Annotated in this window: 43 protein-coding genes, 2 tRNA genes, 3 rRNA genes and 2 other RNA genes (2 of these 50 running past the window's edge); 37 read left to right on the plus strand and 13 right to left on the minus strand. The window is 66.2% G+C overall.

Annotation, left to right across the window (positions count from 1 at the left end; translation table 11 throughout):
- A protein-coding gene (locus CAL29_RS04940; protein WP_094852724.1) for a tripartite tricarboxylate transporter permease crosses the window boundary here: on the plus strand, positions 1 to 626 show its end. 898 nt of this gene lie to the left of the window's left edge; 626 of the gene's 1,524 nt are visible here — the last part of the coding sequence; its start codon lies off the left edge, out of view; it ends in the stop codon at positions 624 to 626.
- Positions 627 to 921: 295 nt separating this feature from the next.
- Positions 922 to 1,851, plus strand: a complete 930-nt coding sequence (locus CAL29_RS04945; protein WP_094851835.1) for a 2-hydroxyacid dehydrogenase — start codon at positions 922 to 924, stop codon at positions 1,849 to 1,851.
- Between the two features lie 93 nt (positions 1,852 to 1,944).
- Here the strand turns inward: CAL29_RS04945 and CAL29_RS04950 are convergent, their stop codons facing one another.
- The 4 genes from CAL29_RS04950 to CAL29_RS04965 all read right to left on the minus strand — a co-directional run bounded on the left by CAL29_RS04950 (position 1,945) and on the right by CAL29_RS04965 (position 6,927).
- Positions 1,945 to 2,850 carry an NAD(P)-dependent oxidoreductase gene (locus tag CAL29_RS04950; protein WP_094851836.1) on the minus strand — a complete coding sequence of 302 codons (906 nt, stop codon included), beginning with the start codon at positions 2,848 to 2,850 and terminating at the stop codon, positions 1,945 to 1,947.
- Between the two features lie 234 nt (positions 2,851 to 3,084).
- The gene (locus CAL29_RS04955) at positions 3,085 to 4,689 is read right to left on the minus strand and encodes a gamma-glutamyltransferase family protein (RefSeq protein WP_094851837.1); all 1,605 of its coding nucleotides are present in this window, start codon (positions 4,687 to 4,689) and stop codon (positions 3,085 to 3,087) included.
- A gap of 255 nt (positions 4,690 to 4,944) precedes the next feature.
- Complete coding sequence (locus CAL29_RS04960; protein WP_094851838.1) at positions 4,945 to 6,450, minus strand: tripartite tricarboxylate transporter permease; 1,506 nt, start codon at positions 6,448 to 6,450, stop codon at positions 4,945 to 4,947.
- Positions 6,451 to 6,462: 12 nt separating this feature from the next.
- Positions 6,463 to 6,927 carry a tripartite tricarboxylate transporter TctB family protein gene (locus CAL29_RS04965; protein ID WP_094851839.1) on the minus strand — a complete coding sequence of 155 codons (465 nt, stop codon included), beginning with the start codon at positions 6,925 to 6,927 and terminating at the stop codon, positions 6,463 to 6,465.
- A gap of 938 nt (positions 6,928 to 7,865) precedes the next feature.
- On the opposite strand from CAL29_RS04965, the gene CAL29_RS04970 reads away from it, so the two are divergent.
- The 4 genes from CAL29_RS04970 (at position 7,866) to CAL29_RS04985 (ending at position 9,804) form a co-directional block, all read left to right on the plus strand.
- A complete protein-coding gene (locus CAL29_RS04970) occupies positions 7,866 to 8,312 on the plus strand; it encodes a hypothetical protein (protein WP_094851840.1) in 447 nt (148 codons plus the stop codon).
- 2 nt (positions 8,313 to 8,314) lie between these two features.
- A complete protein-coding gene (locus CAL29_RS04975) occupies positions 8,315 to 8,626 on the plus strand; it encodes a cell division protein ZapA (RefSeq protein ID WP_094851841.1) in 312 nt (103 codons plus the stop codon).
- Positions 8,627 to 8,675: 49 nt separating this feature from the next.
- A non-coding RNA gene (gene ssrS / locus CAL29_RS04980) (6S RNA) lies at positions 8,676 to 8,862 on the plus strand.
- 165 nt (positions 8,863 to 9,027) lie between these two features.
- Positions 9,028 to 9,804 (plus strand): SIMPL domain-containing protein, encoded by a 777-nt coding sequence (locus CAL29_RS04985; protein ID WP_373559694.1) that lies wholly within the window; start codon positions 9,028 to 9,030, stop codon positions 9,802 to 9,804.
- Here CAL29_RS04985 and lgt read toward each other — a convergent pair.
- Complete coding sequence (lgt, locus tag CAL29_RS04990) at positions 9,761 to 10,570, minus strand: prolipoprotein diacylglyceryl transferase (protein WP_094851842.1); 810 nt, start codon at positions 10,568 to 10,570, stop codon at positions 9,761 to 9,763. The two genes, CAL29_RS04985 and lgt, sit on opposite strands and share 44 nt — an antisense overlap.
- 126 nt (positions 10,571 to 10,696) lie before the next feature.
- On the opposite strand from lgt, the gene CAL29_RS04995 reads away from it, so the two are divergent.
- The gene (locus CAL29_RS04995; RefSeq protein WP_094851843.1) at positions 10,697 to 11,080 is read left to right on the plus strand and encodes a c-type cytochrome; all 384 of its coding nucleotides are present in this window, start codon (positions 10,697 to 10,699) and stop codon (positions 11,078 to 11,080) included.
- A 12-nt stretch (positions 11,081 to 11,092) separates the two neighbouring features.
- Here CAL29_RS04995 and hppD read toward each other — a convergent pair whose 3' ends face one another.
- Positions 11,093 to 12,214: a 4-hydroxyphenylpyruvate dioxygenase gene (gene hppD, locus CAL29_RS05000; protein ID WP_094851844.1), complete on the minus strand. Its 1,122-nt coding sequence runs from the start codon at positions 12,212 to 12,214 to the stop codon at positions 11,093 to 11,095.
- A gap of 179 nt (positions 12,215 to 12,393) precedes the next feature.
- Between hppD and CAL29_RS05005 the strand changes: the two genes are divergently transcribed.
- From CAL29_RS05005 to CAL29_RS05035, 7 genes are all read left to right on the plus strand, one after another.
- Positions 12,394 to 12,879, plus strand: coding sequence for an Lrp/AsnC family transcriptional regulator (locus tag CAL29_RS05005; protein WP_094851845.1), 486 nt, complete (start codon positions 12,394 to 12,396; stop codon positions 12,877 to 12,879).
- Between the two features lie 700 nt (positions 12,880 to 13,579).
- Positions 13,580 to 15,110 (plus strand): 16S ribosomal RNA (locus CAL29_RS05010).
- Positions 15,111 to 15,229: 119 nt separating this feature from the next.
- Positions 15,230 to 15,306: transfer RNA gene (locus tag CAL29_RS05015), tRNA-Ile, on the plus strand.
- 35 nt (positions 15,307 to 15,341) lie between these two features.
- Positions 15,342 to 15,417: transfer RNA gene (locus tag CAL29_RS05020), tRNA-Ala, on the plus strand.
- 334 nt (positions 15,418 to 15,751) lie between these two features.
- Positions 15,752 to 18,634: ribosomal RNA gene (locus CAL29_RS05025) — 23S ribosomal RNA — on the plus strand.
- A gap of 227 nt (positions 18,635 to 18,861) precedes the next feature.
- Positions 18,862 to 18,974: ribosomal RNA gene (gene rrf / locus CAL29_RS05030) — 5S ribosomal RNA — on the plus strand.
- The 16S, 23S and 5S rRNA genes sit together here with 2 tRNA genes alongside, the layout of an rRNA operon.
- 296 nt (positions 18,975 to 19,270) lie before the next feature.
- Complete coding sequence (locus tag CAL29_RS05035) at positions 19,271 to 19,636, plus strand: DUF4870 family protein (RefSeq protein WP_179283909.1); 366 nt, start codon at positions 19,271 to 19,273, stop codon at positions 19,634 to 19,636.
- A gap of 221 nt (positions 19,637 to 19,857) precedes the next feature.
- Here the strand turns inward: CAL29_RS05035 and CAL29_RS05040 are convergent, their stop codons facing one another.
- Positions 19,858 to 20,136, minus strand: a complete 279-nt coding sequence (locus CAL29_RS05040) for an SWIB/MDM2 domain-containing protein (RefSeq protein WP_088599477.1) — start codon at positions 20,134 to 20,136, stop codon at positions 19,858 to 19,860.
- A gap of 150 nt (positions 20,137 to 20,286) precedes the next feature.
- On the opposite strand from CAL29_RS05040, the gene CAL29_RS05045 reads away from it, so the two are divergent.
- Positions 20,287 to 21,480: a M20 aminoacylase family protein gene (locus CAL29_RS05045; RefSeq protein ID WP_094851847.1), complete on the plus strand. Its 1,194-nt coding sequence runs from the start codon at positions 20,287 to 20,289 to the stop codon at positions 21,478 to 21,480.
- A 122-nt stretch (positions 21,481 to 21,602) separates the two neighbouring features.
- A complete protein-coding gene (gene pyrC, locus CAL29_RS05050) occupies positions 21,603 to 22,667 on the plus strand; it encodes a dihydroorotase (protein ID WP_179283964.1) in 1,065 nt (354 codons plus the stop codon).
- Between the two features lie 98 nt (positions 22,668 to 22,765).
- Here the strand turns inward: pyrC and CAL29_RS05055 are convergent, their stop codons facing one another.
- Positions 22,766 to 24,595 (minus strand): ATP-binding cassette domain-containing protein, encoded by a 1,830-nt coding sequence (locus CAL29_RS05055; RefSeq protein ID WP_094851849.1) that lies wholly within the window; start codon positions 24,593 to 24,595, stop codon positions 22,766 to 22,768.
- A 68-nt stretch (positions 24,596 to 24,663) separates the two neighbouring features.
- Positions 24,664 to 26,097 (minus strand): cytochrome-c peroxidase, encoded by a 1,434-nt coding sequence (locus CAL29_RS05060; protein WP_094851850.1) that lies wholly within the window; start codon positions 26,095 to 26,097, stop codon positions 24,664 to 24,666.
- A gap of 294 nt (positions 26,098 to 26,391) precedes the next feature.
- Here CAL29_RS05060 and acpA point away from each other — a divergent pair, with 294 nt between their 5' ends.
- From acpA to lpxC, 17 genes are all read left to right on the plus strand, one after another.
- Entirely contained in the window at positions 26,392 to 28,134 is a 1,743-nt protein-coding gene (gene acpA / locus CAL29_RS05065) for an acid phosphatase (protein ID WP_094851851.1), read from the plus strand.
- A gap of 114 nt (positions 28,135 to 28,248) precedes the next feature.
- Positions 28,249 to 28,663, plus strand: an RNA gene (gene rnpB / locus CAL29_RS05070) — RNase P RNA component class A.
- 250 nt (positions 28,664 to 28,913) lie between these two features.
- Positions 28,914 to 29,342 (plus strand): division/cell wall cluster transcriptional repressor MraZ, encoded by a 429-nt coding sequence (gene mraZ / locus CAL29_RS05075; RefSeq protein ID WP_179283910.1) that lies wholly within the window; start codon positions 28,914 to 28,916, stop codon positions 29,340 to 29,342.
- 8 nt (positions 29,343 to 29,350) lie between these two features.
- The gene (gene rsmH / locus CAL29_RS05080; protein ID WP_094851853.1) at positions 29,351 to 30,430 is read left to right on the plus strand and encodes a 16S rRNA (cytosine(1402)-N(4))-methyltransferase RsmH; all 1,080 of its coding nucleotides are present in this window, start codon (positions 29,351 to 29,353) and stop codon (positions 30,428 to 30,430) included.
- On the plus strand, positions 30,430 to 30,720 hold the full coding sequence (ftsL, locus tag CAL29_RS05085) for a cell division protein FtsL (RefSeq protein WP_094851854.1): 291 nt from the start codon (positions 30,430 to 30,432) through the stop codon (positions 30,718 to 30,720). Before rsmH ends, ftsL begins: the two co-directional genes overlap by 1 nt.
- Positions 30,717 to 32,447 carry a peptidoglycan D,D-transpeptidase FtsI family protein gene (locus tag CAL29_RS05090; RefSeq protein ID WP_094851855.1) on the plus strand — a complete coding sequence of 577 codons (1,731 nt, stop codon included), beginning with the start codon at positions 30,717 to 30,719 and terminating at the stop codon, positions 32,445 to 32,447. The genes ftsL and CAL29_RS05090 overlap by 4 nt, the downstream gene beginning before the upstream one ends.
- Positions 32,444 to 35,281 carry a bifunctional UDP-N-acetylmuramoyl-L-alanyl-D-glutamate--2,6-diaminopimelate ligase MurE/UDP-N-acetylmuramoyl-tripeptide--D-alanyl-D-alanine ligase MurF gene (gene murF / locus CAL29_RS05095; RefSeq protein ID WP_094851856.1) on the plus strand — a complete coding sequence of 946 codons (2,838 nt, stop codon included), beginning with the start codon at positions 32,444 to 32,446 and terminating at the stop codon, positions 35,279 to 35,281. Before CAL29_RS05090 ends, murF begins: the two co-directional genes overlap by 4 nt.
- Positions 35,271 to 36,440, plus strand: coding sequence for a phospho-N-acetylmuramoyl-pentapeptide-transferase (mraY, locus tag CAL29_RS05100; RefSeq protein ID WP_094851857.1), 1,170 nt, complete (start codon positions 35,271 to 35,273; stop codon positions 36,438 to 36,440). The genes murF and mraY overlap by 11 nt, the downstream gene beginning before the upstream one ends.
- Positions 36,437 to 37,975: a UDP-N-acetylmuramoyl-L-alanine--D-glutamate ligase gene (murD, locus tag CAL29_RS05105; protein WP_094851858.1), complete on the plus strand. Its 1,539-nt coding sequence runs from the start codon at positions 36,437 to 36,439 to the stop codon at positions 37,973 to 37,975. Before mraY ends, murD begins: the two co-directional genes overlap by 4 nt.
- Positions 37,972 to 39,165: a putative lipid II flippase FtsW gene (ftsW, locus tag CAL29_RS05110; RefSeq protein ID WP_094851859.1), complete on the plus strand. Its 1,194-nt coding sequence runs from the start codon at positions 37,972 to 37,974 to the stop codon at positions 39,163 to 39,165. Before murD ends, ftsW begins: the two co-directional genes overlap by 4 nt.
- Positions 39,166 to 39,281: 116 nt before the next feature.
- Positions 39,282 to 40,331, plus strand: coding sequence for an undecaprenyldiphospho-muramoylpentapeptide beta-N-acetylglucosaminyltransferase (gene murG / locus CAL29_RS05115; RefSeq protein WP_256977295.1), 1,050 nt, complete (start codon positions 39,282 to 39,284; stop codon positions 40,329 to 40,331).
- Complete coding sequence (murC, locus tag CAL29_RS05120; protein ID WP_094851861.1) at positions 40,328 to 41,734, plus strand: UDP-N-acetylmuramate--L-alanine ligase; 1,407 nt, start codon at positions 40,328 to 40,330, stop codon at positions 41,732 to 41,734. Before murG ends, murC begins: the two co-directional genes overlap by 4 nt.
- A complete protein-coding gene (locus CAL29_RS05125) occupies positions 41,731 to 42,690 on the plus strand; it encodes a D-alanine--D-alanine ligase (protein WP_094851862.1) in 960 nt (319 codons plus the stop codon). Before murC ends, CAL29_RS05125 begins: the two co-directional genes overlap by 4 nt.
- Positions 42,691 to 42,702: 12 nt before the next feature.
- Complete coding sequence (locus CAL29_RS05130) at positions 42,703 to 43,515, plus strand: cell division protein FtsQ/DivIB (protein WP_094851863.1); 813 nt, start codon at positions 42,703 to 42,705, stop codon at positions 43,513 to 43,515.
- 4 nt (positions 43,516 to 43,519) lie between these two features.
- On the plus strand, positions 43,520 to 44,746 hold the full coding sequence (gene ftsA / locus CAL29_RS05135; RefSeq protein WP_094851864.1) for a cell division protein FtsA: 1,227 nt from the start codon (positions 43,520 to 43,522) through the stop codon (positions 44,744 to 44,746).
- A gap of 555 nt (positions 44,747 to 45,301) precedes the next feature.
- Positions 45,302 to 46,498, plus strand: coding sequence for a cell division protein FtsZ (gene ftsZ, locus CAL29_RS05140; RefSeq protein WP_094851865.1), 1,197 nt, complete (start codon positions 45,302 to 45,304; stop codon positions 46,496 to 46,498).
- 214 nt (positions 46,499 to 46,712) lie between these two features.
- Positions 46,713 to 47,636, plus strand: a complete 924-nt coding sequence (gene lpxC / locus CAL29_RS05145) for a UDP-3-O-acyl-N-acetylglucosamine deacetylase (protein WP_094851866.1) — start codon at positions 46,713 to 46,715, stop codon at positions 47,634 to 47,636.
- 194 nt (positions 47,637 to 47,830) lie between these two features.
- Here the strand turns inward: lpxC and CAL29_RS05150 are convergent, their stop codons facing one another.
- Positions 47,831 to 48,331 (minus strand): flagellar hook-length control protein FliK, encoded by a 501-nt coding sequence (locus tag CAL29_RS05150; RefSeq protein ID WP_094852726.1) that lies wholly within the window; start codon positions 48,329 to 48,331, stop codon positions 47,831 to 47,833.
- Positions 48,332 to 48,371: 40 nt separating this feature from the next.
- On the opposite strand from CAL29_RS05150, the gene CAL29_RS05155 reads away from it, so the two are divergent.
- The 3 genes from CAL29_RS05155 (at position 48,372) to CAL29_RS05165 (ending at position 53,060) form a co-directional block, all read left to right on the plus strand.
- Complete coding sequence (locus CAL29_RS05155; RefSeq protein ID WP_094851867.1) at positions 48,372 to 49,391, plus strand: M23 family metallopeptidase; 1,020 nt, start codon at positions 48,372 to 48,374, stop codon at positions 49,389 to 49,391.
- Positions 49,392 to 49,566: 175 nt separating this feature from the next.
- On the plus strand, positions 49,567 to 52,305 hold the full coding sequence (gene secA, locus CAL29_RS05160) for a preprotein translocase subunit SecA (protein ID WP_094851868.1): 2,739 nt from the start codon (positions 49,567 to 49,569) through the stop codon (positions 52,303 to 52,305).
- A 35-nt stretch (positions 52,306 to 52,340) separates the two neighbouring features.
- On the plus strand, positions 52,341 to 53,060 hold the full coding sequence (locus CAL29_RS05165; RefSeq protein ID WP_094851869.1) for a VOC family protein: 720 nt from the start codon (positions 52,341 to 52,343) through the stop codon (positions 53,058 to 53,060).
- Here CAL29_RS05165 and CAL29_RS05170 read toward each other — a convergent pair.
- A complete protein-coding gene (locus CAL29_RS05170; RefSeq protein WP_094852727.1) occupies positions 53,036 to 55,372 on the minus strand; it encodes a molybdopterin-dependent oxidoreductase in 2,337 nt (778 codons plus the stop codon). The two genes, CAL29_RS05165 and CAL29_RS05170, sit on opposite strands and share 25 nt — an antisense overlap.
- Positions 55,373 to 55,602: 230 nt before the next feature.
- On the opposite strand from CAL29_RS05170, the gene CAL29_RS05175 reads away from it, so the two are divergent.
- The gene (locus CAL29_RS05175; protein ID WP_094851870.1) at positions 55,603 to 56,214 is read left to right on the plus strand and encodes a gamma-glutamylcyclotransferase; all 612 of its coding nucleotides are present in this window, start codon (positions 55,603 to 55,605) and stop codon (positions 56,212 to 56,214) included.
- 14 nt (positions 56,215 to 56,228) lie between these two features.
- Here the strand turns inward: CAL29_RS05175 and pagP are convergent, their stop codons facing one another.
- Positions 56,229 to 56,759, minus strand: coding sequence for a lipid IV(A) palmitoyltransferase PagP (pagP, locus tag CAL29_RS05180; protein ID WP_094851871.1), 531 nt, complete (start codon positions 56,757 to 56,759; stop codon positions 56,229 to 56,231).
- A gap of 179 nt (positions 56,760 to 56,938) precedes the next feature.
- Positions 56,939 to 57,671, minus strand: the 3' portion of a protein-coding gene (gene mgtE, locus CAL29_RS05185; RefSeq protein WP_094851872.1) for a magnesium transporter. It continues 752 nt past the right edge of the window; the window shows 733 of its 1,485 coding nt (coding positions 753–1,485); its start codon lies off the right edge, out of view; it ends in the stop codon at positions 56,939 to 56,941.

A 57,671-nucleotide genomic window follows, 5' to 3' on the forward strand; every position in this document is an offset into this window, starting at 1 on the left:
CCGGCGTGGCCGCGCCCGAAGCCTCCTCGCACTCGAAGACGCAGGTCGACTTCATCCCGACGATGAGCCTGGGCATCCCCGGCGACGCGGTGATGGCGCTGATCCTGGGCGCGCTGCTGATCCAGGGCATCCAGCCCGGCCCGCAGTTGATCACCGAGCACCCGGACATTTTCTGGGGCCTGATCGCCAGCTTCTGGGTGGGCAACGTCCTGCTGATCGTGCTGAACGTGCCGCTGATCGGCGTGTGGGTCAAGCTGCTCAAGGTGCCGTACAAGTACCTGTTCCCGTCCGCGCTGTTCTTCATCGCGGTGGGCGTGTTCTCGACGCAGAACAGCTTGTTCCAGATCTGGGAAGTGCTGGCCTTCGGCGTCATCGGCGCCCTGTTGATGGCCCTGGACTTCTCGGTGGCTCCGATCCTGCTGGGCTTCGTGCTCGGTCCCATGGTCGAGGAAAACTTCCGCCGCGCCCTGCTGCTGTCGCGCGGCGACATGATGATCTTCATCCAGCGTCCGATCAGCGCCTGGTTCATCGCGGCCAGCGCCCTGCTGATCATCGTGCAGGTCTGGGCCCGCTTGCGCAAGGGCAAGGGCAAGGGCAAGAAGGACATGCTGCCGAAAACGGCGTAGGGACCCCCCCGTACCGCGCGGAGCGCGGCCCCCCAGGGGGCGACACCCGCGGACCGGAAGGAAAGCCCACCCCAGGCTCGCTTCGCGCGCCGCCCCTCAAGGGGCGACACCAGCGGACCGGGGGACCCGGATCCGCGGTGTCCGCGATTAAAAAGACCTGTGCATTGCACAGGTCTTTTTTTCTATCGCATGCGCCGTTGCGCGGCAGCGGCGCATGCCGGCGCTACTCGGCGCTTGGGGCGTGCTATGGTTTTGGACTTCCATTGTCCACTCGCTCAACCGGAACCGGATTCCCATGCACGTACTCTTCGCGCTCCCCGATCGTAATCCCGACGAATGGCTGCCTGGCCTGCGGGCCGAGATGCCGGATTTCAAGATATCGGTGTGGGATCCGGCCGGGCCGCCGTCCAATGCCGACGTGGCGCTGGTGTGGAAGCCGCCGGCGGCGCTGTTCAAGCACGAGACCGGGCTGAAGGCGGTGTTCAACCTGGGCGCCGGCGTGGACGCGCTGCTGAAGATGCCGGAAATTCCCGCGCACGTGCAGATCGTGCGCCTGGAAGACGCCGGCATGTCGGTGCAGATGGCCGAATACGTGCTGTACGCGCTATGGCGCGAATCGCGCGGGTTCGCGCGCTATGAGGCCGACCAGGCCGCCGGCCGCTGGGACCCGCGCGAAGGCCTGCGCCGCGAGCAGTGGCCCGTGGGCGTGCTGGGCCTGGGCGTGGTGGGTTCCCGCGTGGCCGAGGCGCTGGCCGCCTTCGAATATCCCGTGGCCGGCTGGTCGCGCAGCCCGCGCAGCATCGACGGCGTGCGGACCTATGCCGGCATGGACCAGTTGCCCGCCTTCCTGGCGCGCACCCGGGTGCTGGTCAACGTGCTGCCGCTGACCCCCGAGACCGAAGGCATCCTCGACCGCGCCACCTTGAGCCAGTTGCTGCCCCACGCCCACCTGATCAACGTGGGACGCGGCGAGCACCAGAACGAGGACGACATCCTCGCGCTGCTGCAGGAAGGCCGGCTGGACAGCGTCTCGCTGGACGTGTTCCGCACCGAGCCGCTGCCGGCGGCCAGCGGCCTGTGGAAACATCCGCGCGCGCACGTCACGCCGCACATCGCGGCCAGCACCTTGCGCGAGGAAACCATCGTGCAGATCGCCGACAAGATCCGCCGGATGGCGCGCGGCGAACCCCTGTCCGGGGTGGTCGCGCGCGAACGCGGCTATTGATCGATCTATCGGCCTATTGATCCCGCATCGCGGATCGACGGGCTGCGACCCTCGAACCGCGAAGGGCGCGGCGCATGCCGCGCCCCGTCGCGATCAATCGCGCAGCCGCTTGACCAGGCTGGACGTGTCCCAGCGTCCGCCGCCCATCTTCTGCACGTCGGCATAGAACTGGTCCACCAGGGCGGTGACCGGCACGCGCGCGCCGTTGTTGCGCGCTTCGGCCAGCACCAGGCCCAGGTCCTTGCGCATCCAGTCCACCGCGAAGCCGAAGTCGAACTTGTCGTCGACCATCGTGCCGCCGCGATTCTCCATCTGCCAGCTTTGCGCCGCGCCCTTGCTGATCACGTCCAGCACCAGCTTCATGTCCAGGCCGGCGGCCTGGCCGAAGGCCACGCCCTCCGACAGGCCCTGCACCAGGCCGGCGATGCAGATCTGGTTCACCATCTTCGCCAGTTGGCCCGCGCCCGGCTGGCCCACCAGCGTGACGGCGCGGCCGAAGGCCTGCGCCACGGGCTTGATCGCGTCGAAGACCGCCTGCTCGCCGCCGCACATCACGGTCAGCACGCCGTTGACCGCGCCGGCCTGGCCGCCCGAGACCGGCCCGTCGACGAATTGCAGCCCCTGCTTGCGCGCCTGCGCGTACAGTTCGCGGGCGACGTCGGCGGAAGCGGTGGTGTGGTCGACGAAGACCGCGTCCTTGGCCATGCCGGCGAAGGCGCCGTCCGCGCCCAGCACGACGCTGCGCAGGTCGTCGTCGTTGCCGACGCAGGCGAATACGATGTCGGCGCCGGCCGCGGCTTCGCGCGGGGTGGGGGCGGCCTTGCCGCCGAATTCCTTGACCCATTCCTGCGCCTTGGCCGCCGTGCGGTTGTAGACCGTCACGGCGTGGCCGGCGCGCGCCAGGTGTCCCGCCATGGGAAAGCCCATGACGCCCAGGCCGAGGAAGGCCACTTTCCTGGGGGCGACGGTGTCGTAGGTCTTGGTGCCGATGGATGCCATGCAGAGTCTCCGGTAGAAGGCTGGAAAGCCGTGAATTGCCGCGGCGGCCGGGATGCCGGGGCGCCGCTGCCGTCGGGGCGCGCGCCGCGCTGGAAGTCGTATTTCTCAGGAGCCGTACCTTACGGCGATGACGCGCCCAGGGCAAGCGCCGCGGCCGTCCTTCCGGCGCGCATCGGGAAGATGGCCCCGCACCCGCGATCGGGACCGCTGCGTCCGGCCGCCCCGTCCCGCGAATCAAAACCCCGCCGCCAGGCCGTCGCGGCGGCTGTCGCTGGCGGCCACATAGCCATCGACGGCCGGGTCGCCCAGGCGCCAGATGAACTGGCCGGACCCGAAATCCATATAGGGATCCTCCAGGCCTTCCAGCACGTGGCCGCGCGCGCGCAGCGCCTCCTGCACGGCCGCCGGCATCTCGGGCTCGACGTCCACCGAGCGTCCGTGGTTCCATTTCCAGCGCGGCGCGTCGCAGGCGGCCTGCGGCTGCTGGCCGTAGTCCAGCATGCGCACCAGCGTCTGCAAATGCCCCTGCGGCTGCATATTCCCGCCCATCACGCCGAAGCTCATGACGGGCGCGCCGTCGCGCATGAGGAAGCCGGGGATGATGGTGTGGAAAGGGCGCTTGCCGCCCGCCACCACGTTGGGGTGGCCGGGCTGCATGCTGAATCCGTGGCCGCGGTTCTGCAGGCTGACGCCCGTGCCGGGCACCACCACGCCGGAGCCGAAGCCCATGTAGTTGGACTGGATGAAGCTGATCATCATGCCGTTGCGGTCGGCGGCGGTCAGGTACACGGTGCCGCCGCGCGGCGCGTGGCCACTGCTGAAATTCCGGGCGCGGTTCATGTCGATCAGGCGCGCGCGTTCCGCCAGATAGGCCGGATCCAGCAAGGCCTCCGCGCCCACTTCCATGTGCGCGCCGTCGCCCACGTGGGCGTAGACGTCGGCGAAGGCCAGCTTCATGGCCTCGATCAGCAGATGCTGCGTATCCGGATGGTCCACCGGCCGCGCCGCCACGTCGAAATGCCGAAGGATGCCCAGCGCGATCAGGGCCGCGATGCCCTGGCCGTTGGGCGGGATCTGGTGCAGCGTGTAGCCCCGGTAGCCTTGCGCCAGCGGCGCGACCCATTTGGGCTGGTAGTCGCGCAGGTCGGACAGCGTCATCGCCGCGTCGTGCGCCTGCGCATGCGCCACCAGCTTGTGCGCCGTCTCGCCTTCATAGAAGTCGCGCCCGCCGGTGGCGGCGATGCGCTTGAGCGTAGCGGCCGCGCCCTTGAGTACGAAATGCTCGCCGATCGCGGGCGGCCGTCCACGCGGCAGGAAGTGCTCGGCGAAGCCGGGCAGGGGCTGCAGGCTGTCGGCCTGCGCCGCCCATTTTTGCTGCACGACGGGCGACACCGCGCAGCCGCGCTCGGCATACTCGATGGCGGGCGCCAGCACGTCGGCGAAGGCCAGGGCGCCCATCTTCCCGTGCAGGGCGGCCCAGCCCGCGACGCAGCCCGGCACGGTCACGCTGTCCCAGCCGCGCATGGGAATGGCGCCGTTGTGCTTGCGCTTGAAGTAGTCCACGCACCACGCCGAGGGCGCGCGGCCCGACGCGTTGATGCCATGCAGGCGCGCGCCGTCCCAGACGATGGCGAAGCAATCCGAACCGAGGCCGTTGCTGACCGGCTCGACCAGCGTCAATACGGCCGCCGCGGCGATGGCCGCGTCCACCGCGTTGCCGCCGCGCTCCAGGATGCGCAGCCCGGCCTGCGCGGCCAGCGGCTGGGACGTGGCGACGACGTTGCGGGCGAATACGGGCGCGCGGGTGGTGCGGTAGGGGTTGTGCCAGTCGAAGGTCATAGGGTGCTCGGGACGAAGACGGGTACGGGGTAAACCCGTACTTTAGCGTAAGCGATTGTGTGCACTGCACCAATTTGTTTGTCCCCCTGCCCATGCCGGCCCATAAAAAATGCCCCCACGCCGCACGGCTTACGCCGCTTGCTGCCCCCCGAGGGGGCTTTTTTACCTTGGGGCGGCCCGGCGGTAAAAAAAAGGGCGCCTTGCGGCGCCCCGGAAGCGGGATGCGTGGCGGACCGCGAACGGCCCGCCGCCGCATCAGCCTTCTTCGACGAAGGTTTCTTCGCGCTTCTTGCGGATCGAGGGCAGGGCGACGATCACGATCAGCGCGATGGCGGCGGCCAGCAGGCTGGCCGACAACGGACGCGTGATGAAGGTCGAGAAGTCGCCGCGCGACAGCAGCAGGGCACGGCGGAAGTTCTCTTCCATCATGGGGCCCAGCACCAGGCCCAGCAACAGCGGCGCGCCTTCGCACTTCAGCTTGGACCAGACGTAGCCGATCACGCCGAAGGCCGCGGTGGTCATGATGTCGAAGGTGTTGTAGTTCAACGAGTACACGCCGATCGTGCAGAACACCAGGATCGCCGGGAACAGCACGCGGTAGGGCACCTTGAGCAGCTTCACCCACAGGCCGATCAGCGGCAGGTTCAGGATCACCAGCATCAGGTTGCCGATCCACATCGAGGCGATCAGGCCCCAGAACAGTTCCGGGTGGCTGGTCATCACCTGCGGGCCGGGCTGGATGTTGTGGATGGTCATCGCGCCCACCATCAGCGCCATCACCGCGTTGCCCGGGATGCCCAGGGTCAGCAGGGGGATGAAGGAGGTCTGGGCGGCCGCGTTGTTGGCCGATTCCGGACCCGCCAGGCCGGCCGGGTGGCCCTTGCCGAAGCGCTGCGGCTGTTTGGCGATCTTCTTTTCCAGCGTGTAGGAAGCGAAGGACGACAGCACCGCGCCGCCGCCGGGCAGGATGCCCAGGGCCGAACCCAGGGCCGTGCCGCGCACCACCGCGGGCCAGGCTTCCTTGAACTCTTCCTTGTTGGGGTAGAGCGAACCGATCTTGTCGGTGATGTCGACGCGGTTTTCCTTCTGCTCCAGGTTGGTCATGATTTCGGCGAAGCCGAACACGCCCATGGCGACGATGGCGAAGTCGATGCCGTCCTGCAGTTCGGGGATGCCGAAGTCGAAGCGGGCGACGCCGGAGTTCACGTCGGTGCCGACCATGCCCAGCAGCAGGCCCAGGAGAATCATGGCGATGGCCTTGGGCAGCGAGCCCGAGGCCAGCACCACGGCGCCCACCAGGCCCAGGCACATCAGCGAGAAGTATTCGGCGGGACCGAACTTGAAGGCGACTTCCGCCAGCGGGGGCGCGAAGGCGGCCAGCAGCAGGGTGGCCACGCAACCGGCGAAGAACGAGCCCAGGGCGGCGATGGCCAGCGCGGCGCCCGCGCGGCCGTTGCGCGCCATCTGGTGTCCGTCCAGTACTGTCACCACCGCGGATGTCTCGCCTGGCAGCGCCACCAGGATCGCGGTGGTCGAGCCGCCGTATTGGGCGCCGTAGTAGATGCCGGCCAGCATGATCAGGCCGGCCACGGGCGGCAGCACATACGTGATGGGCAGCAGCATGGCGATGGTCGGGACCGGGCCGATGCCCGGCAGCACGCCGATCAGCGTGCCCAGGATGCAGCCCAGCAGGGCGTACAGCAGGTTCTCCGGCGTGAACGCCACGCCGAAGCCCATCATGAGGTGATCAAACAATTCCATGTCTGGCGCTCCTTAGTTCGAACCCAGGAAAGACGGCCACAGCGGGAAGATGAGGCCCAGGCCCTTGATGAACGCCAGATAGGAGAACACCACGAGGAAAATACCGTTGGCGACGGCGATCTTCCAGTTGAACTCATGGCTGGCCAGGCTGCTGACGACCACCAGGAGGAACACGGAGATATAGACGCCCAGGAACTTGAGGACCAGGCCGTAGAGAACGACCGAGCCGATCACCAGAAACACGACGCGCCAGTCGAAGCGGTCGACGTGGGTTTCGGTGGCCTTGGGCATCATGGATCCGATCAGGACCACGGCGCCGAGGAGGGCGAGTACGATGCCCAGCCAGAAGGGGAAATAGCCAGGCCCCATCCGGGCGGCGGTGCCCATCTGGTAGCTGGCGCCTTTCATTGCGAATCCCAGGCCCAGCGCGATGAACATCGCTCCGGCCCAGAAATCCTGCTTGTTGCGTAGCTGCATGATTGTCTGCTCCCTAGTACAGCATGTGATAAACGTATTCAGGTGGATGTTTGCAAAGTGAAAGTAGATTCAAAGTAGAAAGATGGGCGAATGGTAAATGCTCTGATGCCAAACCGGAACCCTGTAATTTGGCTGAAAGGCTATGGTTTTCCCTAGATTTAGGGTTCATCGGGCAGGAAGTTGTAAGGATTACGCCAAAATGGCAGGCTTATGAAAGCTTATTGAAAGTAAAAAGAAAGTGACCGGAAAGCGTGTCGGAAAGTTTGTCTCATGAAAAATACATGGGACCGGATGCGAGGGGCCGTCCAGGCGGCCGGACTACCGGGTCTGTGTCACCGGATCCGGGGCAAAGTGCCGGGACCGCAGCTTTCAAAATCGGCTGGCCATTGACAGGGGGCGGGCGCCCCGCAGCCCGCCGGCGCCGGGCGCCTGCATCGCCCCTTGCTGCTATCCCCTGGCAGGCTGGAACGTCCCGGGCGGCCCTAAAGGCCCGCTTCCGCCCCCGCCCCCGCTCGCACGGGCTCCCTCACCGCACCGATTCCACTCCGGGCTGGCGACCGGGCGCGGTTCGCGTGACGAACCATGGCGTAGCGCCTGGGGAAGCACGGGCAAGAGTGATGGGGCCCCGGACGCAAGAACGCAATGGCGATGGGGAGCGTCTGCATGTCCTTGCGGAAGCGGCACATGACTCGCTCCGTTTGGAACGCAGGCCCCGGCACGCCTCGCCGCCTTGTCGATGTCGTCATCGACGCCGCCCGATGCGTGCCGCGCGTGATGCGCGTGATGCGCGAGCCCGCGTCTTCTTCTTATATATAGATACAGGGCAGCGCCCACGAAGCGACGCGCTCCCGCCCCTGTCCTTCCTACTGAATATTGCCAGGTATCACACGGTGCATTCCCCCGTGTTTCGTGGCGCGAGATGGTTTACGATAGCGCCCATGCTGCAAGACCTCGACAATCTCGCTGCCCGGATCGGGCAATTGGTGCAACGCACGCGCCAGCTTCATGCTGAACGCGATGCCTTGCGGGCGCGCCTGCATCAGGCGGAGCAGGAAGCGCGTACCCTGCGTACCCGCTGCGACGAAGCGGACGCGCAAGTCCGGCAATTCCAGGAGCGATTGCAGAATTACGACAGCGAAGTCGGCGACCGCCTGGCCCAGGCCGAGGCGGCGGAGGCCACGCTGCGCGCCGAACTCGAACGGCACGTGCAGCAGTTGCAGTCGCTGGAATCGCAGGCCGCCGCGCGCGAAAGCGAATGGCAGTCGCGCCTGGCCGCGCGCGATACCGATATGCAACGCCTGCGCGTGGCCGCGGTGGCCGCGCGCGAACGCATCGATGCGGTCCTGGCACGCTTGCCCGGCGCCTCCGTGGGAGAGCAGGCATGAGCATGGAGCGCTTCGAGGTTTCCATTCTTGGCCGTGAATATTCCATGGCCTGCTCCACCGAGGAAAAGCCGCATCTGCTGGCCGCCGTCCGTCACGTCGACGTGTTGATGCAGCGTATCCAGGGGACGGGCAAGGTATCGAGCAACGAACGCATCGCCGTGATGGCCGCCTTGCAGATCGCCGGCGAGCTGCTTGCCATGAAGGCGCCGGATGGCCCGCTGGGTGGTTTGGCAGTCGGCGACTTCAAGCGTAGAATCGAGGACATGAACTCCCTGCTCGATGACGCGCTGTCGGGCCAGGAGAAGTTGCTGTAATCAGCACCACAAGTTTATAGACCAGGCGTTTCGAAAGTCTGGTTTCGGTTTGTCCCTGCAGTGCTCGTGACTGGACCATACATTCTCTGAACCTATGTCTTACGGCATACCGGTTGTGTGAATGTGGAGCTAGCGTGATCGTCTCTCTGTCAGACGAACCCAATGTTCCTCCGATCGCGACCACCTTGAACCTCAGGGTTCGAGATGCCGGTCCTGACGGCACATGCGGGGCATCTCTCCAAGCGGGCCTGCCTGACGGCGGGTCCGCTTTGGTTTTTCTGGCGCATCCTTTTTTGCCGCCGGGCAACGGAAGCCCACCCTGTACCCGCTTCGCGGGTGCCCCTCGAGGGGGCGCGTCTCGTCCGGCCACGCGTGGAAGTCTTTATAGGGAGCACTGTTTTATGCGCAAGCTTACGATCTCGTCCCCCTTCGAACGCCTTCTGACGCGCAGCGCCCTGGCGCTGGCCGCGGTGGCCGGCGCGGCGCCCATGGCGCAGGCGCAATCCACCCACGATGCCGCGCCGACGGCCGGCGCCGTGCAGGCGCCCGGCGCCACGGCGCCGCAGATGGCGCTCACGGCCTCCGCTTCCACGGACGTCCAGCCGGACACCGTGCTGATCACGCTGAACGCGGAAGTCGAGGCGGCCGATCAGCCGACCGCCGGCCGCAAGCTGAGCGCCGCGCTCGATGACCTGGTCAAGCGCGCGGGCGGCGTCGAGCACGTGACGGTGCGCACCGAAGGCTTCGGCGTCTGGCCGGTCAACACCGACAAGGGCAAGATAGGGGGCTGGCGCGGACAGGCAAGCATCGTGCTCGAGTCCACGCAGTTCGATGCCGCCTCGGCGCTGGCGTCCAAGCTGTCCGACAAGAGCGCGATCTCGAACATCACCTTCCGGCTTTCGCGCAAGGCGCACGACGCCGCCGAACGCAAGCTGCTGACCGAGGCGGCGGAAAGCTTCCGCCAGCGCGCCTCGGCCGCGGCGTCGGCCTTCGGCTTTTCGGGCTACCGCATCGTCAAGCTGGACCTGGGCGGGGGCGGCGGCAACGTCGTGCCCATGCCGCGCGCCATGATGGCGATGGCCAAGGGCGGGGGCGCGGCGCCGGCCGCCGACGTGCCCCTGCGGCCGGACACCGTCACGGTTTCGGTGGAAGTGTCCGGGACGATCGCCTTGCAGTGAAGACGTACAGTCCGATCCCCAGCAGGATCATGGGGATGGACAACCACTGTCCCATGCTCAGGCCGCCGGCCAGCAGGCCCAGGAAATTATCGGGCTCGCGCGTGAATTCCACCAGGAAGCGGAAGCAGCCGTAGCCGATCAGGAAAACCGCGCTCACCTGGCCGGTGGGGCGCGGCTTGCGCGCGAAGACCCACATGATGATGAACAGGGCGATGCCTTCCAGCCCCAGTTCATAGAGCTGGGAAGGATGGCGCGGCACGCCGTCGCCCGCTTGCGGGAACACCATGGCCCAGGGCACGTCGGTGGGACGGCCCCACAATTCGCCGTTGATGAAATTGCCCAGCCGCCCCATGGCCAGCCCCAGCGGGATCAAGGGGGCGATGAAGTCGCTGACCATGAACAGCGACTGGCCGCGGCGGTGGGCGAAGAACAGCATTACCAGGATCACGCCGATCAGGCCGCCGTGGAAGGACATGCCGCCCTGCCACAGGTAGAAAATCTCCAGCGGGTGCGAAAAATAGTAGCCCGGCTTGTAGAACAGGACATAGCCCAGGCGCCCGCCGGCCACCACGCCGACCACGCTATAGAAGATCAGGTCCTCCAGGTCGCGCGCCGTGTAGCCGCCGGCAACCTTGCCGTGCGACAGGCGCCAGCGGCCCAATATATAGACCAGGCCGAAGCCGAACAGATACATCAGGCCGTACCAGTGCACGGCCAGCGGGCCGATCTGCACGGCGATAGGATTGAACTCGGGATAGCGCAGCATGAGTGGGTTCGATAAACGGGTTGGCCAATACGTGGTTGAGGATATTAACCGGCGCGCGGCGCGGCTGATCGCGGCGGGCAATTCGGGTACGATCGTCCGCCATGAAGCTTGTCATGGAATCGTGCGATGTTTTTTAGGATAGACAGCGCCTGGCGCTTGGCGTTCTGTGGCCTGCTGGCCCTCGCGGCCTGTCCCGCGGTGGCGCAGGACGGCCTTCCGGCGCCGGTGGCCGAATTGCTCCGGGGCAAGGTATGCCTCGGTTGCCACCAGGTCGACACGCCGCGCGTCGGCCCGCCGTTTCGCGCCGTGGCCCAGCGTTATGGCAGCCAGCCGGAGGCGCTGGACTATCTGGTGCAGTCCATCCGCAACGGCGGCCGCTATCGCTGGGGCAAGCTGTCGATGGCCGCGCAACCGCAGGTCAGCCCCGACGAGGCGCGGCAGATCGCGCAATGGATCCTGACCCTGGCGCCCGCGCCGGCCGCCGCCGGCGCGGCGCCGGCCAAGCCCTAGGGCCAGCGGATTCTACCCACCGGCGTCGGCGGGCTTGAGGACGCCGCGGCGCATCTGGTCCAGCTCGATCGATTCGAACAAGGCCTTGAAGTTGCCTTCGCCGAAGCCGTCGTTGCCTTTGCGCTGGATGATCTCGAAGAAGATCGGGCCGATCTGGTTCTCCGTGAAAATCTGCAGCAGCAGCCCGCCGTCCGGCGCGCCGTCCAGCAGGATGCGGTTGCGTTCCAGGCGCGCGGTGTCTTCCCCATGGCCCGGCAGGCGCTTGTCCAGCAACTCATAATAGGTTTGCGGCGTATCCAGGAAGCGCAGCCCCTTGGCGCGCAGGGCCTCCACCGTGGCGTGGATATCCTCGGTGGCCAGGGCGATGTGCTGTATCCCCTCGCCGTGATAACGGTCCAGGTATTCCTGGATCTGGCCTTTCTCCGCGGTGCCTTCCTCGTTGATGGGAATGCGGATATTGCCGCAAGGCGAGGTCATCGCCCTGGACTTCACGCCCGTCACCTTGCCCTCGATGTCGAAATAGCGCACCTCGCGGAAATTGAACAGGCGCTCGTAGAACTCCGCCCACTCCGCCATGCGCCCCTTGTGGACGTTGTGGGTGAGGTGATCGACCCGGGTGAGGCCGGCGCCGGCGTGATGGAGATCGGCGCGCGCCGTTTCGGGATGGATGGGTTCGAAGTCGACGTCGTAGATGCTGATGTCGCCGATGCCGCCATGGCCGGCCTTGCCGCGCCAGCGGTCCACCAGGTAAATCAACGAGTCGCCGATGCCCTTGATGGCGGGGATGTTCAGCTCCATCGGCCCGCTGTGCGAGTCGAAGCCCCATGCGCCCAGGTCCAGCGCGCGGCGATAGGCCGACGCGGCATCGTCGACGCGAAAGGCGATGGCGCAGATGGAAGGGCCGTGCAGGCGGGCGAAGCGCTGCGCGAAGGAATCGGGTTCCGCATTGACCAGGAAATTGATGTCGCCCTGCCGGTAGACCACCACGTCCTTGTGGCGGTGCCTTGCGATGGGCTTGAAGTCCAGCAGTTCGAACACGCGGCGCAGGGCGGCGGGATCGGGGGCGGCGTATTCGATGAATTCGAATCCGGAGGTGCCCATGGGGTTGGCCCAGGGCTGGAATGCGGTGGTCATGGCGCGAGTCCCCTTGTCGTCGATGCCCCAGGCCGCGGGTAAGCGGGCGGGCGGGTCCGTGATGCCGGCATACGAGAAAAATTGTAGGAAAAGTCGGCCGGCAGGTGATTGCGAAAATGCCGATCGCAGGCCCATATTGCGCAATAAAATTGCTGAGTAATAAATATTTGGAGCAGGAAATGTCGGAAATCGAACTCGATAAAACCGATCGCCGCATCCTGGCGGAACTGCAGCGGGACGGCCGCCTGTCGAACCAGGAGCTGGCGGACCGCGTGTCCCTCTCTCCCAGCCCCTGTCTGCGCCGGGTGCGGCGCCTGGAGGAAGAGGGCTATATCCGCCGCTACGTCGCCCTGGTCGACCCCGACAAGGTGGGCTTCGGCCTGCTCGCCTACGTGACGATCCGCCTGAACAAGCACAGCGGCGCCAGCCATGCGCCCATGGCGGATTTCGCCCGGGACGTCCAGGCCTGGCCCGAGGTGGTGGCCTGCTACGCCATGACCGGCGACATGGACTATCTATTGAGAGTGCAGGTGCGCGACCTGGCGGATTTCTCGCGCTTCGCCATGGATACCTTGATGCAGCACCCGGCGGTCGTCGATATGCGATCCAGCTTCGCGCTGCAGAAGCTGAAGGAGACGACGGAGCTGGCGCTGGAGGGACGTTAGCCCCGGCCAAGTCTCCTGGTCGAAGCGCTGGCGAGCGGCAGATTCAGAGGCGGCGGAAGTTCTCAAAGACTTTTTGAGGTTTTCTCCCCCCTCGATTTGCGCACGGCCAAAAAACCGTGCTATAGTCTCTTTCTTCGCTGCTCAAACGCAAACGCGACAACGAAGCCGGCAACGGCTCCGAAGCGCCAGCAGGGTAGCGAAGGTGAAGTGAGATGAGGTCGTTGACGGTTGAGCGCGCAGCGCCGCCCGACACGGTTTCAGCGAGATCCGGCAACGGATCGAGCAAGGCTGCATTCAGATGCAAGGCGGTGACTTCGACGAAGCACGCAGCGTTTGAAGGAAGTAAAAAAGTTCAGAAATGAATTTGACAACTTCGAAAAACTGCTTCATAATCTCGTTTCTCTGCTGCTGACACAGCGACGCGACGAAAGCCGCCCAGCAAGTCAGGTAAACAGCAGGCAGTACGTAGTACCGAATTCAGCAGTACCGCTCTTTAACAACGAAACAACCGATAAGTGTGGGCGCTTGATGCGGATCGCGCGACCGTCGAGCAATCGATGGCGCCAACGAAATCAAGTGCTCACAAAGAAGTAAGAAATGCGAGACAAAGCAATTTGTCTTGGTTCTCACTTCCTTTGAGCAAATGCGAAATGCGTCCTTGGTCTGGCTTGCTGGATTAGAGGGCGCGCAAACAGAGATTGAACTGAAGAGTTTGATCCTGGCTCAGATTGAACGCTAGCGGGATGCCTTACACATGCAAGTCGAACGGCAGCACGGACTTCGGTCTGGTGGCGAGTGGCGAACGGGTGAGTAATGTATCGGAACGTGCCCAGTAGCGGGGGATAACTACGCGAAAGCGTAGCTAATACCGCATACGCCCTACGGGGGAAAGCGGGGGATCGTAAGACCTCGCACTATTGGAGCGGCCGATATCGGATTAGCTAGTTGGTGGGGTAAAGGCTCACCAAGGCGACGATCCGTAGCTGGTTTGAGAGGACGACCAGCCACACTGGGACTGAGACACGGCCCAGACTCCTACGGGAGGCAGCAGTGGGGAATTTTGGACAATGGGGGCAACCCTGATCCAGCCATCCCGCGTGTGCGATGAAGGCCTTCGGGTTGTAAAGCACTTTTGGCAGGAAAGAAACGGCGCTGGTTAATACCTGGCGCAACTGACGGTACCTGCAGAATAAGCACCGGCTAACTACGTGCCAGCAGCCGCGGTAATACGTAGGGTGCAAGCGTTAATCGGAATTACTGGGCGTAAAGCGTGCGCAGGCGGTTCGGAAAGAAAGATGTGAAATCCCAGAGCTTAACTTTGGAACTGCATTTTTAACTACCGGGCTAGAGTGTGTCAGAGGGGGGTGGAATTCCACGTGTAGCAGTGAAATGCGTAGATATGTGGAGGAACACCGATGGCGAAGGCAGCCCCCTGGGATAACACTGACGCTCATGCACGAAAGCGTGGGGAGCAAACAGGATTAGATACCCTGGTAGTCCACGCCCTAAACGATGTCAACTAGCTGTTGGGGTTTTCGGACCTTGGTAGCGCAGCTAACGCGTGAAGTTGACCGCCTGGGGAGTACGGTCGCAAGATTAAAACTCAAAGGAATTGACGGGGACCCGCACAAGCGGTGGATGATGTGGATTAATTCGATGCAACGCGAAAAACCTTACCTACCCTTGACATGTCTGGAATGCCGAAGAGATTTGGCAGTGCTCGCAAGAGAACCGGAACACAGGTGCTGCATGGCTGTCGTCAGCTCGTGTCGTGAGATGTTGGGTTAAGTCCCGCAACGAGCGCAACCCTTGTCATTAGTTGCTACGAAAGGGCACTCTAATGAGACTGCCGGTGACAAACCGGAGGAAGGTGGGGATGACGTCAAGTCCTCATGGCCCTTATGGGTAGGGCTTCACACGTCATACAATGGTCGGGACAGAGGGTCGCCAACCCGCGAGGGGGAGCCAATCCCAGAAACCCGATCGTAGTCCGGATCGCAGTCTGCAACTCGACTGCGTGAAGTCGGAATCGCTAGTAATCGCGGATCAGCATGTCGCGGTGAATACGTTCCCGGGTCTTGTACACACCGCCCGTCACACCATGGGAGTGGGTTTTACCAGAAGTAGTTAGCCTAACCGCAAGGAGGGCGATTACCACGGTAGGATTCATGACTGGGGTGAAGTCGTAACAAGGTAGCCGTATCGGAAGGTGCGGCTGGATCACCTCCTTTCAGAGCGAAGCGTGATTGGTGTCAAGCGTTCACACTTATCGGTTGTTGATATGGCTGGATCGGTGGCAGGGCAGAGAGGTTTATTTGTCTGTCATCCACAGCGGATCCGATGATTAATTGGGTCTGTAGCTCAGTCGGTTAGAGCACCGTCTTGATAAGGCGGGGGTCGTTGGTTCGAATCCAACCAGACCCACCAGGTTTTACGCGGCGCGGTGTATGCGACGGGTAAATGGGGGTGTAGCTCAGCTGGGAGAGCGCCTGCTTTGCAAGCAGGATGTCATCGGTTCGATCCCGTTCACCTCCACCACGAATTGCTTGGGTAACCGGGCAAGTGGGTGAGTAGGCTGATCGTCGGGTCCGTGGAAAGCGAAGAGAGTCCAACGTTTAGGGCTGCATCGAGTGTGATGCAGGGTTAAACGTTGGGTTTTTAATCCAATAAAGCTGTATATCGTTCTTTAACAATCTGGAAGAAGCAAAACGACAATGTGTTCGTCGAGTAGTTCGAGTGATCGGACGAAAGGTGAATACGGGTTGTGATTGCATTAATAGTTCTAAAGCAATTTGGAACGGCACAAATGCGATGTCATGTCAGACATTGAATTGAAGGTGGTTGTTTGGTTGTATAGCCATTAGCGTTATAGGATCAAGCGACTAAGTGCATATGGTGGATGCCTTGGCGATCACAGGCGATGAAGGACGTTGTAGCCTGCGAAAAGCTGCGGGGAGCTGGCAAACAAGCTTTGATCCGCAGATGTCCGAATGGGGAAACCCACCGTCGCGAGACGGTATCCATGACTGAATACATAGGTCATGGAGGCGAACCGGGTGAACTGAAACATCTCAGTAGCTCGAGGAAAAGAAATCAACCGAGATTCCGAAAGTAGTGGCGAGCGAAATCGGAAGAGCCTTCACGTTTTAGCACGCAGGATAGTCGAACGGTATGGAAAGGCCGGCCGTAGCAGGTGATAGCCCTGTAGACGAAATTCTGGGTGTGGAACTAAGCGTGAGAAAAGTAGGGCGGGACACGTGAAATCCTGTTTGAAGATGGGGGGACCATCCTCCAAGGCTAAATACTCGTGATCGACCGATAGTGAACCAGTACCGTGAGGGAAAGGCGAAAAGAACCCCGGAAGGGGAGTGAAATAGATCCTGAAACCGTATGCATACAAACAGTAGGAGCCTCCTTGTGGGGTGACTGCGTACCTTTTGTATAATGGGTCAGCGACTTACATTCAGTGGCGAGCTTAACCGAATAGGGAAGGCGTAGCGAAAGCGAGTCCGAATAGGGCGATTCAGTCGCTGGGTGTAGACCCGAAACCAGATGATCTATCCATGGCCAGGTTGAAGGCACGGTAACACGTGCTGGAGGACCGAACCCACTAGTGTTGAAAAACTAGGGGATGAGCTGTGGATAGGGGTGAAAGGCTAAACAAATCTGGAAATAGCTGGTTCTCTCCGAAAACTATTTAGGTAGTGCCTCAAGTATGACTGCGGGGGGTAGAGCACTGTTATGGCTAGGGGGTCATGGCGACTTACCAAACCATGGCAAACTCCGAATACCCGCAAGTCCAGCTTGGGAGACAGAGCACCGGGTGCTAACGTCCGGACTCAAGAGGGAAACAACCCAGACCGCCAGCTAAGGTCCCCAATTATCGCTAAGTGGGAAACGAAGTGGGAAGGCATAGACAGTCAGGAGGTTGGCTTAGAAGCAGCCATCCTTTAAAGAAAGCGTAATAGCTCACTGATCGAGTCGTCCTGCGCGGAAGATGTAACGGGGCTAAGCGATAAACCGAAGCTGCGGGTGTGCACTTAGGTGCACGCGGTAGGAGAGCGTTCTGTAAGCCTGTGAAGGTGGCTTGTAAAGGCTGCTGGAGGTATCAGAAGTGCGAATGCTGACATGAGTAGCGATAAAGGGGGTGAAAAGCCCCCTCGCCGTAAGTCCAAGGTTTCCTGCGCAACGTTCATCGGCGCAGGGTGAGTCGGCCCCTAAGGCGAGGCAGAGATGCGTAGCTGATGGGAAGCTGGTTAATATTCCAGCACCGTCGTACAGTGCGATGGGGGGACGGATCGCGGAAGATCATCAGGGTGTTGGATGTCCCTGTTGCTGCATTAGAGAGGGCGCTTAGGCAAATCCGGGCGCATGACTCAAGGGTGTGGCGCGAGCGAACATGTTTCGCGAAGTGATTGGAAGTGGTTCCAAGAAAAGCCTCTAAGCTTCAGCTGTACGAGACCGTACCGCAAACCGACACAGGTGGACGGGATGAATATTCCAAGGCGCTTGAGAGAACTCGGGAGAAGGAACTCGGCAAATTGATACCGTAACTTCGGGAGAAGGTATGCCCCGGTAGTGTGAGGCGCCTGCGCGCTGAGCATGATGGGGTCGCAGAGAATCGGTGGCTGCGACTGTTTATTAAAAACACAGCACTCTGCAAAGACGAAAGTCGACGTATAGGGTGTGACGCCTGCCCGGTGCCGGAAGGTTAAGTGATGGGGTGCAAGCTCTTGATCGAAGCCCCGGTAAACGGCGGCCGTAACTATAACGGTCCTAAGGTAGCGAAATTCCTTGTCGGGTAAGTTCCGACCTGCACGAATGGCGTAACGATGGCCACACTGTCTCCTCCCGAGACTCAGCGAAGTTGAAGTGTTTGTGATGATGCAATCTACCCGCGGCTAGACGGAAAGACCCCATGAACCTTTACTGTAGCTTTGCATTGGACTGTGAACCGGCCTGTGTAGGATAGGTGGGAGGCGCTGAAACCGAGTCGCTAGATTCGGTGGAGCCGACCTTGAAATACCACCCTGGTCTGTTTGCGGTTCTAACCTTGGCCCGTGATCCGGGTTGGGGACAGTGCATGGTGGGCAGTTTGACTGGGGCGGTCTCCTCCCAAAGCGTAACGGAGGAGTTCGAAGGTACGCTAGGTACGGTCGGAAATCGTGCTGATAGTGCAATGGCATAAGCGTGCTTGACTGTGAGACTGACAAGTCGAACAGGTGCGAAAGCAGGACATAGTGATCCGGTGGTTCTGAATGGAAGGGCCATCGCTCAACGGATAAAAGGTACTCTGGGGATAACAGGCTGATACCGCCCAAGAGTTCATATCGACGGCGGTGTTTGGCACCTCGATGTCGGCTCATCTCATCCTGGGGCTGTAGCCGGTCCCAAGGGTATGGCTGTTCGCCATTTAAAGAGGTACGTGAGCTGGGTTTAAAACGTCGTGAGACAGTTTGGTCCCTATCTGCCGTGGGCGTTGGATACTTGACGGAGCCTGCTCCTAGTACGAGAGGACCGGAGTGGACGTACCTCTGGTGTACCGGTTGTCATGCCAATGGCATTGCCGGGTAGCTATGTACGGAAGAGATAACCGCTGAAGGCATCTAAGCGGGAAACTCGTCTGAAGATTAGGTATCCCGGGGCCTCGAGCCCCCTGAAGGGTCGTTCAAGACCAGGACGTTGATAGGTCGGGTGTGGAAGCGCAGTAATGCGTTAAGCTAACCGATACTAATTGCCCGTGAGGCTTGATCCTATAACCCTGATGGTTGGTCCGTGTGGCGCGAGTGAGTGGACCTCGTGCCGGCGGACACCAACAACCCCAACGATTCGACACGATGAAATCATCGTGACGTGGCATCGCGTGTGCAAAGCGATTGCAACCCATCGCCTGAATCTACGAACATACTGTTGTAAGCTTCTTCCCAGATTGGCGCGGCGTGGCTGGTTTACGAACCGGTTCACGACGTGCAACCCCTTACGCCTGACGACCATAGCGAGGTGGTCCCACTCCTTCCCATCCCGAACAGGACAGTGAAACGCCTTTGCGCCGATGATAGTGGACGGACGTCTGTGAAAGTAGGTCATCGTCAGGCTCTTATTGTGCAAACCCCCGCTGGTGATCCAGCGGGGGTTTGTTTTTATGCGCTCGGTTTATGCGCACGGAAAATAGCTGTGCTCGGTTGACGCGCACACGAACAAACAAGCCCTCATGCAAAGGCCCGCCTGGTCATCCAGGCGGGCCTTGTTCTTTGATAAAGCCTGACGATGCAAGCCTTTCTTGCATCATCGTCAGCAAATAACAACGTCCGGCGCGCCCCCTTCCGGCGGGGCGCGCGCGCTTTTCGATGTGGGGTAACATTGTCCGGCACTATTCAGAAGGAGCTGCATCGTGAGTGAATCCCAGATCCCTGTTACCTCCAACGGCCTCGATCTGCGCACGCTGACGCATGTCGCATACGGATTGTTCGCGATCGGCTTTCTCACCGGCGGCGTGCTTTGCATGGCGACCATCGCCAGCGTCGTCCTCATGTACGTCAAGCGCGCCGACACCGCCGGCACCTTTTATGCCAGCCACTTCGACTGGCTGTTGCGCACGTTCTGGTGGGCGCTGCTGTGGCTGGCCATCAGCGCCGTCGCGACGCTGATCCTGCTGGGCTGGATCGGCGTGGTCGCCACCATGGTGTGGGTGCTCTATCGCCTGATCAAGGGCTGGCTGGCCCTGCTGGAAGGGCGTGGACCCGCTGCCTATGCATAAAGCATCCAGGCCGCGGCGCAGCCGCGTAAGGGATGCGATGCGCGGTACGTGATGCCGCGCTACACAATGCGCATGATGCCGCGCGATGCGCGGCGACAGGCAGGCGAAAAGAAAATGGCTGGCGCGATGCCAGCCATTTTTTTATTCGTCTCGGCAGGAGCGCCGCATCTGCGCAACGGGCAGCATGCAGGGCACGCCTCCTGCTGATCTCGCCGTGGCGATTACTTCAGGTGCGCATTGACCAGCTTGGTCAATTCGAACATCGATACCTGGTCCTTGCCGAACAACGGACGAAGCTTGTCGTCAGCGTTGATATTGCGCTTGTTGCTGGCGTCTTGCAGGTTGTGCTTCTTGATGTATTCCCAGATCTTCTTGGTGACCTCGGTACGCGGCACAGCCTCGGGGCCGATGACGGCAGCCAGGTCCGCGCTGGGGGTCAGCGGCTTCATGAACGCGGCATTCGGCTTGCGGGCAGTGGCGGTTTTGGAGGGGGTGGCCATAATCCGGCTCTCCTTCTCTGAGTGTTGGAAAATTGAATCCTGCGGCCGGAGCATAACGTGTCTAGGCAGTAAAGACAAAGGCATTTATCGTCTGTAGCAACTAAAATCACCTGCGAATCTTTACAACTCGGATTTCTGTAACCTTCCTCCATGTACCCACGTTCACCACTGGAATCGATCCGGTTATTTCACGACGAATTGACCGCGATACGCAGGGATTTGCATGCACATCCCGAATTGGGCTTTGAAGAGGTGCGCACGTCGGGCATCGTGGCGGGCGGCCTGCAAGCCCTGGGCATCGAAGTGCATCGCGGCATCGGCAAGACCGGCGTGGTGGGCGTGATCCGCGGCAAGCAGTGCGACAGCGGCCGCATGATAGGCCTGCGCGCGGACATGGACGCCTTGCCGATGACCGAGGACAACGATTTCGGCCATCGCTCCACCAAGGAAGGCTTGATGCACGGTTGCGGCCACGACGGCCACACGACCATGCTGTTGGGCGCGGCGCGCTACCTGGCGCAGACGCGCAACTTCGACGGCACCGCGGTATTGATCTTCCAGCCCGCCGAGGAAGGACGCGGCGGCGCCAAGGCCATGATGGAAGACGGCTTGTTCGACACCTTTCCCTGCGACGCCATCTACGCGCTGCATAACTGGCCCGGCCTGCCGCCCGGCACGGTGGGCATCAATCCCGGGCCCATGATGGCGGCCGCCGATCGTTTCGAGATCACGATCGACGGGCGCGGCGGCCACGGCGCGCATCCTTACCAGACCATCGATCCGGTGGTGGTGGCGGGACACCTGATCACGGCCTTGCAGACCATCGTGTCGCGCAACGTCAATCCGCTGGATTCGGCCGTGCTGTCCATCGGTTCGATGCAGGCGGGCCATCCCGGCGCGATGAGCGTGATTCCGCGCGAGGCCAGGCTGGTCGGCACCGTGCGCACCTTCCGCAAGACGGTGCAGGAATTGGTGGAAAAGCGCATGACGGAACTGGCCACCTCGATCGCCGGCGCCTTCGGCGCCACGGCCACGGTGCGCTATGAGCGCATCTATCCCGCCACGCTGAATACGCCGCAGCACGCCAACCTGGTGGCCGATATCGCCACCGAGATGATAGGCAAAGAGAACGTGGTCCGCGACCTGGTGCCGTCCATGGGCTCGGAAGATTTTTCCTTCATGCTGCAGGCGCGGCCCGGCGCCTATTTCCGCCTGGGGCAGGGCGGCGCCGAGTCCGGCTGCACCCTGCATAATTCCCACTTCGACTTCAACGACGCGGTGATCCCGCTGGGCAGCGCGATGTTTTGCGCCCTGGCCGAGCGCGGCATGCCGCTGCCGGAGTAAAGTCTCCGGATCGGCCTTGCTGCCGCCCCATTGCCCGCCGTCCTCGATGCCCCGTCCGCGCCGCGGCGGGGCCCAACCCCCGGACCGCCCCGCGCGGCCGTATTGAACAACGCATGACGCTTATGACTACCTCCACGCCCGCGCTCCTGACCATCACGCGCCCCGACGATTGGCACCTGCACCTGCGCGACGGCGAAGCGCTGGACGCCGTCGTGCCCGACACCGCGCGCCAGTTCGCCCGCGCCATCATCATGCCCAACCTCAAGCCGCCGGTGACCACCACCGCGCAGGCGCTGGCCTACCGCGACCGCATCCTGGCGGCGCTGGCCAAGGCGGATATGAACGAGGACGCGTTCCAGCCCTTGATGACGCTTTACCTGACCGACAACACTTCGGCGGAAGAAATCGTGCGCGCCAGCGAATCGGGCCTGGTGCATGCCGTGAAGCTGTATCCGGCCGGCGCCACCACGAACTCGGCGGCCGGCGTCACGGACCTGCTGGGCAAGTGCCGTCCGGCGCTGGAGGCCTTGCAGAAACAGGGCATGCCCTTGCTGGTGCATGGCGAGGTCACCGACCCCGCCACCGACGTGTTCGACCGCGAGGCCCTGTTCATCGACCGCGTCATGCTGCCGCTGCGCAAGGCCTTTCCCGAGCTGAAGGTGGTGTTCGAGCACATCACCACCAAGGAAGGCGCGCATTACGTGCGCGATGCCGAAGGGCCGATCGCCGCGACCATCACGCCGCAACACCTGCTGTACAACCGCAACGCGATTTTCACCGGCGGCGTGCGGCCGCATTACTACTGCCTGCCCATCCTCAAGCGCGAAGTGCACCGCGTGGCGCTGGTCGAGGCCGCGGTCAGCGGCAGTCCCCGCTTTTTCCTGGGCACCGACAGCGCCCCGCACGCGCGCGGCCTGAAGGAGCATGCCTGCGGTTGCGCCGGCTGTTATAGCGCCTTGCACGCCATGTCGCTGTACGCGCAGGCCTTCGACGCGGCGCGCGCCCTGGACAAGCTGGAAGGCTTCGCCAGCCATCACGGGCCGGACTTCTACGGCCTGCCGCGCAACACCGGCACGCTGACACTGGTGCGCCAGCCCTACGCGATTCCGGAAGAGCTGCCGTACGGTTCGACGACGCTGGTGCCCCTGGCCGCGGGCGAAACGCTGGATTGGCAGGTGCAGGCCTGAAAGGTCGGAAGGACCCCAAAGGCTCCCGAAGGACCTGAGGGCGCGGAGGACCTGAAGGCCCCGAAGGACGGGAAAACTCCGAAGCCCGCGGCCCGTCCTCAGCTCGCGTCGCGCCGCGCTTCGAGCGCTTCCCAGCGCTCGAATTTCGCTTCCAGTTCCTTCTCGATCTCGCCGATGCGCGCATTGATGCGGGCCACTTCGTCCGGGGCGTCGCGGTAAAGCGAGCCGTCGGCCAGCTTGCCGGACAGTCCTTCCTGTTCGGCCTCGAGCGCGGCGATGGCGTCCGGCAGGCCTTCCAGTTCGCGGGTTTCCCAACTGCTCAGGCGGGAGACCTTGGCCGGCTTCGGGCGCGCCGCGGCCGGCGCGCTCTTCGCCTCGGCCGCGGGCTCGGGGGCTGCCGGCACCGACGCCGGCTCTGGCGTCGGCGCGATTACGCGGCGTTGCGGCAGCCAGTCGTCGTAGCCGCCGACATAGTCGTTCCAGATGCCGGGGCCGTCGTTGGCGATGGTCTGCGTCACGACGTTGTTGAGGAATTCACGGTCGTGGCTGACCAGCAGCACCGTGCCGGTGTATTCCTGGAGCAGCGCCTCCAGCAGTTCCAGCGTCTCGATGTCCAGGTCGTTGGTCGGTTCGTCCAGCACCAGGACGTTGGCCGGCCGGGCGAACAGGCGCGCCAGCAGCAGGCGTGCGCGCTCGCCGCCGGACAGGCTGCTGACCGGCGAGCCGGCGCGCGCGGGCGAGAAGAGGAAATCGCCCAGGTAGCTCATGACGTGCTTGCGCGTGCCGCCGATCTCCACCCACTCGCTGCCCGGGCTGATCACGTCGGCCAGGGTGTCGGTTTCGTTGAGCTGGGCGCGCATCTGGTCGAAGTACGCGACCTCGACGTTGGCGCCCATGCGCACGGTGCCGCTGTCGGGCTGCAGGCGGCCCAGCATCAGCTTGAGCAGCGTGGTCTTGCCGGCGCCGTTCGGGCCGATGATGCCGATGCGGTCGCCGCGCAGCAGCGTGGTGGAATAGTCCTTGACCACCTCGCGGCCGTCGAAGGCCTTGCTGACGTGTTCGAGTTCGGCCACCAGCTTGCCGGAACGCTGGCCCTCGGCCAGCGCCAGGTTGACGTTGCCCAGGCGTTCGCGCCGTTCGGCCCGTTCGACGCGCAGCCGTTCGAGCCGCCGCACGCGGCCCTCGTTGCGCGTGCGGCGCGCCTCCACGCCCTTGCGGATCCAGACTTCCTCCTGCGCCAGCAGCTTGTCGAAGCGCGCCTGTTCCAGCCGCTCCGATTCCAGCCATTGCGCCTTGCGCTCCTGCCATTGCGAGAAATTGCCGGGGAAGCTGAGCAGGCGGCCGCGATCGAGTTCGACGATGCGCGTCGCGATGGCGTCGAGGAAGCGGCGGTCGTGGGTGATGATGACGGCGCTGCCTTTCCAGCCCCGCAGCAGTTCTTCCAGCCAGGCGATGCCGTCGAAGTCCAGGTGGTTGGTGGGCTCGTCCAGCAGCAGCAGGTCCGGGTTGCCGGCCAATGCGCGCGCCAGCGCGACGCGCTTGCGGGTGCCGCCGGACAGGCCGGCGACGGGCGCGTCGGTGGGCAGGCCCAGGCGTTCCAGCAGCGAGCGCACGCGCGAGGCGCGTTGCCAGTCCTCGTGGTCCTCGTCGGTGCTGTTGACGGCGTCGAAGACCGTCATGGTCTCGTCGAGTTCGGGTTCCTGCTCCACCGTGGCGACGCGCAGGCCGGAGGCGCGCGCGACGTCGCCGTCGTCCGGCTGCGCGCGGCCGTCGAGCAGGCGCAGCATCGAGGACTTGCCGGCGCCGTTGCGTCCGATCAGGCCGATGCGTTCGCCGGCCTGGATGGAAAAGTCGGCGTGGTCCAGCAGCGGGTGGTGGCCGAAGGCCAACTGGACGTCGGTGAAGGTGATGAGGGTGGTGGGAGCCATGAGCGGCGAGGCAGGTCGATGCAAACCGCTATTGTCGCAGGAAGCCGGGGCGGTTCAATGCAGGCGGCTCAGTGCGCCTGGCTTCCCGGCTGCGCCTGGGCCGCCGGCGCGGCCGCGACCGGCGCGCGCGGCTGGGCGGGATCGTAGTAGCCGTCGGTCAGCGTATTGAGGAAAGCGACCACGTCGTCGATTTCTTCCGGCGTCAGCGCCGGCTTGTCGCCGGGCTTGCCGCCGAACGGCGGGTCCATATTGACGTTCTCGTGCATCCCGGGCGGCAGGTCGTCGAACTTCGCTATCGTGCCGTCGGCCTTGCGCGGGTACCACTTCTCCGGATTGGTGTCGCGCGTCACGTACCACTCCACCACCTGGCGCAGGTCGTGGAACACGCCGTTGTGGAAGAAGGTCTTGCGCGTCGCCACGTTGCGCAGCGTGGGCGAGCGGAACAGGCCGCAGTATTCGGGATGGTCGCTCAGGTCCTTGCGCAAGGGGCCGCACAGGCCTTCGTCGAAATAAGCCGGATTTTGGTTCGCGGGAATGGCGGGGTTGCGCGGCAGCCCCAGCGCGATGAGGCCGAAGTCGTTGAAGATGGGCAACTGGCCCGGCACCGCGAAGCGATGGCAGCTCGCGCAATTGCCCTTGTCCTCGGCTTCGAACAGGCGCGCGCCGCGCATCTCCTGGTCGGTGAGCTTGGCGATGCCGCGCACCGCGGCGTCGTACTTGCTCGAATAGGGGAAGAAGAGCTTGGGATCGTTCTGGTAATACTCCAGCGCCTGGGTGATGGCGTTGAACGCTTTCTCGTCCGTGTCGAAGACATGGCCACCGAACAGGGCGCGCAGCCGGTCCGCGTTGGGGCTCTTGCGCACGTTGCCGACGACGACGGAAATGCTGGGGTTGGCCATTTCCAGGGGATCCAGCAGCGGAATGCGCGCCTGGGCGCCGGCCCGGTCGACGCGGCCGTCCCAGGTCAGGCCGCCGGTGGGGCCCGCGTCGGTGCTGTTGTCGCCTTCTTCCTCGCTGTCGATGAAGTGCTCGCTGAAGGGCGGCACGGTTTGCAGGTACATCAGCGAGGGGACGGCGCGCACGCCGGCGCGCTTCATGTCGGGGCCGCCGAGCTGCACCGAGAGGTCGTTGGGCGGGCCGTAATGGTGCTCCGGGCTGTGACAGCTCGCGCAGGACTGCTGGCCCGACGCCGACAGCGTCTTGTCCTTGAACAGCGCGGCGCCCAGGGCGGCGATGTCGGCCGCGCGCTGCCGGGCGTAGGCGCGGTCGTAGGTGGCCGGCGGCTCGGGGAATTTCTCGTAGACGTCTTGCCGCGCATCGGTCGGGGTCGGGGCCGGGGCCGTGGTCGCGCCCTGGCTGCGTTCGCCCCACAAGGCCAGCGCGCCGCCGATGCCGATGGCCAGCAGGGTGGCGATCAGGGTGCACAGCACGCCGCGCCAGCGCAGGCGGGCGGACGGGATCGAAACGGTGGGGCGAAGCGTCGGGCGGGGGGGCAGGGGCATGTCGTGGAGGCAATGGGCGGCGCGCGGGGCCGCGGTGGAAACCGGGAATGCGGGAGGTGCGCGCCCGTGCTTGCGTCAGGCCGCGGTCAGCAGCGTAAACACCGAATATTTCAGGTTTGCTGACGCGGGTTGACGCGATGCTGAATGCCCGTTGACGGCAAGCTGGATTTTTCCGTGCCTGTTCAGATTGTTTTCAGCAGCCGTTCACGAAGTTCACATGGTGTAACCCCAACATATCGGCGCTCGGTGTCCGGACATCGATTACTTCCCCGACAAGAAAGAGGAACGCCTTTTATGAAGAGCACGCACAAGATCATCGCGCCCTTGGTGGCCGCGGCGCTGGCCACCGGGCTGGTCGCCTGTGGCGGTGGCGGCGATGACGACGACACGCCCTCCACGCCTTCCACGCCCGTCACCACCGCTCCCACGCAAGAGGAGCTGGTCGCGAAGGCGGTGGACAATATCCAGAACGTGGTGGTGATCTACGCGGAAAACCGCAGCTTCGATAACCTCTACAGCGACTTCCCCGGCATCGACAGCCCGCTGGCGACCGCGACCTACGACAAGCAGGTCGACCGCGACGGCACCCCGCTGACTTCGCTGCCCCCGGTCTGGGCCGGCCTGACGACCGCCTCCGCGCAGTTCGACACGACCGTTCCCACCGTGGCCACGACGGCGACCACCGGCATGCCGAACGCGCCGTTCTCGATCAACGAGACCTATCCGGGCGTGGACATCAACGCGGTCAACGCGGACATGTGGCACAACTTCTACCAGAACCAGATGCAGATCAACGGCGGCAAGAACGATATGTTCGCCGCCTGGGCCGACAGCGGCGGCGGTCTGGTGATGGGCCACTTCTCCGGCAACGCCAGCAAGCTGCCGCTGTGGCAGGTGGCGCAGAAGTACACGATGGCCGACCATTTCTTCATGGGCGCCTTCGGCGGTTCCTTCCTGAACCACCAGTACCTGATCGCCGCCGCCGCGCCGGTGGACCCGGTCACGTCCGCCAATTCGGCCACGCTCAACTCGCACGTCGCCATCCTGGACGACGGCCCGCAGGGCTATCACCTGTCGGTGAACACCAGCGCCACCGGCGCCGCTTCGGCGCTGACGGGCCCGGCCACGTCGATCTTCAAGTCCAACGGCGCGCAACTGACGCCGGACGGCTACGCGGTCAACACCATGCAGCCGCCGTACCAGCCCAGCGGCAACAAGCCCGCCAACGACGCGGCGGGCGTGGCCGAGGGCGTGCTGGCCGACCCGACGCAGGCGACCACGCTGCCGCCGCAGACGGGCCCGAACATCGGCGACTACCTGACCGACAAGAACGTCGAGTGGGCCTGGTACGGCGGCGGCTGGGCGTTCCAACTGGCGCGCGCGACGAATGCCGCCGGCTGGGTGGGATCGGACTACGCCAGCGTCGGCCTGCAGTCGGACGGCAAGACGCCTTTCGTGAACTTCCAGTTCCACCACCAGCCCTTCAATTACTTCAAGCGCTTCGATCCGACCACGGCGGCGGGCATCGCCGACCGGACGGAGCACCTGAAGGACGGCGGCGTGAACGGCGAGCAGTTCATCGCCGACATCCGGGCCGGCAAGCTGCCGCCGGTGGCGTTCTACAAGCCGGTCGGCAACCTGAACGAGCACAACGGCTACGCCGACGTGCTGCGCGGCGACCAGCACATCGCCGACATCATCTCCGAGCTGGAGAAGAGCCCGCAGTGGGGGCACATGCTGGTGGTCGTGACGTATGACGAAAACGGCGGCATCTGGGATCACGTCGCGCCGCCCAAGGGCGACCGCTTCGGCCCCGGTTCGCGCATTCCCGCCATCGTCATCGGACCCACGGTGCGCAAGGGCTACGTCGACCACACCATGTACGACACGACCTCGATCCTGCGCTTCATCACCCGCCGCTGGAGCCTGCCCGAACTGCCCGGCCTGACCGTGCGCCGCGAAGGCCTGAAGGCCAACGGCGTGGACCAGGGCGACCTGAGCAACACGCTGGACACGAGCGCCACCGCCGCCTCGTGACCGCTCCGGCCCGGCGTCCGCCGAGGCGGCGCCGGGCACCCCGGACCGGAACGCCGCCGGCCCGCCTCGCCGCGGGCCGGCGGCTCGTCCTTCCGGGGGTACAATGCGGACCGCAAGACGAATCGGGCAATCGCGGGGCGCTCACGCGCTTCGAGGAAGGTCCGGACTCCATAGGGCAGGGTAGCGGCTAACGGCCGTCCGTCGGGTCGATGGCGACATCGGCCGGGCGAGGAACAGGGCCACAGAGACGAGTCTGCGGCGCGGGCGGGGGGCGACTCCCGCACAGGCACGGCGACTCCGTGCCGCGCCGGCCGGCAACGGCCGGCGGCATCGCAGGGTGAAACGCGGCAACCTCTACCCGGAGCAACATCAAATAGGCATGCGCACGGTCCTCGGACCGGGAAGGGCGGCTCGTTCGAGCATGCGGGTAGATGGCTAGATCCGGCCAGCAATGGCCGGGCCAGAGGAATGATTGCCCGCCGGACTCGCGTCCGGCGTACAGAATCCGGCCCATAGATTCGTCTTGCCTTGCTTTCGGCTGAAATCGACACAAATAAGGCGAGGAAGTTACCTTTTAGCGCCAAAGTCTCATATACGACTTTGAGTTTCAGCGACAACCCCCTGATTTATCAGGGGGTTTTCTTTTTTGGATTACGCGAGGTTCGCCTAAGTCCTTGTTGTGATTGAAAAAATTGTGTCGCCCTGCTTGACCGCGCTTTAACCATCCCGTAGAGTGGGAAAAAGTAGGTTTTTGTGCAATTAAGTGGGAGAGGGAAGGGGTGTTCCAGGGAAGCAGCGCGTTAACGCTGGATGCGAAGGGGCGGGTGTCTATCCCGACCCGGCATCGCGACGCCCTGCTGGCCCAGGCGGAAGGCCGCCTCACCCTCACCCGTCACCCTGACGGCTGCCTGTTGATGTATCCGCGCCAGGAGTGGGAAAAGCGCCGCGAAACGATCGCCGCCTTGCCCATGTCGGCGCGCGCGCTGCAACGGCTGATGTTGGGAAACGCGCAGGATGTGGAGCTGGACGGATCGGGCCGCATTTTGATCGCGCCGGAATTGCGCAACGCGGCCGGCATGACGCGCGAAGTGATGATGCTCGGCATGGGCGCGCACTTCGAGCTGTGGGATGCGGCCGCGCTGGCCCGCCGGGAGGCGGAGGATCTGGCGCAGGGCATGCCGGACGTTCTCAACCAGTTTTCTTTCTGACGCGGGCTATGGAATTCGAACATCGGCCCGTGCTGCTGGCGCCGACGGTGGATGCGCTGTTGCTGCCGCGTTTCGGCCGCCGCGACGCCCACCGCGCGGCCGAGGCGCCGGCGGCGGAGCAGGCCGATCCCCGGCTGGCCGGGGTGTACGTCGACGGCACCTTCGGCCGCGGCGGCCACACCCGGGCGCTGCTGGCCCGGTTGGCGCCGCAGGCGCGGGTGGTGGTGTTCGACAAGGATCCCACCGCCATCGGCGTGGCGCGCGAGCTGGCTGCGCGCGACGCGCGCGTGACGGTGGTGCACGGCGGTTTCGCGACGATGCCCCAGGAGCTGGCGGCCCTGGGCATCGAACGGATAGATGGCGTCATGCTGGACCTGGGCGTTTCGTCCCCCCAGCTCGACGATGCAGGGCGGGGTTTTTCTTTCATGCGCGAAGGCCCGCTGGACATGCGCATGGATACGACGCGCGGCCCCACGGTCGCGGAATGGCTGGCGCAAGCCAGCGTGGATGAGATGCGGGAGGTCATAGCGGACTATGGCGAAGAACGGTTTGCTTTTCAGATTGCAAAAACGATTGCAGTTCGCCGCGCAACAGCGCCACTACGCACCACGCTCGAACTCGCCGAGCTCGTCGCAGGCGCCGTCCGCACGCGCGAAAAGGGTCAGCATCCGGCCACACGCACCTTTCAAGCTCTACGGATTTACATCAATCGGGAACTCGAGGAGCTCGCTCGCGCCCTCGCGGCAGCTCTAGCCCTGCTCGCGCCAAAGGGGAGGTTGGCGGTGATCAGCTTTCATTCGCTGGAAGACCGGATGGTCAAGCAATGCATCGCCGCCGCGGCCCGCCCGGCCAGCGAGGCGATGCGACGCCTGCCGCTGCGCGAAGACGAACTGCCCCCCGCGATCATGCACTCCCTGGGGCGGGTCCTGGCCGATGACGAGGAAGTCGCGGGGAATCCGCGCGCCCGCTCGGCCATCCTGCGCGTGGCCGAGCGCACCGACGCGCCGCTGCCCGCCGGCGGCGTCGACGCATTGGTGCCCGGCCTGGCGCCGGCGCCCGCGCGCGGCGCCGGCAAGGGGAGGCGCTGATGGGCCGCTTGAGCCTGGTCCTGGCCATGGTGCTGATGCTGTGCGCGATCTCCCTGGTGACCGCGCGCTATCAATCGCGCCAGTTGTTCATCGACGTCGACCGCGCGCAGGCGCAGGCGCGCGACCTGGAAAACGACTGGCGCCGCCTGCAACTGGACCGGGCCGAGCTGGCGCGCAGCGCCCGCGTCGACCGCGCCGCGCGCGACGATCTTAAAATGATTTCCATCGTTCCGGACCGCACTATCTATCTCAACCAGCAGCCGGTTCCGGTCAACGGAGGGGGGCAATGAAGCGCCTGCCGTTCTTCGACAATCCCGTGCTGCGCGGACAGTTGCCGACGTGGCGCGCCCGGCTGGTCCTGATCCTGTTGTTCTGCGCCTTCGGCACCCTGGCCGGCCGCGCGCTCTACTTGCAGGGCGTCAGCACGGACTTCCTGCAGCAGCAGGGCGAACGCCGCTACGAGCGCACGCTGACCCTGGCCGCGACGCGCGGCAAGATCCTCGACCGCAACAACGTCGTGCTGGCCTCCAGCGTGCCGGCGCGCGCCATCTGGGCCATTCCGGAAGACGCCAACACCGCCACGCCGGCGCAGACGGCCGCCCTGGCCAAGCTGCTCGAGACCACCGTGCCGGAGCTGACCGAGCGCCTGAAGAACGAAGACAAGAACTTCGTCTACCTGAAGCGCCAGGTGCCGATGGACGTGGCGGACAAGATCAAGCAGCTCGCCATGCCCGGCATCCACCAGCAGCCCGAGACGCGCCGCTATTACCCGGACGGCTCGGTCATGGCGCACGTGGTCGGCTTCACCAACGTGGAAGACCAGGGCCAGGAAGGCATCGAGCTGGCGTTCAACCAGGCGCTGCAAGGCCGGCCCGGTTCGCGCCGCGTGATCAAGGATCGCCTCGGCCGCGTCATCGAGGACGTCCAGGCGGTGACCCTGCCGGTCGACGGCAAGGACATCCACCTGTCCATCGACACGCGCCTGCAGTACCTGGTCAGCAAGACGCTGAAGGACGCCATCGACCTGCACCACGCCCGCGGCGCCGCGGCGGTCATCATCGACGCGCGCACCGGCGAGATTCTTTCGCTGGCCAGCCTGCCCACCTACGATCCCAACGACCGCGCCACCTTCCAGCCGGCGTCCATGCGCAACCAGGCCATCACGGACACGTTCGAGCCCGGCTCGATCATGAAGCCGTTCACCGCCGCGCTGGCCCTGGAACTGGGCCGGATCACGCCCAGCACGCAGTTCGAAACCGGCAACGGCCAGTTCCGCTACCAGGGCTCGACCATCAGCGACGTCAGCCGCAACGGCACGCTGACGGTTGCCGGCGTGCTGCTGAAGTCCAGCAACATCGGCATGACGATGATCTCCGAAACGCTGCAGGCCCGCGAAATGTGGGACAAGTTCACCGAGCTGGGCCTGGGACAGGCGCCGCAACTGGGCTTCCCCGGGGCGGCGCCGGGCCGCGTGCGGCCGTGGGACCGCTGGCGCCTGATCGAAAAGGCCACCATGGCCTATGGCTACGGCCTGTCCGTTTCGCTGCTGCAGATGGCGCGCGCGTATACGGTGTTCGCCCGCAACGGCGACATGGTGTCCCTGACCCTGGTCAAGCGCGATAGCGAACCGACCAGCGTGAAGGTCTACACGCCCAAGATCGCGGCCATGATCCGCTCTTACCTCGAAGCCGCGGCGGGCCCGGACGGCGCCAAGCTGGCGCAGGTGCAGGGCTATCGCGTGGCCGGCAAGAGCGGCACCGCGCGCAAGATCGTCGACGGCAAGTACAGCCGTTCCCGCTACCGCAGCTCCTTCGTCGGTTTCGCCCCGGCGTCGAATCCGCGTCTGGTGATCGCCGTCACCATCGACGAGCCGCAGACCGGCGGCTACTACGGCGGCGCCATCGCCGCGCCGGTGTTCTCCACGCTCATGGGCGGCAGCCTGCGCCTGCTGGGCGTGCAGCCCGACGCGCCCTTCCAGTCGACCGTGGTGGCCGGCTTGCAGGAGCCCCTGCGATGAACGCCATGGCCGATACCCGTCTCCCGGCCGCCGACATCGTGCAGTGGCTGCGCGCGCGCGTGCCGGCGGGGGCCCACCTGCGCCTGGATTCGCGCGAAGTCGGCGCGGGCGACGTCTTCGTCGCCTGCCCGGGCAGCACCAGCGACGGCCGTGCCTATATAGAACAGGCCGTGCGGCAGGGCGCCGTGGCGGTGGTGTGCGAGGCGGCGGGCTACGGCAAGCCGCGCGCGCAGGCCGCCGACGCCGTGCCCGTGCTGCCGGTGGCCGGCCTGCGCGGGCAGCTCGGCCGCGTGGCCGACCTCTGGTACGGCGAACCGTCGGCGGCATTGACCGTCATCGCGGTCACCGGCACCAACGGCAAGACTTCCACGGTCCAATGGCTGGCGCGCGCGCTGTCGCAAAGCGGCCGGCCCTGCGGCGCCCTCGGCACCCTGGGCGCGACGCTGCCCGGCGGACAGGCGTTGCCGGGACAACTGACCACGCCGGACGTGCTGGCCGTGCACCGGCAATTGGCGGCGATGCGCGATCACGGCGCAAGTTGCGTCGCCATGGAGGCGTCCTCCATCGGCATCGAGCAAGGCCGCCTGGACGGCGTGCGCATCGGCGTGGCGGCCTTCACCAACCTGACGCGCGATCACCTGGACTACCACGGTTCGATGGACGCCTACGAGGCGGCGAAGTCGCGCCTGTTCGACTGGCCCGGCCTGGCGCGCGCCGTCGTCAACGCGGACGACGCGGCCGGCCAGCGCCTGCTGGCGCGCCTGCCTGCCGGCCTGGCCTTGTCCTATGGCCTGGAGCAGGAGGCCGACATCCGCGCCAAGGACTTGAGCGCGACCGCCAACGGACAGATCTTCACCCTCGCCACCGCGCAGGGCGAAGCGCAGATCATGACCAGCCTGCTGGGCCGCCACAACGTGGAGAACCTGCTGCTGGTGGCCGGCGTCCTGACGGCGCTGGGGGGCTCGCTGGCCGACGTGGCGCGCGAACTGGCCGCCGCCACGCCCGTGCCGGGACGCATGGAGATCGTCGAGGCGCCGCCGGCGCTGGCCGCCGCCGGCCCGCTGGTGGTGGTCGATTATTCCCACACGCCCGACGCCCTGGCGCGCGCGCTCGCCGCGCTGCGCCCGGTGGCGCAGGCCCGCGGCGGCCGGCTGCTGTGCCTGTTCGGTTGCGGCGGGGATCGCGATCCCGGCAAGCGTCCGCTGATGGGCGGCATCGCCGCCGCCGACGCCGACGGCGTCTACGTGACCAGCGACAACCCGCGCGGCGAGGACCCCGAGGCCATCATCGACCAGATCCTGGCCGGCATGCCCGCGGCGCGCGCCGTGACGGTGCAGGCCGATCGCGCGCGCGCCATCATGCAGGCGGTGTGGTCGGCCGCCGCCGCCGACGTGCTGCTGCTGGCCGGCAAGGGCCATGAGACCTACCAGGAAGTCGCCGGGCAGCGCGCGCCTTTCGACGATCGCGCCTGGGGCGCGCTGGCCCTGGCCCTGCCGCAAGCCGTGGGCGTGTCCACCGATACGCGCACGCTGAGCGAGGGCCAGGTGTTCGTCGCGCTGAGCGGCGAGAATTTCGACGGCCACGATTACCTGGCGCAGGCCCGCGCGGCCGGCGCCCGCGCCGCAGTCGTGGCGCATGCCGTGGACCTGCCCGCGGACGAGGCCCCGCTGCCACAATGGGTGGTGGGCGACACGCGCGCCGCCTTGTGCCGCATCGGCGCGGCCTGGCGCGCGCGCTTCGATCTGCCGGTGGTCGGCGTGACCGGCAGCAACGGCAAGACCACCACCAAGGAAATGATTTCCGCCATCCTCGCGGAGTGGCTGGGCGAGGACCAGCGCCTGGCGACGGCGGGCAATTTCAACAACGACATCGGCGTGCCGCTGACGCTGCTGCGCCTGCGGCCGCGCCACCGCGCCGCGGTGATCGAACTGGGCATGAACCATCCCGGCGAGATCGCCGCGCTGGCGGCCATGGCGGCGCCCACGGTGGGCCTGGTCAACAACGCCCAGCGCGAGCACCAGGAGTTCATGCACACGGTCGAGGCCGTCGCGCGCGAGAACGGCGCGGTGCTGGCGGCGCTGCCGGAAGCGGGCTATGCCGTCTATCCCGGCGACGACGCGCACACGCGCGTCTGGGACGAAATGTCGGGCACGCCGCGCGTCCTGCGTTTCGGCCTGCAGGCCGGCCTGGACGTCTATGCCGAGGCCATCGAAAGCGACGTGCTCGCCACCCGCTGCCGCCTGGTGACGCCGGCCGGCACGGCGGCGCTGACTGTCCCCGTCCCCGGTTTGCACAACCTGCGCAACGCCCTCGCGGCGGTGGCCTGCGGCCTGGCCGCGGGCGCGCCGCTGGACGCCGCCTGCCGCGCCCTGGCCGGTTTCAGCGCGGTCAAGGGCCGGATGCAGCGCCAGCAAATGGGTGACGGAACCGTGCTGGTCGACGACACCTACAATGCCAATCCGGACTCGGTCCGGGCCGCGATCGACGTGCTGGCGCAACTGCCGGCGCCGCGCGTCCTGGTGCTGGGCGATATGGGCGAAGTGGGCGCCAACGGGCCGGCGATGCACGAGGAAGTCGGCGCCTACGCACGCGAGCGGGGGATCGACGCCCTGTTCACGCTGGGCGCCGCCGCGCGCGCGTCCGCCGCCGCCTTCGGGGCGGCCGGCAAGGCGTGCGAGACGGTCGAGGACATCGTGGCGGCGACGCGGGCCTTGCGGCCCGCCGCGGTATTGGTAAAGGGTTCGCGCTTTATGCGCATGGAGCGGGTTGTGAAGTTGTATTCGAGTGAAGGCAGTCATGTGCCTCCGGCGCGGGAGGACAAGCATGCTGCTTGAGATTGCCCGCTGGCTGTCCGACGATATCCGCACGTTCGGCGTGTTCGAGTACATTACGCTGCGCGCTGTGTTGGCGTGCGCGACGGCGCTGCTCATCGGCCTGATGGCCGGGCCGCGCGTCATCCGCAAATTGACCGCGATGAAGATCGGCCAGGCGGTGCGCGCCTACGGTCCGCAGACCCACCTGGTGAAGACCGGCACGCCCACCATGGGCGGCGCGCTGATCCTGATCTCCATCGGCATCAGCGTGCTGCTGTGGTGCGACTGGAGCAATCGCTTCATCTGGGTGGTGCTGCTGGTGACCTTCGGCTTCGGCGCGATAGGCTGGGTGGACGATTACCGCAAGGTCGTGCACCGCGATCCCGAAGGCATGCCGGCGCGGCAGAAATTCTTCTGGCAGGCCCTCATCGGCCTGGTGGCGGCGGTCTATCTGGCCTTCGCCGTGTCGGCGCCGGCCAATACCGAGCTCTGGCCCCTGTTCCGCGCCTGGGTGGTGAGCGGCCTGACCATGCCCCTGCCGACCCGCGCCGACCTCATCGTGCCTTTCTTCAAGACGGTGAGCTATCCCCTGGGCGTGCTGGGCTTCGTGGCGCTGACGTGGTTCGTCATCGTCGGCACCAGCAACGCGGTCAACCTGACCGACGGCCTGGACGGCCTGGCCATCATGCCCACCGTCATGGTGGGCAGCGCGCTGGGCATCTTCTCCTACGTCATCGGCCGCGCCGACTATTCCAAATACCTGCTGTTCCCCTATGTGCCGGGCGCGTCCGAGCTCATCGTGCTGTGCGCCGCCCTGGGGGGCGCGGGACTGGCCTTCCTCTGGTTCAACGCCTATCCGGCCCAGGTGTTCATGGGCGACGTCGGCGCGCTGGCGCTGGGCGGCGCGCTGGGCACGGTGGCGGTGATCGCGCGGCAGGAAATCGTGCTCTTCATCATGGGCGGCGTGTTCGTGGTGGAAACCTTGTCGGTGATGATCCAGGTCACCTGGTTCAAATACACCAAGCGCAAATACGGGGAGGGGCGGCGGATATTCCGCATGGCGCCCCTGCATCACCATTTCGAAGTCGGCGGCTGGAAGGAAACCCAGGTCGTCGTGCGGTTCTGGATCATCAGCATGATGCTGGTGCTGGTCGGCCTTTCCACTCTCAAACTGCGATGAGCGTTCCGGATATCTCCGCCCCCGCGCCGGCTCGCATCCTGATCCTCGGATTGGGCGAGACCGGCATCGCCGCCGCGCGCTGGTGCGCGCGCAGCGGCGCGCGGCTGCGCGTGGCCGATACCCGGGCCGAGCCGGGCGGCCTGGCCGCCTTGCGCGAGGCGCTGGCGGCGCAGGGCGGCGAGGTCGAATACCGCCTGGGCCAGGCCGGTTTCGACGCGGAGCTCCTGGACGACGTGACCCAGGTGGTGATCAGTCCCGGCCTGGCGCCGAACCAGGCGCCGGCGCGCGAACTGATCGAGGCCGCCGCCGCGCGCGGCATCGAGGTCATCGGCGAGATCGAACTGTTCGCCCGCGCGCTGGCGGCCCTGGCCGATAGCCGCGACTACCATCCCCGCGTGCTGGCCGTCACCGGCACCAACGGCAAGACCACGGTCACGGCGCTGACGCGCCATCTGGTCGAGGCCGCCGGGCTTACCGCGCGCGCCGCCGGCAATATCAGCCCGGCCGCGCTGGCCGCGCTCATGGACGCGCTGGACCAGGACGACCTGCCGCAGGTCTGGGTGCTGGAGCTGTCCAGCTTCCAGTTGCACACCACGCATACCCTGTCGGCCGACGCCGCGGTGGTGCTGAACGTCACCCAGGACCACCTGGACTGGCACGGCGACATGCAGGCCTACGCGGCCGCCAAGGCGCGCCTGCTGGGCATGGCCCGCATCGCCGTCGTCAACCGCGACGACCCGCTCACGCTGGCCATGGTCGAGCGCGTCGAAGGCTTGAACGCGCGCACCATCGGCCGCGACGCGCCCGCCCTGGTCGGCGACCTGGGACTGGACCAGGCCAGCGGCGTGGCGTGGCTGACCGCCTGCGAACCGAGCGATTTCGATATCCCGGTCGCCGCGCCCACGCGCCGCAAGAAGGATGCGCCGCCGCCCAGCCGTCCGCAGGGGCGCTTGTCGCGCCTGATGCCGGTGGACGCGCTGCTGATCCGCGGTCTGCACAACGCAACGAATACGCTGGCCGCCTTCGCGCTGGCGCGCGCCATCGACCTGGGCTGGGCGCCCTTGCTGCGCGCCGCCCGCGAGTACGAGGGCGAGCCGCTGCGCGTCGAATTCGTGCGCAGCATCGGCGGCGTCGACTACATCAACGACAGCAAGGGCACCAATGTGGGCGCCACGGTGGCCGCGCTGGACGGCCTGGGCCAGCAGGTGGTGCTGATCGCCGGCGGCCTGGGCAAGGGCCAGGACTTCTCGCCGCTGGTGGCGCCGGTGGCGCGCCATGGGCGCGCGGTGGTGCTGATCGGCAAGGACGGCCCGGAAATCGGCCGCGTGCTGGAATCGACCGGCGTGGCCTGCGTGTACGCCACGGACATGCATGACGCGGTGCGCCAGGCGCATGGCCTGGCCCAGCCGGGCGACGCCGTGCTTCTGTCGCCGGCCTGCGCCAGCATGGATATGTTCCGCAGCTACGTGCATCGCGGCCAGGTCTACACCGAAGCGGTGCAGGAACTGGCCCTGGATCAAGGAGAGGTCGCATGAGCCTGTTCGCCGACCTCACGGGCAGCGTCAACGCGGTGCGTCCCGGCCGCACGCGCATGCGGTCCTTCGACATGCCGCTGGTGATCGCCTCGTCGACCTTGCTGGCGCTGGGACTGCTGATGGTGTACTCGGCGTCCATCGCGCTGGCCGACGGCCCACGTTACGCCTCCTACGGCCAATACTATTTCGTGGTGCGCCACGCCGCCTTCGTCGCCACCGGCCTGGTGGCCGCCGCCATCACGCTGACCTTCCCGATCCGCCTGTGGCAGCGCCTGGCGGTGCCGCTGTTCATGGTGGCCCTGGTCCTGTTGATGGCGGTGCTGGTGCCGGGCATCGGCCGCGAGGTCAACGGCGCGCACCGCTGGATTCCCCTGGGCCCGCTGAATTTCCAGCCATCCGAGCTGATGAAGGTCGCGGCGCTGCTGTACGCCGCCGACTACACGGTGCGCAAGCAGGAGCACATGCAGAATTTCGTGCGCGGCTTCGTGCCCATGGCCTGCGCGCTGGGCGGCGTCGGCATGCTGCTGCTGCTCGAGCCCGACCTGGGCGCCTTCATGGTGATCGTGGCCATCGCCATGGGCATCCTGTTCCTGGGCGGCATCAACGGCAAGTTCTTCAGCAGCCTGCTGGGCGTGCTGGTCAGCACCTTCCTGATGCTGATCTGGCTGTCGCCCTGGCGGCGCGCGCGCCTGTTCGCGTACATGGATCCCTGGAACCAGGACAACGCCTACGGCAGCGCCTACCAGTTGTCGCACTCGTTGATCGCGCTGGGCCGCGGCGAATGGCTGGGCGTGGGCCTGGGCGCCAGCGTCGAGAAGCTGCACTACCTGCCGGAAGCGCATACCGACTTCATCATGGCCGTGATCGGCGAGGAACTGGGTTTCGTCGGCGTCATGCTGGTGATCGTGCTGTTCGGCATCATCGTGCAGCGCGCCTTCGAAATCGGCCGCCAGGCCGTCGCCATGGAGCGCACCTTCGCCGGCATGCTGTCGCAGGGCGTGGGCATCTGGTTCGGCGTGCAGGCCTTCATCAACATGGGCGTGTGCCTGGGGCTGCTGCCCACCAAGGGCCTGACGCTGCCGCTGGTGAGCTACGGCGGTTCCGGCGTGGTCATGAACCTGCTGGCGCTGGCCATGCTGCTGCGCGTCGACTTCGAGAATCGAACGATGATGCGGGGAGGGCGCGTATGAGCGCGCCGGGCCGCCCCAAGCGCGAATCCTCCCTCGGGGAGGCGGTCGCGCAGCGACAGGAGGGCACACTGTTGAGCAACGTCGACGCCACCGCATCCGTGCGCACCGCGCTGATCATGGCCGGCGGCACCGGCGGGCACATCATGCCCGGCCTGGCCGTGGCCGACGTGCTGCGCGAGCGCGGCTGGCGCGTGCTGTGGCTGGGCAATCCCGACCGCATGGAAGGCAAGCTGGTGCCGCCGCGCGGCATCGAGATGATGCCCCTGCGTTTCCAGGGTCTGCGCGGCCGCGGCGTCAAGGCCGTGCTGCAACTGCCGTTCCGCCTGGCGTCGGCGCTGCGGCTGGCCCTGCGCTACGTGTCCACGCTGCGGCCCGACGTGGTGCTGGGCATGGGCGGCTACGTGGCCTTCCCGGGTGGCGTCGCCGCCGCCCTGCGGCGCGTGCCGCTGGTCGTGCATGAACAGAACGCGGTGGCCGGCACGGCCAACCGCACGCTGGCGCGCATGGCGCGCCGGGTGCTCACCGGCTTCCCCGGCGTATTGCCGCGCGGCGAGGTCATGGGCAATCCGGTGCGCCGCGAAGTCTGCGCGCTGCCCGCGCCGGAACAGCGCTACGCCGGCCGCAACGGTCCGCTGCGGCTGCTGGTGGTGGGCGGCAGCCTGGGCGCGCTGGCCTTGAACACGGTGCTGCCGCAGGCCCTGGCCCTGCTGCCCGCCGAACGCCGGCCGGCGGTGACGCACCAGGCCGGCGAACTGCACATCGAGGCGCTGAAGCAGGCCTATGCGCAAGCCGGCGTGGACGCCGACTGCCGCGCCTTCATCGAGGACATGGCCGGCGCGCTGGCCGATGCCGACCTCGTGGTCTGCCGCGCGGGCGCGATGACGGTGGCCGAAGTGGCCGCCGCCGGCGTGGCCGCGCTGTTCGTTCCCTTGCCCCATGCCATCGACGATCACCAGACGGCCAACGCCCGCTATCTGAGCGACGCCGGCGCCGGCTGGATGCGCCGCCAGGCCGAGCTGACGCCGCAGTGGCTGGCGCAGTGGCTGGGCGAGCGCGACCGCGAAGAACTCCAGGCGGTGGCCGTGCAGGCGCGCGCGCGCGCGCTGCCGGCCGCCGCCCAGCATATCGCCGACGCCTGCGAACAGGCAGCGAGGCGCGCATCATGAAACACCGTATCCAGCACATCCATTTCGTCGGGGTCGGCGGCGCGGGCATGAGCGGCATCGCCGAGATCCTGCTGAACCTGGGCTACCGCATCAGCGGCTCCGACCTCAGCGACTCGGCCGTCACGCGCCGCCTGGCCGGCCTGGGCGTGGCCATCGCCATCGGCCACGCCGGCGCCAACATCGAGGGCGCCGACGCCATCGTCACCTCCACCGCCGTGGCGGGGGACAATCCCGAGGTCATCGCCGCGCGCGCCGCGCGCATTCCGGTGGTTCCGCGCGCCGTCATGCTGGCCGAGCTGATGCGCCTGAAGCGCGGCATCGCCATCGCCGGCACCCACGGCAAGACCACGACCACCAGCCTGGTGACCAGCGTGCTGGCCGCCGGCGGCCTGGACCCGACCTTCGTGATCGGCGGCCGCCTGAATTCGGCCGGCGCCAACGCGCGGCTGGGGCAGGGCGACTACATCGTGGTCGAGGCCGACGAGTCGGACGCCTCCTTCCTGAACCTGCTGCCCGTGATGGCGGTCGTCACCAATATCGACGCCGATCACATGGACACCTACGGCCACGACGTGGCGCGGCTGAAGAGCGCGTTCATCGAGTTCACGCAGAAGCTGCCGTTCTACGGCACCGCCGTGCTGTGCGCCGACGACGCCAACGTGCGGGAAATCATCCCCTTCGTTTCGCGCCCCGTCACCACCTACGGCCTGGACGGCGACGCCCAGGTGGCCGGCCGCAACGTGCGCGCCGACGGCACCCGCATGCTGTTCGACGTGACGCGGCGCGGCCGCAAGCAGGAGTTGCCGCCGCTGTCGGTGGCCTTGAACCTGCCGGGCCTGCACAACGTGCGCAACGCGCTGGCGGCGATCGCCGTGGCGACCGAACTGGGCGTGGACGACGAGGCCATCCGCGGCGCGCTGGAATCCTTCCACGGCGTGGGCCGCCGCTTCACCCAGGTGGGCGAGTTCGCGGTGCCGGCCGCGCATGGCGGCGGTTCCTTCACCGTCATCGACGACTACGGCCACCACCCGGTCGAGATGGCGGCCACGCTGGCCGCGGCGCGCGGCGCCTGGCCCCGGCGGCGCATCGTGCTGGCCTTCCAGCCGCATCGTTATACCCGCACCCGCGACTGCTTCGAGGATTTCGTGCGTGTGCTCGGCACCGCCGACGCGGTGTTGCTGACCGAGGTGTATGCCGCCGGCGAGGCGCCCCTGGTGGCGGCCGACGGCCGCGCCCTCGCGCGCGCGCTGCGCGTGGCCGGCAAGGTCGAGCCGGTATTCGTGGAGGACGTGGCGGAATTGCCCGCCGCGGTATTGGATTTCGTGCGCGACGGCGACGTCGTCATCGTGATGGGCGCCGGCTCGATCAGCAAGGCGCCCGCGCAAATTGGAGAATTGGCATGACCATTGCCCCTGCACAATTCGGCAAGGTCGGCGTGCTGTACGGCGGCCGCTCCGCCGAGCGTGAAGTGTCCCTCATGTCCGGCGCGGGGGTGCACGAGGCGCTGCGCAGCGCCGGCGTCGACGCCCATCTTTTCGACACCGGCCGGCAGACCTTCGCCGACCTGGAACAAGCCGGCTTCGACCGCGTTTTCATCGCCCTGCATGGCCGCTACGGCGAGGACGGCACCATCCAGGGCGCCCTGGAGCTGCTGGGCATCCCCTATACCGGCAGCGGCGCGGCCGCCTCGGCGCTGGCCATGGACAAGGTGATGACCAAGCGCATCTGGCTGCAGCACGGCCTGCCGACCCCGGCCTTCGAGGTGCTGGGCGGCGATACCGAATTGCGCCTGGTGCCCGACCGCCTGGGCCTGCCCCTGATGCTCAAGCCGCCGCACGAGGGATCGACCGTCGGCATCACCAAGGTGCGCGGCTATTCGGATATGAAGGAAGGCTACGCGCTGGCGGCGCGCTACGATGCGGAAGTGCTGGCCGAGCAATTCGTCATCGGCCGCGAACTGACGGTGGCCCTGCTGGGCACCGGCCGCGGCGCGCGCGCCCTGCCGGTGATCGAGATCGTCGCGCCGGACGGCAACTACGATTACGAACACAAGTATTTCTCCGACGACACGCAGTATTTCTGCCCGGCCGACCTGCCGGAAGCGCTGGCGAGCGAAGTGCAGCGCATCAGCGTGGCGGCTTACCGCGCCCTGGGCTGCGAAGGCTGGGGCCGCGCCGACCTGATGCTGGACAAGGAGGGCCGTCCCTGGCTGATCGAGATGAATACGTCGCCGGGCATGACCAGCCACTCGCTGGTGCCGAAGGCGGCGCAGGCCGCCGGCATGAGCTATTCCGAGCTGTGTGTTTTCATTCTTTCCGAGGCCGCCTGCAAGGTGCGCGCCCCGGCCCGTAACGCTTGACCAGGAAGATCCGTGTGGAACGACGCCCGCGTCACCAATCTCATCGCGAACACGCTGGCCGTGTTCGCGGTGCTGGCCATGCTGGCCGGCGGGGTTGTGTGGCTGGCCAAGCGGCCGTATTTCAATCTGGCGGCCATCGAACTGGAGCCCGTGCCGGATTCGCAGTTGCACTATGTGTCCCCCGCCAGCGTGCGGGCCACGATAGCCGGCGAGATGGTGGGCAACTTCTTCACCGTCAACCTGGACAAGGCGCGCGAGTTGTTCGAGTCCGTGCCCTGGGTGCGCCATGCGTCCGTGCGCCGGATCTGGCCCAACACGCTGCGCGTGCGCATCGAGGAGCAGCAGCCGCTGGCGCTGTGGAACGAGAACCAGATGATCAACACCTGGGGCGAATCGTTCACGGCCAATACGGGCGAGCTGGACGACGAGAACGCGCTGCCGCATTTCTCCGGGCCGGAGGGCAGCGAGAGCCTGGTGGTGCAGCGCTATGCCGAGCTGGCGCGCTGGTTCGCGCCGCTGGACATGCACGTGCAGGAACTGGACCTGAGCGCGCGCTACGCCTGGCGGGCCAAGCTGTCCAACGGCCTGCTGCTGGACCTGGGCCGGGATCCGGGCGCGGACGCGCCGGATCCGAACGGACCGCCGGGGGCCTTGCCTTTCGCGGCGCGCATTCAGCGTTTTGTGCAGGCCTGGCCGGCCTTGATGTCGAAACTGGAGGGCCGCACGGTATTGCAAGCCGATCTGCGCTATCCCAATGGCTTTGCCCTGGCGCTGGCGCCGCTCCCCGAACCCGAAAAACCGAAACCCACCCCGAAAAAGCGTTGACAACATGACCCGTGACATCAAGGACCTAATCGTCGCCCTCGATATCGGCACCAGCAAGGTGGTGGCGGTGGTCGCCGAGATCCTGCCGGAGAACCGCTTCGAGGTGCTGGGCCTGGGCCAGCACGAGTCGCGTGGCATGCGCAAGGGCGTCGTGGTGAATATCGAAACCACCGTCAATTCCATCCAGCGCGCGCTGGAGGAAGCGGAGTTGATGGCGGACTGCAAGATACGCGACGTCTATACGGGCATCGCGGGCAGCCACATCCGCAGCTTCAATTCCAGCGGCATGGTGGCGGTCAAGGACAAGGAGGTCACGTCGACGGACGTGGCCCGCGTCATCGAAACCGCCAAGGCGGTGAACATCCCCACGGATCAGCAGGTGCTGCACGTGCTGACGCAGGAGTTCATCGTCGACGGCCAGGAGGACATCCGCGAACCCATCGGGATGAGCGGCCTGCGCCTGGAAGTGCGGGTCCACATCGTGACGGGCGCGGTGAGCGCCGCGCAGAACATCGTCAAGTGCGTGCGCCGTTGCGGCCTCGAAGTGCAAGACCTTATTTTGCAACCATTGGCGTCGAGTCTCGCCTGCCTGACCGCGGACGAAAAGGAACTGGGCGTCGTCCTGGTGGACATCGGCGGGGGCACCACCGACGTGGCGATCTTCACCGGCGGTGCGATTCGCCATACCGCCGTGATTCCCATCGCGGGCGACCAGATCACCAACGACATCGCGGCCATGCTGCGCACGCCCACGCCGGACGCCGAGGAAATCAAGCTGCGCTACGGCGTGGCCAAGCAGGTGCTGGCCAGCCCCGACGAAACCGTCGAGGTGCCGGGGCTGGGCGATCGCGGTCCGCGGCTGGTCAAGCGGCAGGCGCTCGGCGCCGTTATCGAGCCGCGCATCGAGGAGTTGTTCACGCTGGTGCAGCAGGTGGTGCGGGATTCGGGCTACGAAGATCTGCTGGCCTCGGGCGTGGTCCTGACGGGCGGTTCGGCCCAATTGCCGGGCATGGTGGAACTTGCGGAGGATGTGTTCCTCAAACCTGTCCGTGTCGCCGTGCCGGAATACGAAGGCAGCCTGGCCGACGTCATGCGCAACCCGCGCTTCTCGACGGTCATGGGGCTGTTGCAGGAAGCGCGCATGCAGCGCGTGCGCGGCCGCAAGGTCGCCGCGCAGACGGGTAATTTCAAGAGCCTGCTGACGCGCATGAAAGAGTGGTTTATGAATTGAGCCCACCCCCTACCGCGCGGAGCGCGGCCCCCTCAAGGGGGCGGCACTGGCGGACCGGAAGGAAGGCCCACCCCCGCGCTGCGCGCGCCCCTCAAGGGGCGGCACAAGCGGACCGGGGGACCCGGCTCCGCTGTGCCCCGGGTCTGCTAATGGAGGGTGGGGTGAGGTAGTTAGGTTGGGTTTTGGGTTTATGTGGTTCGGTGGTTTGGAAGTTCACGTAGTAGTTCGGAAGCGCGTGTAGTAGTTCGGAAGTCTGTGTGGTGGGAAGTATTTAGTAGTTCGCATCATTTAGTAGTGGCGGCATTTGCGTGTTGGTAGCAGACTTCGAGCATTTGCGTATTGCGGTGTTTGTGTAGCGCGAGTGGCGGTAGGAAAGGGTGTCGGGCTGTCGCCGGCATCCGGGGCGGGCTTAGTGGTAATGGCGCGCTGACGGAGGCGCTTCAAACCCGTTGCGGGTCACCAGGACCGGCATCGGCTTTGAGGCGATTCACAAAGAATGCGGCATCGGGGAAATTTCTTGTGATTTGCATTTAGGACTTGAGGGAGTCGTCAATCATGATGAACTTTGAAATGCTTGATAACAGCACCAAAGGCACCGTTATCAAGGTGGTTGGTGTAGGCGGTGCGGGCGGCAATGCCGTGGCGCACATGATCCGTAACGGCGTCAACGGCGTGGACTTCATCTGCGCGAACACTGACGCACAGGCACTGGCCGCGACCAACGCGCCGGTGCAGATCCGCCTGGGCCGCACCGGCCTGGGCGCCGGCGCCAAGCCGGAACAGGGCCGTGCTTCGGCCGAAACCGCGCGCGAGGAAATCCGCGCCGCGCTCAACGGCGCCCATATGGTGTTCATCACCGCGGGCATGGGCGGCGGCACGGGCACGGGCGCGGGTCCGGTCGTGGCCGAAGTGGCCAAGGAGCTCGGCATCCTGACCGTCGGCGTGGTCACCAAGCCGTTCTCGTTCGAAGGCAACAAGCGCCTGAAGATGGCAGAGGACGGCATCGGCGAGCTGGCCAAGCACGTCCACTCGCTGATCGTGGTGCTGAACGAAAACCTGTACGACCTGATGGATGACGATGCCACGCAGGAAGACTGCTTCAAGGCGGCCGACGACATTCTGCACAATGCCTGCGCCGGCATCGCGGAAATCATCAACGTCGAAGGCAACGTCAACGTCGACTTCGAAGACGTCAAGACGATCATGGGCGAGCAAGGCCAGGCCATGATGGGCACGGCGACCGCCGCCGGCGCCGACCGCGCCCGCGTCGCCGCCGAGCACGCCATCGCCTGCCCGCTGCTGGAAGGCATCGACCTGCACGGCGCTCGCGGCGTGCTGGTGAACATCACCGCCAGCCGCTCGCTGAAGATGCGCGAAACGCGCGAAATCATGGAAACGATCCGCGGCTACGCCTCGGACGACGCCACCGTGATCTTCGGCACCGCCTACGACGAGTCGATGGGTGAAAACCTGCGCGTGACCGTGGTCGCCACCGGCCTGGGCCGCGCGTCCAGCCGTCCGCAACTGGTCCAGAGCACGGCCGAAGTGCTGCGCACCGGCACCGACAACCTGCCGATGGGCGGAATGCAGCACAACGGCGGCGGCGCTTCCCAGGGCGACTATCGCAATCTGGACATGCCGTCGGTGATGCGCAATCCGCGCAGCCAGGCGTCGGCCCAGGTGCGCGCGCTGGAAAGCTCGGGCATGGACCACTTCGACATTCCGGCTTTCCTGCGCAAGCAGGCGGATTGAACTTAGCGTCATCCGACGGCTCCAACTCCCTGTTCTCCGGCCCGCGCTGTCCCCGGCGCGGGCCGGAGGGGAATAACCCCTCGGTTCAATGTAATCAGGGACATATACCTTTGTCTGGTTTGTCGCTGCATTGCAATAGGGTTACACTTCCCGGGTACTGTTGGCATTTGCGGGCATTGTGCCGGCCTATCCTCAAAAAATAAGATTTATTCCCATGTTCCGTCAGCGCAGCATTCAAAATCTGGTCAAAACGACCGGGGTGGGCGTCCACTCCGGCCGGCGGGTGGAGCTCACCCTGCGTCCCGCTGCGCCGAACACGGGTATCGTTTTCCATCGCACCGACCTGCCCGAGGTCGTCGATCTGCCGGCGCAAGCGACCGGGGTCGGCGATACGCGCATGGCGTCGGTGCTGCAGCAGGGCAACGTGCGGGTCTCCACCGTCGAACACCTGATGTCGGCCCTGGCCGGCCTGGGCATCGACAACCTGCACGTGGACCTGACCGCCGAAGAAGTCCCCATCATGGACGGCAGCGCGGCGACCTTCGTCTATCTGCTGCGCTCGGCCGGGATCGTGGAACAGAACGCGCCCAAGCATTTCATTCGCGTGCTCGAGCCCATCGAGGTGCGCGAAGGCGAGGGACGCAACGAGAAGTGGGCGCGCCTGGAGCCGCATGACGGCTTCGCGCTGGCCTTCTCCATCGACTTCCGCCACCCCGCCATCGACTCCACGGCGAATTTCGCCGAGATCGATTTCGCCACCCATTCGTACACGCGGGAAATCGCGCGCGCCCGCACCTTCGGCTTCGTCAACGAAGTCGAGGCGCTGCGTTCCATGGGCCTGGCCCGGGGCGGCAGCCTGGACAACGCCATCGTCATGGACGAGTTCCGGGTGCTGAACAGCGACGGCCTGCGCTACGACGATGAGTTCGTCAAGCACAAGATTCTCGACGCCATCGGCGACCTGTATCTGCTCGGCAAGCCGCTGGTGGCGCGCTACGTGGCCTGCAAGTCCGGCCACTACATGAACAACCAGTTGGCGCGCGCGCTGCTGGCCCAGCAGGAAAGCTGGGAACTGGTGACCTATGAATCGCAGGCGGCGGCGCCCAAGGCCTTCCGCTACGAGTGGAAGCTCGCCTAGAGGGAGGCCCACCCCTTACCGGGAGGCCCACCCCCTACCGCGCTGCGCGCGGCCCCCTCAAGGGGGCGGCGTTGGCGGACCGGCAAAGCCGGCTCCGCTACGCCCTGGATGAGTACCGAGGCTTGCGCTCGGCTTTTTTTTGCCGCCGGGCCGCCCCTAGGCAGAAACGCCCCCTTGGGGGGCAGCAAGCAGCGTCAGGATTTCGACGGCGGCTTGTGGTGCTTGTGATGTTCTAGCAGGCGCGCCACCGCGTCGGCCAGCTTGCCGGGTCGCAGGTTCTGCCGCAGGGCGGCGAAGGCCTCCAGCGCCTGGCTGTCCAGCGGCGCGGCTTCGCGCGGCGGAGGCGGCGGGGGCGGAGGCATCAGGCCGGCCTGCACCTTGACGGAAATCTCGTTGAGTTGCCAGCCGGCGGCCGCCAGCGCCTGGGCCACCCGCGGCGCCATCTGGCGTAATTTGGCGGCATGCGCGGCGCTTGGCACGGCCAGTTGCAACTTATCGGTTTCAAGGCGTGCCACGCGGCACACTTCGCCCAGCGCCGGCGGTAGGATCTTGGCCACGGCGGCTTGTACCTGCATGTGCAGCCGGGCGGTGGCCAGCATGCCGGCGGCATGGTTGTCATGCCCCAGCCATCCCAGGGCGGTAGCCTGCTTGCGCCCCGGCGCGGAACGCGGACGACGGTAGGGAGTCTTTCTCATGCCGGACAGGAAAGGATAGCGAGCTTTGAAGATAGTCATTATGCATGCCCGCGGCGAGTCGGACGGGCATTTCACCGTCGGCGGGGGGCGCCTGGCCCTGCTGCTGGGCGCGTTGTTGGCGCTGGCCGCGATGATAGGCGCGTACAGCGCCTCCATGTACCGCAACCTGTCGGCCCCGCAGGCCGGCAGCGACGTCAGCCCGCTCGCTTCGGAGCAGGCCGTCCGCAACGCCGCCTTCGTGCGCGACAACCTGAACATGCTGGCGGGGCGCGTGGGCGCCCTGCAGGCCAAGCTGATCGGCATCGACGCGCTGAGCCGGCGGCTGGCCGCGGCGGCCGGGGTGACCCTGGCCGACCCGGCGGCGGCCGCGCCGCGGGACGGCGCCGCCACGGCGGGCGCGGATGCCGCGCAGGCCGCGCTGCATCCGTCCGATCCGCGGGCCGATGAGGTCATGGACGACAATTTCACGGATCGCGAGCCGCCCTCGCTGGACCCCGGCTCGGCCCAGGCCCTCGGGCGCCAGCTCGACGCGCTGCTGGCCCATGCCGCCGCGCAGTCCAGCACGATGGACATGCTGGACGCCGCGCTGACGCGCCGTTCCGGCGACCTCGCGCGCCTGCCGACGTCCATGCCGCTGGACGGCTATACCTATTTGAGCTCTTCCTATGGCTGGCGCCGCAACCCGGTGACGGGCCGCTACGCCATGCACGAAGGCGTGGACTTCCCGGCGCCGCGCGGCACCCCCATCATGGCCGCCGCCGGCGGCGTGGTGGTGGAGGCGGGCCCCGAGAGCGGCTACGGCAACCTGCTGGAGATCGACCACGGCGACGGCCTGTCCACCCGCTACGCGCACGCGTCGGAACTGCTGGTCAAGAAGGGCGACGTGGTCCAGCGGGGCCAGATCGTCGCCCGTGTCGGTTCCACCGGGCGCTCCACCGGCGCCCACCTGCATTTCGAGGTGCGGCTGGCCGGCCAACCCCTCGATCCCAAGCTCTTCATCGGTCCGCCCTCGACCGCGCCGCCGGCCCTGGCCGCCACGCCGTCCGCCACGGGCGGCTGATCGTGGCGGGCACGCCGGTCACGGCGTGACATTCCCGTCACTCCACCGGGGGCTCGATCCCCAGGTGCGTTACACTCGATCGTTTGCCGGCGGACGCGTCCGCTCCACCAACTAAAAGATCGCCGCACGACGGGCGTCCCCGCATGGGAAGGCCTGGCGCGCGGCCCAAATACGCATGCTTTTTCTGCTCAAGAAACTCATCGGCAGTCGCAACGACAGGTTGCTGAAGCAATATCGCAAGACCGTCAGCCAGATCAACGGCCTGGAGTCCGGCATCGCCGCGTTGTCGGACGAAGCGCTGGCCGCCAAGACCGACGAGTTCCGCAACCGCTACAAGGAAGGCGCCTCGCTGGACGACCTCCTGCCCGAAGCCTTCGCCGTCGTTCGCGAGGCCGGCAAGCGGGTCTTCGGCATGCGCCATTTCGACGTGCAGTTGCTGGGCGGCATCACGCTGCATAACGGCAAGATCGCCGAAATGCGCACCGGCGAAGGCAAGACGCTGATGGCGACCTTGCCGGTGTACCTGAACGCGCTGTCGGGCCGCGGCGTGCACGTCGTCACCGTCAACGACTACCTGGCCCGCCGCGACGCGGAATGGATGGGGCGCCTGTACCGTTTCCTCGGCATGTCCACCGGCGTGGTGGTGCCGCAGCAGCCCAACGAGGAAAAGAAGGCCGCCTACGCCGCCGACATCACCTACGGCACCAATAACGAGTTCGGCTTCGACTACCTGCGCGACAACATGGAGTATCGCGTCGAGGACCGCCGCCAGCGCGAACTGGCCTACGCCATCGTCGACGAAGTGGACTCCATCCTGATCGACGAAGCGCGGACCCCGCTGATCATCTCCGGCCAGGCCGAGGATCACACCGAGGTCTACATCCGCATGAACGAGGTGCCACCGCTGCTGACGCGCATGGCGTCCGAGCCCAAGCCGCAGGAGCCGGAACCGGAAGGCGATTACTGGGTCGACGAAAAGAGCCAGCAGGTCTACCTGTCCGAGGCCGGCCACGAGCACGCCGAGCAGATCCTGGCCCGCCTGGGCCTGCTGCCGGAAGGCGAATCGCTGTACGACCCGCGCCATATCGCGCTGATGCACCACCTGATGGTCGCCCTGCGCGCCAATACGCTGTTCTTCCGCGACCAGCAATACGTGGTGCAGGACGGCGAGGTGGTCATCGTCGACGAATTCACCGGCCGCCTGATGGCGGGCCGCCGCTGGTCCGACGGCCTGCACCAGGCGGTCGAGGCCAAGGAAGGCGTCAAGATCCAGCACGAGAACCAGACGCTGGCGTCGATCACCTTCCAGAACTACTTCCGCATGTACGACAAGCTGTCGGGCATGACCGGCACGGCCGACACGGAAGCCTATGAGTTCCAGGAGATCTACGGGCTGGAGACGGTCATCGTCCCGACCAACAAGCCCATGATCCGCAAGGACCAGAACGACCAGGTCTTCAAGACGAACCAGGAAAAGTACAACGCCATCCTGGAAGATATCCGCGACTGCCACCAGCGCGGGCAGCCCGTGCTGGTGGGCACCACCAGCATCGAGAATTCCGAGCTGCTGTCCGGCCTGCTCCAGCGCGCCAAGCTCCCGCACGAGGTGCTCAACGCCAAGCAGCACGCGCGCGAAGCGGAGATCGTGGCCGAGGCGGGCAAGCCCGGCCGCATCACCATCGCCACCAACATGGCGGGCCGCGGCACCGACATCGTGCTGGGCGGCAGCGTCGACAAGCAGGTCGACCTGGTGCGGGCCGACGCCAACCTGAGCGAAGCCGACAAGGAAGCGCGCATCGCCAGGATCCGCGACGAATGGAAGCCGATGAACGAGCAGGTCAAGGCCGCGGGCGGCCTGCGCATCATCGGCACGGAACGCCACGAGTCGCGCCGTATCGACAACCAGTTGCGCGGCCGCGCCGGCCGCCAGGGCGACCCGGGTTCCTCGCGCTTCTACCTGTCGCTGGAAGATCCCTTGATGCGCATCTTCGCGGGCGACCGGGTCCGCGCCATCATGGAGCGCCTGAAGCTGCCCGAGGGCGAGCCGATCGAGGCGGGCATGGTGACGCGCTCCATCGAGACCGCGCAGCGCAAGGTCGAAGGCCGCAACTTCGACATCCGCAAGCAACTGCTGGAATACGACGACGTCGCCAACGACCAGCGCAAGGTGCTCTATTCCCAGCGCAACGACGTGCTGCAGGCGACCACGGTCGGCGAGACCGTGGAAAACCTGCGCGACGCCGCCGTGACCGAGATGTTCCGCAGCTTCGTACCGGCCGACTCGGTCGAGGAGCAGTGGGACATTCCCGGCCTGCAGCGCACGCTGGAAGGCGATTGGCAGATCGCGTTGCCGCTGACCGAAATCCTGGAAAAGGAACCCAACCTGACCGACGACGACCTGCTGGAGCGCGTGCTGCAGGCCGGGCGCGACGTCTACCGCGGCAAGGCGGAGCAGGTCGGCGCGGAGGGATGGGCGCAGTTCGAACGCTCCATCATGCTGCAGGCGATCGACCAGCACTGGCGCGAGCACCTTTCCTCGCTGGACTTCCTGCGCCAGGGCATCCATCTGCGCGGCTATGCGCAGAAGAACCCCAAGCAGGAATACAAGCGCGAAGCCTTCGAACTGTTCTCCGGCATGCTGGACCGCATTCGCGACGACGTCGTGCGCGTGCTGATGACGGTGCGCATCCAGTCGCAGGAGCAGGTCGCCGAGGCCGAGGCGGAAGCCGCCCAGCCGCACGTGCAGAACGTGCAGTACCACCATTCGGACTACGACGAGGCCCTGGCCGGCCAGGACGACAAGCCGCAGGGCCAGACGCCGCAGCGCAACGTGCTGCCCAAGGTGGGACGCAATGATCCTTGCCCCTGCGGCAGCGGCAAGAAGTACAAGCAGTGCCACGGCAAGCTGGTCTGACCGGGGCCGCGGCGGGCGCGCCAGAGGAGAACGCCATGTTGCATGCGGTGGGACGTACCGAGTTCGATCATGCCGTGATCATGGTGCGCGATCGCCTGCAGGAGCTGGCGCCGCACTTCGAGCGCCAGGGCTATACCCTCAGCGAGACGGCGATCCACAACCTGGGGTCGTGGAATCGCCTGATCGTCCTGGAAAGCGCGTATATCGAGCTGCTGGGCTGGCCGCCCGGCAAGCCGCCGGCGCGCAAGGAAATCGCCGATTCGCCGCTGGGCCTGGAAGCGCTGGTGCTGCGCACCAACGACGCGCAGGCCACCTATGAACGCCTGCGCGACGCGGGCTACGCCGTCAATCCGGTGCAAGTGCTCAAGCGCAACGCGCGCTTCGAGGGGCAGGAGGTCGAGGCGCAATTCCATACCGTGCGCTTCGCCGAGCAGCCCGTGCCCGGGATCCGCATGTATTTCTGCCGCCACATCACGCCGGAGTACGTCTGGATGCCGTCGCTGATGACCCATCCCAATGGCGCCCGGGCGGTGATCCGCATCGATGCGCGCGCCCCCGACGCGCGCGCCACGGCCGAGGCCATCGCGCGCGTGGCCGACGTGCCCGCCGAAGCGGCCGGCGAGGGCTGGGACGTGCTATTGGGCAATGCGCGCCTGCACGTCGCCGCCGACGCCGCCGCGAGCCAGGCGGGACTGGCGGCGCTGACGCTGGAAAACCGCGCCGGCAGCCACTACTCCCTGGATATCGGCGTCTGACCGTCTTCGTCCCCGGCGTCCCGCGCCAGGGGCGATTCGTAGGCCCGCATTTCCGGCGCCGGCCCCGTCCAGGGTTCGATCTCCACCAGGGCCGACTGCGCGCTGGTGCCCTGGGTCAGTTGCGACGTGCCGATATCCAGCGTCAGCACGTTGGGGTTGCCATGCCGTTCCAGCTCCTTGCCGGGATCGAACCAGGCCCCCGTCGACATGACCAGCACGCCCGGGCTGACGCCGATGTCCAGCATGGCGCCCGCCAGGCAGGCGCCGCGCGCATTGAATACGCGAACCAGCATGCCGTCCTTGATGCCGCGGCGCGCCGCGTCGTCCGGGTGGATGCGTATGGGCTCGCGGCCCTGGATCTTGTGCCGGCGCGATTGCGGCGCCGGGTCTAGCTGGGAGTGCAGGCGGTCGGCCGGCTGGCTGGTGATCAGGTGCAGCGGCCAGCGTTGCGCCGCGGGGGCGCCCAGCCACTCGGCGGGCGGCAGCCAGCAGGGGTGGGGCGGGCAATCCTCGTAGCCGAAGCCCGCGACCTTGCTGGAATAGAGTTCGATGCGGCCGGACGGCGTTTGCAGCGGATGCGCGGCCGGGTCGCGCCGGAAGTCTTCGAACAGGATGAAGTCGCGCTCGCTCTCCGGCAGCTCCAGGTAGCCGCGTTCCCAGAACGCCTCGAACGGCGGCGGCGACGGCATGGGGATCGGCCCCTTGCGCCAGCGCTCGCCCATGCGGGCATAGACGTGGCGGATCCAGTCCATTTCGCCGCGGCCCTCGGTGAAGGCCGCTTCGAAGCCGCCCAGCGCCGCCAGTTCGCGATAGATGTCGAAGTCGCTGCGGCTCTCGCCCTGCGGCGGCAGCGCCTGGTGCATGGCGAAGACGTAGCGGTCGCGCGTGGAGCCGCCGATGTCGTTGCGCTCCAGCGTGGTGGTGGCGGGCAGGACGATATCGGCGCGCCTGGCGGTGGGCGTCCACCAGCTTTCGTGCACGACGATGGTTTCCGGCTTGCGCCAGGCCCGCGCCAGCCGGTTCAGGTCCTGGTGGTGATGGAAGGGGTTGCCGCCCGCCCAGTAGACCAGGCGGACGTCCGGATAGATGCCGGTGCGGCCGTTGAACTGGTATTCGGCGCCGGGCGCCAGCAGCATGTCGGCGATGCGCGCCACCGGGATGTTGCGCGGCGCAGGATTGCGCAGTTCCGGCATTTCCGGGCCGGCCACGTCCGGCCGCGGATTGGAGGCGCTGTTGATCGAGCCCGTGCCGAAGGAGAAGCCGCCGCCGGGCAGGCCGATCTGCCCCAGAATGGCGGCCAGCGCGATGCTGGCCCAGTAGGGCTGTTCGCCGCGATGGGCGCGTTGCAGCGACCAGGTGCAGTTGATCAGGGTGCGGCAGCCGGCCGCGTTGCGCGCCAGGCCGCGGATGGTGGCGGCGGGCACGCCGCAGATGGCCTGCGCCCACTCGGCGTCCTTGGGCTGGCCGTCGCCGTCGCCGCGCAGATAGGCCGCATAGGCGGCATAGCCTTCGCAATGGGTATGCAGGAAAGCCGCGTCGTGGCGCGACTCCGCCAGCAGGGTATGGGCCATGGCGATCATCATGGCCACGTCCGTGTTGGGGCGGATGGGAATCCATTCCGCGTCCAGCCAGGGCGGCACGTCGCCGCGGGTGGGCGAGACGATGACGAAGCGCGCGCCGCGCTCGGCGGTGCGGCGCAGCCAGTGCTCGGTGGTGTGGGCGCCGGCGCCGCCGGCGATCATCTGCGCGTTGCGCAAGGGCATGCCGCCGAAGGCCAGCAGCAGGTCGGTGTGGCGCGACACGCTGTTCCAGTCGGTGACGCGGCCGGTCAGCGGTTTGTACGTGCCGATGACGTGGGGCAGCAGGAATTGCGCGGCGCCCCAACTGTAGTTGCCGGCCTGCTCCACGCAGCCGCCGCCCGCATAGAGGAAGCGGTGGGTCTGCGTGATCGCGCTATGCACCCGTCCGGCCGAGGCCCAGCCGTAGGAGCCGCCGAAGACGCCGTGCGGGCCGTGTTCGGCGCGCACGCGCTGGAGTTCTTCATGCACCAGCCGCAGCGCCTGGTCCCAGCTCGTTTCCACGTAGCGGTCGCTGCCCCGGCCGGCGGTGTCGCGATTACGCAGCCAGCCCTCGCGCACCGCCGGCCGCCGCACGCGCAGGGGCGAGTGGACCATGGCGGGCATCGCATGTATCAGGCTGGAGGGGGCCGGGTCGTGCGGGAAGGGCTCGCAGGCGATCAGGCGGCCATCCTGGACCAGCGCGGTATAGGCGCCCCAATGCGATAGCGTAGGGTGGCGGGTGACGGCGGACATCCGCGCATTGTCGCCCAGATCCCGCCGGGCGGCGCATGCATCCATCCGCGCCCGCGGGCGGCCGCGCGGGCGGAGAGCAAAAATTTTCGTTGTGACGCCACAACGCGAACGTGATTTTTATTTCAGGCGGTCACGCGGCCGTCATCGTGCGATCCTTTTTTCCATGCCGGGGTTTAGGATAGCCACTGACCCGAACGGAGCGAACGGGCAAACGGATAGGTTGCGTCACTATGTCGGCGGTAGTCTCTGAGTTGGCGTGCATCCCGGCGCAAATGCCGGAGCATGATTCTTTGGACAGTGTCTTGCGGCACTGGAACGGCGTCGACGACCTCTGGGTCTTTGCTTACGGTTCGCTGATCTGGCGCCCGGGCTTCGCCTGGCAGGAACGCCGCATCACCACCGTCAAGGGCTACCACCGCTCGCTCTGCCTGTGGTCCCATCATCATCGCGGTTCGCGTGAAATCCCCGGCCTGGTCTTCGGTCTGGATCGCGGCGGCTGCTGCCGCGGCGTCGCCTTCCGCGTGGCGGCCGCCGACGTTCCCGTGGCCTTCGCGGCCCTGTGGGAACGCGAGATGATAGACGGCGCCTACACGCCGCGCTGGCTGAACTGCCATGGCGACGCGGGCTGCGTCAGCGGTCTGGTCTTCGTGCTCAATCGCGGCTGCGCCAACTACGCCGGCGAACTCACCGAGGAAAGCCGCATGGCCGCCATCCGGACGGCGGTCGGCCGTTCGGGCGCCTGTCTCGAATACGTCGTGGAAACCGATAGGGCGCTGCGGGACAACGGTATCGAGGATTGCCGCCTGGGCGCCCTGGTGCGGCGGCTGATGCCGGCCTATTGACCGGCGCCGCCGCGTCAGAACGACCACTTCCCGAACATGAACAGGACGTTGCCGTTGCCCTTGCCGCCCGGGATATAGGTGGCGTAGAAGGTCGCCTTGTCGTAGCCGACCGACGCCAGCGGCAGCACGCCGGGGAAGGGGATGTAGTGGAAGATGTCCTGGCGCGCCGTCAGGAACACCGTGTACCCGATGCCGAAGCGCAGGTCGTTGCCCACGCGGCCGATGGCTTGGTAGCCGTAGCCGGCAATGGGCTCGACGTGGCCATGCGAATCGAGGAAGGCCATGCCGTACAGGCCGTGCCAGTCGCCGTCGGAATCGTAGAGGCTGCGGCCGTAGCCGGCGCCCCAGGATTCCTCGCGGAAACTCTTGATCTTGTCGGCGGAATAGGCCGCCCGATTGTGCCAGGCATAGCCCGAGATATAGAGATCGTCGCTCCCCGTGCTCCAGATCTGGTCGGCCCGGTTACAGGCGAACTGGATCCAGCCGGGCATGCTGTCGCAGGCGGAGGCCGTGGCCGGCAAGGCGGCGCCGGCCGCGGCCAGCATGAGCGTCGCGACGCCGAGCCGCGCGCGATGAACGATTGTTTTTTTGACCAAGATCTAACTCCCTCTTGTATGTCACGCGGATGACAACGTTCCAGTATGACGACCGGAACGTGAGGAAGTTGTCGAATTTGGCGCTGTCTTTTTTGCCTATGGCGCAACAAATTGTTGAATGGTCGGCTTTACAACAAGAAGATGGTGGCCAGCCCCAGGAAGATGAAAAACCCCAGCGAATCGGTGGCGAAGGTCAGCAGGACCGACGAGCCGATGGCGGGGTCCTTGCCGAAGCGTGCTCGCACCATGGGTACGAGCACGCCCACGGACGCGCCCACCAGCATGTTGCATATCATCGCGGCCATCATGACCAGGGCGATGGAAATGGAGCGTGAAATGCCCCAGGCGAAGCCGGCGGCCACCACGCTGCCGCACAGGCTCACCAGGAAGGTCACCAGCAACTCGCGCTTGACCAGTTGCCACAGGTTGCGGCCCGTGATGCGGCCGACCGCCAGGGCGCGGATGATCATGGTCATGGTCTGGTTGCCCGAATTGCCGCCGATGCCGGCGACGATGGACATCAGGAAGGCCAGGATGACGATGTGGCTGACCGTATCCTCGAAGCGCGAGGCGACGAAGGAGGCCGTGGCCGCCGTACAGAGATTGAACAGCAGCCAGGGCGCGCGGTTGCGCAGGGCCATCTTGACCGGCGCGAAGATGTCCTCTTCCTGCAGGCCGGCGCGCGACAGGTCCTGTTCCTGCGAGTCTTCGCGGATCACGTCCACGACGTCGGCGATGGTGACGCGGCCGATCAGGCGGCCCTGGTCGTCGACCACCGGCGCGGAGACCAGGTCGTAGCGCTCGAATGCGCCGGCGGCGTCGGCGTCGGAATCCAGCGGCGCCAGCGACAGATAGTCGGTG

The sequence above is a fragment of the Bordetella genomosp. 10 genome, assembly GCF_002261225.1.
GTDB lineage: Bacteria > Pseudomonadota > Gammaproteobacteria > Burkholderiales > Burkholderiaceae_B > Bordetella_C.

Coding starts and splice junctions, on each gene's coding strand:
- CAL29_RS05170 (WP_094852727.1), bottom strand. CDS start 55,372: ATGTCCGCCGTCACCCGCCACCCTACGCTATCGCATTGGGGCGCCTAT.
- ftsZ (WP_094851865.1), top strand. CDS start 45,302: ATGATGAACTTTGAAATGCTTGATAACAGCACCAAAGGCACCGTTATC.
- lpxC (WP_094851866.1), top strand. CDS start 46,713: ATGTTCCGTCAGCGCAGCATTCAAAATCTGGTCAAAACGACCGGGGTG.
- hppD (WP_094851844.1), bottom strand. CDS start 12,214: ATGACCACCGCATTCCAGCCCTGGGCCAACCCCATGGGCACCTCCGGA.
- CAL29_RS05055 (WP_094851849.1), bottom strand. CDS start 24,595: ATGGCTCCCACCACCCTCATCACCTTCACCGACGTCCAGTTGGCCTTC.
- CAL29_RS05005 (WP_094851845.1), top strand. CDS start 12,394: ATGTCGGAAATCGAACTCGATAAAACCGATCGCCGCATCCTGGCGGAA.
- CAL29_RS04970 (WP_094851840.1), top strand. CDS start 7,866: ATGCTGCAAGACCTCGACAATCTCGCTGCCCGGATCGGGCAATTGGTG.
- CAL29_RS04975 (WP_094851841.1), top strand. CDS start 8,315: ATGGAGCGCTTCGAGGTTTCCATTCTTGGCCGTGAATATTCCATGGCC.
- CAL29_RS05155 (WP_094851867.1), top strand. CDS start 48,372: ATGCATGCCCGCGGCGAGTCGGACGGGCATTTCACCGTCGGCGGGGGG.
- CAL29_RS05175 (WP_094851870.1), top strand. CDS start 55,603: ATGTCGGCGGTAGTCTCTGAGTTGGCGTGCATCCCGGCGCAAATGCCG.
- CAL29_RS04950 (WP_094851836.1), bottom strand. CDS start 2,850: ATGGCATCCATCGGCACCAAGACCTACGACACCGTCGCCCCCAGGAAA.
- secA (WP_094851868.1), top strand. CDS start 49,567: ATGCTTTTTCTGCTCAAGAAACTCATCGGCAGTCGCAACGACAGGTTG.
- ftsW (WP_094851859.1), top strand. CDS start 37,972: ATGAGCCTGTTCGCCGACCTCACGGGCAGCGTCAACGCGGTGCGTCCC.
- CAL29_RS04955 (WP_094851837.1), bottom strand. CDS start 4,689: ATGACCTTCGACTGGCACAACCCCTACCGCACCACCCGCGCGCCCGTA.
- ftsA (WP_094851864.1), top strand. CDS start 43,520: ATGACCCGTGACATCAAGGACCTAATCGTCGCCCTCGATATCGGCACC.
- CAL29_RS04995 (WP_094851843.1), top strand. CDS start 10,697: ATGTTTTTTAGGATAGACAGCGCCTGGCGCTTGGCGTTCTGTGGCCTG.
- CAL29_RS05090 (WP_094851855.1), top strand. CDS start 30,717: ATGAAGCGCCTGCCGTTCTTCGACAATCCCGTGCTGCGCGGACAGTTG.
- CAL29_RS05165 (WP_094851869.1), top strand. CDS start 52,341: ATGTTGCATGCGGTGGGACGTACCGAGTTCGATCATGCCGTGATCATG.
- lgt (WP_094851842.1), bottom strand. CDS start 10,570: ATGCTGCGCTATCCCGAGTTCAATCCTATCGCCGTGCAGATCGGCCCG.
- CAL29_RS04960 (WP_094851838.1), bottom strand. CDS start 6,450: ATGGAATTGTTTGATCACCTCATGATGGGCTTCGGCGTGGCGTTCACG.
- murD (WP_094851858.1), top strand. CDS start 36,437: ATGAGCGTTCCGGATATCTCCGCCCCCGCGCCGGCTCGCATCCTGATC.
- CAL29_RS05040 (WP_088599477.1), bottom strand. CDS start 20,136: ATGGCCACCCCCTCCAAAACCGCCACTGCCCGCAAGCCGAATGCCGCG.
- CAL29_RS04945 (WP_094851835.1), top strand. CDS start 922: ATGCACGTACTCTTCGCGCTCCCCGATCGTAATCCCGACGAATGGCTG.
- pagP (WP_094851871.1), bottom strand. CDS start 56,759: ATGCTGGCCGCGGCCGGCGCCGCCTTGCCGGCCACGGCCTCCGCCTGC.
- murG (WP_256977295.1), top strand. CDS start 39,282: ATGGCCGGCGGCACCGGCGGGCACATCATGCCCGGCCTGGCCGTGGCC.
- CAL29_RS05060 (WP_094851850.1), bottom strand. CDS start 26,097: ATGCCCCTGCCCCCCCGCCCGACGCTTCGCCCCACCGTTTCGATCCCG.
- murC (WP_094851861.1), top strand. CDS start 40,328: ATGAAACACCGTATCCAGCACATCCATTTCGTCGGGGTCGGCGGCGCG.
- CAL29_RS05125 (WP_094851862.1), top strand. CDS start 41,731: ATGACCATTGCCCCTGCACAATTCGGCAAGGTCGGCGTGCTGTACGGC.
- CAL29_RS05150 (WP_094852726.1), bottom strand. CDS start 48,331: ATGAGAAAGACTCCCTACCGTCGTCCGCGTTCCGCGCCGGGGCGCAAG.
- CAL29_RS04965 (WP_094851839.1), bottom strand. CDS start 6,927: ATGCAGCTACGCAACAAGCAGGATTTCTGGGCCGGAGCGATGTTCATC.
- CAL29_RS05045 (WP_094851847.1), top strand. CDS start 20,287: ATGTACCCACGTTCACCACTGGAATCGATCCGGTTATTTCACGACGAA.
- ftsL (WP_094851854.1), top strand. CDS start 30,430: ATGGGCCGCTTGAGCCTGGTCCTGGCCATGGTGCTGATGCTGTGCGCG.
- mraY (WP_094851857.1), top strand. CDS start 35,271: ATGCTGCTTGAGATTGCCCGCTGGCTGTCCGACGATATCCGCACGTTC.
- CAL29_RS04985 (WP_373559694.1), top strand. CDS start 9,028: ATGCGCAAGCTTACGATCTCGTCCCCCTTCGAACGCCTTCTGACGCGC.
- murF (WP_094851856.1), top strand. CDS start 32,444: ATGAACGCCATGGCCGATACCCGTCTCCCGGCCGCCGACATCGTGCAG.
- pyrC (WP_179283964.1), top strand. CDS start 21,603: ATGACTACCTCCACGCCCGCGCTCCTGACCATCACGCGCCCCGACGAT.
- rsmH (WP_094851853.1), top strand. CDS start 29,351: ATGGAATTCGAACATCGGCCCGTGCTGCTGGCGCCGACGGTGGATGCG.
- acpA (WP_094851851.1), top strand. CDS start 26,392: ATGAAGAGCACGCACAAGATCATCGCGCCCTTGGTGGCCGCGGCGCTG.